The sequence below is a fragment of the Tomitella cavernea genome (assembly GCF_016599145.1).
Lineage (GTDB): Bacteria > Actinomycetota > Actinomycetes > Mycobacteriales > Mycobacteriaceae > Tomitella > Tomitella cavernae.
The window spans coordinates 1-57,671 of the sequence record NZ_JAENKO010000019.1; the positions used below are offsets into that span (position 1 = coordinate 1).

53 protein-coding genes and 1 pseudogene (1 of these 54 running past the window's edge) are annotated in these 57,671 nt (G+C 71.5%); 18 read left to right on the plus strand and 36 right to left on the minus strand.

What is annotated here, in order from left to right:
* Window positions 1-97: 97 nt before the first annotated feature.
* Together JJ683_RS08290 and JJ683_RS08295 are read right to left on the minus strand one after the other, a co-directional pair.
* Window positions 98-277: a hypothetical protein gene (locus JJ683_RS08290; RefSeq protein ID WP_182346882.1), complete on the minus strand. Its 180-nt coding sequence runs from the start codon at window positions 275-277 to the stop codon at window positions 98-100.
* Between the two features lie 97 nt (window positions 278-374).
* On the minus strand, window positions 375-533 hold the full coding sequence (locus tag JJ683_RS08295) for a hypothetical protein (protein ID WP_200173025.1): 159 nt from the start codon (window positions 531-533) through the stop codon (window positions 375-377).
* A gap of 614 nt (window positions 534-1,147) precedes the next feature.
* On the opposite strand from JJ683_RS08295, the gene JJ683_RS08300 reads away from it, so the two are divergent.
* A complete protein-coding gene (locus JJ683_RS08300; RefSeq protein ID WP_200173027.1) occupies window positions 1,148-2,449 on the plus strand; it encodes a PucR family transcriptional regulator in 1,302 nt (433 codons plus the stop codon).
* Here JJ683_RS08300 and JJ683_RS08305 read toward each other — a convergent pair.
* Window positions 2,436-3,845 (minus strand): glycine--tRNA ligase, encoded by a 1,410-nt coding sequence (locus tag JJ683_RS08305; RefSeq protein ID WP_207280069.1) that lies wholly within the window; start codon window positions 3,843-3,845, stop codon window positions 2,436-2,438. The genes JJ683_RS08300 and JJ683_RS08305 overlap by 14 nt on opposite strands.
* A 150-nt stretch (window positions 3,846-3,995) precedes the next feature.
* Between JJ683_RS08305 and JJ683_RS08310 the strand changes: the two genes are divergently transcribed.
* The gene (locus tag JJ683_RS08310; RefSeq protein WP_182346878.1) at window positions 3,996-4,400 is read left to right on the plus strand and encodes an ArsR/SmtB family transcription factor; all 405 of its coding nucleotides are present in this window, start codon (window positions 3,996-3,998) and stop codon (window positions 4,398-4,400) included.
* Window positions 4,397-4,810, plus strand: a complete 414-nt coding sequence (locus JJ683_RS08315) for a Fur family transcriptional regulator (RefSeq protein WP_182346877.1) — start codon at window positions 4,397-4,399, stop codon at window positions 4,808-4,810. The genes JJ683_RS08310 and JJ683_RS08315 overlap by 4 nt, the downstream gene beginning before the upstream one ends.
* A gap of 34 nt (window positions 4,811-4,844) precedes the next feature.
* On the opposite strand, the gene JJ683_RS08320 is transcribed toward JJ683_RS08315, so the two are convergent.
* The 5 genes from JJ683_RS08320 to recO all read right to left on the minus strand — a co-directional run bounded on the left by JJ683_RS08320 (window position 4,845) and on the right by recO (window position 9,223).
* Window positions 4,845-6,479 carry an MFS transporter gene (locus tag JJ683_RS08320; protein WP_200173029.1) on the minus strand — a complete coding sequence of 545 codons (1,635 nt, stop codon included), beginning with the start codon at window positions 6,477-6,479 and terminating at the stop codon, window positions 4,845-4,847.
* Between the two features lie 37 nt (window positions 6,480-6,516).
* Window positions 6,517-6,981, minus strand: coding sequence for a glutaminase (locus JJ683_RS08325; protein WP_307810768.1), 465 nt, complete (start codon window positions 6,979-6,981; stop codon window positions 6,517-6,519).
* A 127-nt stretch (window positions 6,982-7,108) separates the two neighbouring features.
* Entirely contained in the window at window positions 7,109-7,591 is a 483-nt protein-coding gene (locus JJ683_RS08330) for a hypothetical protein (RefSeq protein ID WP_200173032.1), read from the minus strand.
* Window positions 7,588-8,424 carry an isoprenyl transferase gene (locus JJ683_RS08335; RefSeq protein WP_200173034.1) on the minus strand — a complete coding sequence of 279 codons (837 nt, stop codon included), beginning with the start codon at window positions 8,422-8,424 and terminating at the stop codon, window positions 7,588-7,590. The genes JJ683_RS08330 and JJ683_RS08335 overlap by 4 nt, the downstream gene beginning before the upstream one ends.
* Window positions 8,378-9,223, minus strand: coding sequence for a DNA repair protein RecO (gene recO / locus JJ683_RS08340; RefSeq protein ID WP_200173036.1), 846 nt, complete (start codon window positions 9,221-9,223; stop codon window positions 8,378-8,380). Before recO ends, JJ683_RS08335 begins: the two co-directional genes overlap by 47 nt.
* A 116-nt stretch (window positions 9,224-9,339) precedes the next feature.
* On the opposite strand from recO, the gene JJ683_RS08345 reads away from it, so the two are divergent.
* Together JJ683_RS08345 and JJ683_RS08350 are read left to right on the plus strand one after the other, a co-directional pair.
* On the plus strand, window positions 9,340-10,791 hold the full coding sequence (locus tag JJ683_RS08345) for an amidase (RefSeq protein WP_200173038.1): 1,452 nt from the start codon (window positions 9,340-9,342) through the stop codon (window positions 10,789-10,791).
* Window positions 10,758-11,369: a TetR/AcrR family transcriptional regulator gene (locus JJ683_RS08350; RefSeq protein ID WP_372435271.1), complete on the plus strand. Its 612-nt coding sequence runs from the start codon at window positions 10,758-10,760 to the stop codon at window positions 11,367-11,369. Before JJ683_RS08345 ends, JJ683_RS08350 begins: the two co-directional genes overlap by 34 nt.
* A gap of 42 nt (window positions 11,370-11,411) precedes the next feature.
* Here the strand turns inward: JJ683_RS08350 and era are convergent, their stop codons facing one another.
* The 7 genes from era to hrcA form a co-directional block, all read right to left on the minus strand.
* Window positions 11,412-12,356 carry a GTPase Era gene (gene era / locus JJ683_RS08355; protein WP_200173040.1) on the minus strand — a complete coding sequence of 315 codons (945 nt, stop codon included), beginning with the start codon at window positions 12,354-12,356 and terminating at the stop codon, window positions 11,412-11,414.
* Entirely contained in the window at window positions 12,346-13,710 is a 1,365-nt protein-coding gene (locus JJ683_RS08360) for a hemolysin family protein (RefSeq protein ID WP_200173042.1), read from the minus strand. The genes era and JJ683_RS08360 overlap by 11 nt, the downstream gene beginning before the upstream one ends.
* A gap of 2 nt (window positions 13,711-13,712) precedes the next feature.
* On the minus strand, window positions 13,713-14,333 hold the full coding sequence (gene ybeY, locus JJ683_RS08365; protein WP_200173044.1) for an rRNA maturation RNase YbeY: 621 nt from the start codon (window positions 14,331-14,333) through the stop codon (window positions 13,713-13,715).
* Between the two features lie 81 nt (window positions 14,334-14,414).
* Complete coding sequence (locus JJ683_RS08370; protein WP_200173128.1) at window positions 14,415-15,440, minus strand: PhoH family protein; 1,026 nt, start codon at window positions 15,438-15,440, stop codon at window positions 14,415-14,417.
* 156 nt (window positions 15,441-15,596) lie between these two features.
* The gene (locus tag JJ683_RS08375; RefSeq protein WP_200173046.1) at window positions 15,597-16,370 is read right to left on the minus strand and encodes a 16S rRNA (uracil(1498)-N(3))-methyltransferase; all 774 of its coding nucleotides are present in this window, start codon (window positions 16,368-16,370) and stop codon (window positions 15,597-15,599) included.
* Window positions 16,371-16,374: 4 nt separating this feature from the next.
* Complete coding sequence (gene dnaJ, locus JJ683_RS08380; RefSeq protein ID WP_200173048.1) at window positions 16,375-17,526, minus strand: molecular chaperone DnaJ; 1,152 nt, start codon at window positions 17,524-17,526, stop codon at window positions 16,375-16,377.
* Between the two features lie 77 nt (window positions 17,527-17,603).
* On the minus strand, window positions 17,604-18,647 hold the full coding sequence (gene hrcA / locus JJ683_RS08385; RefSeq protein WP_200173050.1) for a heat-inducible transcriptional repressor HrcA: 1,044 nt from the start codon (window positions 18,645-18,647) through the stop codon (window positions 17,604-17,606).
* A gap of 342 nt (window positions 18,648-18,989) precedes the next feature.
* Between hrcA and JJ683_RS08390 the strand changes: the two genes are divergently transcribed.
* On the plus strand, window positions 18,990-19,349 hold the full coding sequence (locus JJ683_RS08390) for a type II toxin-antitoxin system VapB family antitoxin (protein ID WP_200173052.1): 360 nt from the start codon (window positions 18,990-18,992) through the stop codon (window positions 19,347-19,349).
* A gap of 40 nt (window positions 19,350-19,389) precedes the next feature.
* Here the strand turns inward: JJ683_RS08390 and hemW are convergent, their stop codons facing one another.
* Window positions 19,390-20,613 (minus strand): radical SAM family heme chaperone HemW, encoded by a 1,224-nt coding sequence (hemW, locus tag JJ683_RS08395; RefSeq protein ID WP_200173130.1) that lies wholly within the window; start codon window positions 20,611-20,613, stop codon window positions 19,390-19,392.
* 627 nt (window positions 20,614-21,240) lie between these two features.
* On the opposite strand from hemW, the gene JJ683_RS08400 reads away from it, so the two are divergent.
* Genes JJ683_RS08400 through JJ683_RS08420 form a run of 5 tightly spaced genes read left to right on the plus strand, consistent with a single transcriptional unit; the run spans window position 21,241 to window position 26,809 of the window.
* Window positions 21,241-22,977, plus strand: a complete 1,737-nt coding sequence (locus tag JJ683_RS08400) for a nitrite/sulfite reductase (protein WP_200173054.1) — start codon at window positions 21,241-21,243, stop codon at window positions 22,975-22,977.
* The gene (locus JJ683_RS08405; RefSeq protein WP_200173056.1) at window positions 22,974-23,708 is read left to right on the plus strand and encodes a phosphoadenylyl-sulfate reductase; all 735 of its coding nucleotides are present in this window, start codon (window positions 22,974-22,976) and stop codon (window positions 23,706-23,708) included. The genes JJ683_RS08400 and JJ683_RS08405 overlap by 4 nt, the downstream gene beginning before the upstream one ends.
* Window positions 23,687-24,679 carry a sulfate adenylyltransferase subunit CysD gene (gene cysD / locus JJ683_RS08410; protein ID WP_200173059.1) on the plus strand — a complete coding sequence of 331 codons (993 nt, stop codon included), beginning with the start codon at window positions 23,687-23,689 and terminating at the stop codon, window positions 24,677-24,679. The genes JJ683_RS08405 and cysD overlap by 22 nt, the downstream gene beginning before the upstream one ends.
* Window positions 24,680-24,698: 19 nt before the next feature.
* A complete protein-coding gene (locus JJ683_RS08415) occupies window positions 24,699-26,012 on the plus strand; it encodes a sulfate adenylyltransferase subunit 1 (protein ID WP_200173067.1) in 1,314 nt (437 codons plus the stop codon).
* The gene (locus tag JJ683_RS08420) at window positions 26,009-26,809 is read left to right on the plus strand and encodes a sirohydrochlorin chelatase (RefSeq protein ID WP_200173069.1); all 801 of its coding nucleotides are present in this window, start codon (window positions 26,009-26,011) and stop codon (window positions 26,807-26,809) included. Before JJ683_RS08415 ends, JJ683_RS08420 begins: the two co-directional genes overlap by 4 nt.
* Window positions 26,810-26,816: 7 nt before the next feature.
* Here JJ683_RS08420 and JJ683_RS08425 read toward each other — a convergent pair whose 3' ends face one another.
* The 4 genes from JJ683_RS08425 to JJ683_RS19730 form a co-directional block, all read right to left on the minus strand.
* Complete coding sequence (locus JJ683_RS08425) at window positions 26,817-27,812, minus strand: diaminopimelate dehydrogenase (RefSeq protein ID WP_200173072.1); 996 nt, start codon at window positions 27,810-27,812, stop codon at window positions 26,817-26,819.
* 124 nt (window positions 27,813-27,936) lie between these two features.
* The gene (locus tag JJ683_RS08430; RefSeq protein WP_200173074.1) at window positions 27,937-29,601 is read right to left on the minus strand and encodes a dihydrolipoyl dehydrogenase family protein; all 1,665 of its coding nucleotides are present in this window, start codon (window positions 29,599-29,601) and stop codon (window positions 27,937-27,939) included.
* Between the two features lie 77 nt (window positions 29,602-29,678).
* Window positions 29,679-30,731 (minus strand): extracellular solute-binding protein, encoded by a 1,053-nt coding sequence (locus JJ683_RS08435; RefSeq protein WP_200173076.1) that lies wholly within the window; start codon window positions 30,729-30,731, stop codon window positions 29,679-29,681.
* A gap of 93 nt (window positions 30,732-30,824) precedes the next feature.
* The gene (locus JJ683_RS19730; RefSeq protein ID WP_200173079.1) at window positions 30,825-31,112 is read right to left on the minus strand and encodes a hypothetical protein; all 288 of its coding nucleotides are present in this window, start codon (window positions 31,110-31,112) and stop codon (window positions 30,825-30,827) included.
* 126 nt (window positions 31,113-31,238) lie between these two features.
* On the opposite strand from JJ683_RS19730, the gene JJ683_RS08445 reads away from it, so the two are divergent.
* Entirely contained in the window at window positions 31,239-33,311 is a 2,073-nt protein-coding gene (locus JJ683_RS08445) for a glycoside hydrolase family 15 protein (protein ID WP_200173081.1), read from the plus strand.
* Window positions 33,312-33,320: 9 nt separating this feature from the next.
* On the opposite strand, the gene JJ683_RS08450 is transcribed toward JJ683_RS08445, so the two are convergent.
* Window positions 33,321-34,256, minus strand: coding sequence for an NAD(P)H-dependent flavin oxidoreductase (locus JJ683_RS08450; protein ID WP_200173082.1), 936 nt, complete (start codon window positions 34,254-34,256; stop codon window positions 33,321-33,323).
* 24 nt (window positions 34,257-34,280) lie between these two features.
* Window positions 34,281-36,095, minus strand: coding sequence for a translation elongation factor 4 (gene lepA / locus JJ683_RS08455; RefSeq protein WP_200173132.1), 1,815 nt, complete (start codon window positions 36,093-36,095; stop codon window positions 34,281-34,283).
* A gap of 482 nt (window positions 36,096-36,577) precedes the next feature.
* Between lepA and rpsT the strand changes: the two genes are divergently transcribed.
* The gene (rpsT, locus tag JJ683_RS08460; RefSeq protein WP_200173083.1) at window positions 36,578-36,844 is read left to right on the plus strand and encodes a 30S ribosomal protein S20; all 267 of its coding nucleotides are present in this window, start codon (window positions 36,578-36,580) and stop codon (window positions 36,842-36,844) included.
* Window positions 36,845-36,957: 113 nt separating this feature from the next.
* Here the strand turns inward: rpsT and holA are convergent, their stop codons facing one another.
* From holA to JJ683_RS08515, 11 genes are all read right to left on the minus strand, one after another.
* Complete coding sequence (holA, locus tag JJ683_RS08465; RefSeq protein ID WP_200173134.1) at window positions 36,958-37,902, minus strand: DNA polymerase III subunit delta; 945 nt, start codon at window positions 37,900-37,902, stop codon at window positions 36,958-36,960.
* Between the two features lie 172 nt (window positions 37,903-38,074).
* Window positions 38,075-39,694 carry a ComEC/Rec2 family competence protein gene (locus JJ683_RS19650; protein WP_200173084.1) on the minus strand — a complete coding sequence of 540 codons (1,620 nt, stop codon included), beginning with the start codon at window positions 39,692-39,694 and terminating at the stop codon, window positions 38,075-38,077.
* Complete coding sequence (locus tag JJ683_RS08475) at window positions 39,691-40,779, minus strand: helix-hairpin-helix domain-containing protein (protein WP_242474528.1); 1,089 nt, start codon at window positions 40,777-40,779, stop codon at window positions 39,691-39,693. The genes JJ683_RS19650 and JJ683_RS08475 overlap by 4 nt, the downstream gene beginning before the upstream one ends.
* Before the next feature lie 131 nt (window positions 40,780-40,910).
* The gene (locus JJ683_RS08480) at window positions 40,911-41,759 is read right to left on the minus strand and encodes a DegV family protein (RefSeq protein WP_200173085.1); all 849 of its coding nucleotides are present in this window, start codon (window positions 41,757-41,759) and stop codon (window positions 40,911-40,913) included.
* A gap of 4 nt (window positions 41,760-41,763) precedes the next feature.
* Entirely contained in the window at window positions 41,764-42,546 is a 783-nt protein-coding gene (gene octT / locus JJ683_RS08485) for a diglucosylglycerate octanoyltransferase (RefSeq protein ID WP_200173086.1), read from the minus strand.
* Entirely contained in the window at window positions 42,536-43,129 is a 594-nt protein-coding gene (locus tag JJ683_RS08490; RefSeq protein WP_242474537.1) for a histidine phosphatase family protein, read from the minus strand. Before JJ683_RS08490 ends, octT begins: the two co-directional genes overlap by 11 nt.
* A 59-nt stretch (window positions 43,130-43,188) precedes the next feature.
* Window positions 43,189-43,572 carry a ribosome silencing factor gene (gene rsfS, locus JJ683_RS08495; protein ID WP_200173090.1) on the minus strand — a complete coding sequence of 128 codons (384 nt, stop codon included), beginning with the start codon at window positions 43,570-43,572 and terminating at the stop codon, window positions 43,189-43,191.
* Complete coding sequence (gene nadD, locus JJ683_RS08500; protein ID WP_200173093.1) at window positions 43,569-44,288, minus strand: nicotinate-nucleotide adenylyltransferase; 720 nt, start codon at window positions 44,286-44,288, stop codon at window positions 43,569-43,571. The genes rsfS and nadD overlap by 4 nt, the downstream gene beginning before the upstream one ends.
* Window positions 44,289-44,309: 21 nt before the next feature.
* Window positions 44,310-45,803, minus strand: a complete 1,494-nt coding sequence (locus JJ683_RS08505) for a vWA domain-containing protein (RefSeq protein WP_200173095.1) — start codon at window positions 45,801-45,803, stop codon at window positions 44,310-44,312.
* A 55-nt stretch (window positions 45,804-45,858) separates the two neighbouring features.
* Complete coding sequence (locus JJ683_RS08510) at window positions 45,859-46,740, minus strand: AAA family ATPase (RefSeq protein WP_200173097.1); 882 nt, start codon at window positions 46,738-46,740, stop codon at window positions 45,859-45,861.
* A gap of 84 nt (window positions 46,741-46,824) precedes the next feature.
* On the minus strand, window positions 46,825-48,165 hold the full coding sequence (locus JJ683_RS08515) for a glutamate-5-semialdehyde dehydrogenase (RefSeq protein ID WP_200173099.1): 1,341 nt from the start codon (window positions 48,163-48,165) through the stop codon (window positions 46,825-46,827).
* A 156-nt stretch (window positions 48,166-48,321) separates the two neighbouring features.
* On the opposite strand from JJ683_RS08515, the pseudogene JJ683_RS08520 reads away from it, so the two are divergent.
* Window positions 48,322-49,696 (plus strand): annotated as a pseudogene (locus JJ683_RS08520) (IS1380 family transposase).
* A 143-nt stretch (window positions 49,697-49,839) separates the two neighbouring features.
* Here JJ683_RS08520 and JJ683_RS08525 read toward each other — a convergent pair.
* Complete coding sequence (locus tag JJ683_RS08525; RefSeq protein ID WP_200173101.1) at window positions 49,840-51,156, minus strand: saccharopine dehydrogenase family protein; 1,317 nt, start codon at window positions 51,154-51,156, stop codon at window positions 49,840-49,842.
* Window positions 51,157-51,264: 108 nt separating this feature from the next.
* Here JJ683_RS08525 and JJ683_RS08530 point away from each other — a divergent pair, with 108 nt between their 5' ends.
* The 4 genes from JJ683_RS08530 (at window position 51,265) to JJ683_RS08545 (ending at window position 56,101) form a co-directional block, all read left to right on the plus strand.
* A complete protein-coding gene (locus JJ683_RS08530) occupies window positions 51,265-53,517 on the plus strand; it encodes a RecQ family ATP-dependent DNA helicase (protein ID WP_372435272.1) in 2,253 nt (750 codons plus the stop codon).
* 140 nt (window positions 53,518-53,657) lie between these two features.
* Window positions 53,658-54,206: a diaminobutyrate acetyltransferase gene (gene ectA, locus JJ683_RS08535; RefSeq protein WP_182357655.1), complete on the plus strand. Its 549-nt coding sequence runs from the start codon at window positions 53,658-53,660 to the stop codon at window positions 54,204-54,206.
* A 124-nt stretch (window positions 54,207-54,330) separates the two neighbouring features.
* Window positions 54,331-55,599, plus strand: a complete 1,269-nt coding sequence (gene ectB, locus JJ683_RS08540; RefSeq protein WP_200173103.1) for a diaminobutyrate--2-oxoglutarate transaminase — start codon at window positions 54,331-54,333, stop codon at window positions 55,597-55,599.
* Window positions 55,600-55,702: 103 nt separating this feature from the next.
* Window positions 55,703-56,101, plus strand: a complete 399-nt coding sequence (locus JJ683_RS08545; RefSeq protein WP_182346840.1) for an ectoine synthase — start codon at window positions 55,703-55,705, stop codon at window positions 56,099-56,101.
* Window positions 56,102-56,206: 105 nt separating this feature from the next.
* Here JJ683_RS08545 and proB read toward each other — a convergent pair whose 3' ends face one another.
* Together proB and obgE are read right to left on the minus strand one after the other, a co-directional pair.
* A complete protein-coding gene (gene proB / locus JJ683_RS08550) occupies window positions 56,207-57,322 on the minus strand; it encodes a glutamate 5-kinase (protein ID WP_200173106.1) in 1,116 nt (371 codons plus the stop codon).
* Window positions 57,319-57,671, minus strand: partial view of a GTPase ObgE gene (obgE, locus tag JJ683_RS08555; RefSeq protein WP_200173108.1) — the final stretch only. It continues 1,108 nt past the right edge of the window; 353 of the gene's 1,461 nt are visible here — the last part of the coding sequence; the start codon falls outside the window, past its right edge — the gene reads right to left on this strand; it ends in the stop codon at window positions 57,319-57,321. The genes proB and obgE overlap by 4 nt, the downstream gene beginning before the upstream one ends.

Sequence of the window (57,671 nt, forward strand, 5' to 3'; positions counted from 1 at the left end):
CGACGCACGGCGCCGCCCCCGCCGGCGACGAAGCCGGCGGGGGCGGCGGCCGGACGGCGCGGAAGCGGCCGGCCTGACACGCGGACGCGCCGCGCGGTCAGCTCAGCCCGGAAATCGAGTCGAACAACCCCGAGCTGCCCAAGCCGGAGCTGCCCAGCCCGAGATCGGTGCTGCCGAGCCCCGACTGCGCGAGCGCGGTACTGCTGCCGGCGCTGAAGAGTTGGAAGATCACGTTGATGGTGACCGGCGTGTCCCCCGAGACGACGTTGTTGGGCACGGTGTCCTGCTTTCTTGTGGTGTGACTGGTGGTGCAGCGGGGGCCGGGTGCGGTGCCGGGAGACCGGCGGCGGCCCGGGCCGGGAGGCCACGCGGCTCTAGACGAGGCCTGCCGGAGTGCCGCCGTCGACCGGGCCGGTATCCCCCGGAGTGGTCACGGCGTTGCCGTTGCCCACCGAGCTGCTTCCCATGTTGAACAGCTGAAGGATGACGTTCGAGACCGCGGCGATCGCGCCGCTGGTAGGGCCGTTGATCACGGATACTCCTGAACTGTGTGAGGCGGGCGCCGGGCCGGGCGGGCGGTCGTCGGAGAACTGCGAATCCGGCGACGACGCGCTGCCCCGGCCCGGCGCTTCCGCTCGGGAGCGGAGGTCAGCTGGCGAACAGGCCGCCGCCGTCCTGCGAACCCGTTCCGCTGCTGCCGGCGTTGAAGAGCTGGAGCAGGGTCTCGAGCATGACAGCGATGACACCGTTGTTCTGGCCGTTGTTCACGTTGTTGCCTTTCGTAGCGGAAATGTGTCGTGGTGCTTGGCACCGCGATCAGTTCTATCCGCCTGCCCGGTAGCAGCGTAAGCCCCACGGACGATCGTTCAGATATCTCTTAAAACACGATGTGACGGCTCACAGCGGGGCTTGCCCGGCCAGCACCGTGGTGCATATGCAAGGACGAGAACACGTTCTGGCCATCAGGACGAATGTCCTATACAATGGTCTCGATATTGTGATGTGAGTCACTTCTCGTAACGTTCGCGCAACCCGTGACGATGCATACCGTTCCGGGCCACCGGAAGGCCTTGCTGGTACCGGGCGCGTCGCAGTGCCGCCGGCGTCGCGGAGAAGTCTCACGGACTACCGACCACGGGGGGTCGAGATGACACGAACCGCGATGGACCGCGGCCGCACCATGATGCTCAACGGCAGGCCCGCCTCGCATGCGCTGGCGGACTCCACCGCACTGGCCGAGGAGGTTCTGCAGCACCACGCCACCACCAGCACCGACTACCGCCTCTACCGGATGGCGGACGTGCACGCGGACATCGTCCGCTCGCTGGCCGCCGGGTTCCGCCTGGCCGCGCGCCTGCTCGACGGCGGCCCGCTGCCCACGGAGGACGAACTCTCCGGGATTTTCACGCTGATCGCAGAGAAGGCGCTGGTGGGCGTCCCCCTCAGCGCCATGATGGCGCTGACCGATGAGACCGTCGGCAAGCTCCGCTCCACCGTCCTCGCCCCGGCGGACGCTCACGACAACGAAGACCTGCGCGAGATCAACGACCGCATCTTCGCCTTCGCCCAGCACATCCACACCACGATCCCTCTCTGCTACATCAATGCCGCACGCCGCACCGGCGGCCCCGACACTGCGTCGTCGCTTGCGGAGGCGCTGCTGGCGGGGCGGGCGCCGGCGGAGGACGTTCCCCGTGGCTACCTCGTAGCGCGGCTGGTGGTGGATCCGTGGTCGTCGGCGGACACCGCCACGCCCGCGATGACCGGGCCGCCGCGCACGCGCGTGAATGGTCCTGGGACAGTCCCGCCACATCTCGCGATCAAGGCCGGTCACGATCTCGACGAGGCCGGCCGCCAGCTCGCCGCGGCGTTCCCCGGGACGCTCATCGCGCCCGCCCCCCACCGAGGGCTGCTACTCGCACAGGCGCCCGTCGATGCGCTGCGCGATGTGCTGCGCGAGATCGGCACCGTCCTGGGAGCGGAGATCACCGCGGTGACCGACACGGTGGCGACGGCCAAGATCCCCCGTGCGGCGGAGGACACCCGGGAGCTCGCACGGATCGTCACCCGTCTGCGATACCCGGCCGGCGTCTACACGTTCGGCGACCTCGCGGTGGAGTACCAGCTCACCCGCCCGGGGCCGGGCCGCGACCGGCTCGCGGCCGCGCTCGATCCGCTCACCGCCAATGCGGGGCTGATAGAGACGCTGGGCGTGCACATCGGCAACAATCTGGACCGGAGGCGCACCGCCACCGCTCTGGGCCTGCACCCGAACACCGTCGACCATCGGCTCAAGCGCATCGCCAAGCTCACCGGGCACGACCCGACGCGACCGCACGGCCTGCGGCACCTGCATGCGGCCACCGTGATCGACAGGTTCCTGCAGGCGCCGATGCCTCGCGCCGCCCACCTGGAGCAGGCGGGCGGCACCCGCCTCAGCAGCCGATGAGACGCTGGGCCAGATAGCCCTCCACCTGGTCCAGCGCGATGCGCTCCTGCGCCATCGAATCACGCTCGCGGATGGTCACAGCCTGGTCTTCGAGCGTGTCGAAGTCGACTGTGATGCAGAACGGTGTGCCCACCTCGTCCTGGCGGCGGTAGCGGCGGCCGATGGCCCCCGCATCGTCGAAGTCGACGTTCCAGTTGCGGCGCAGCTGCCGCGCGAGGTCCTTCGCCTTGGGCGTGAGATCCGCGTTGCGGCTCAGCGGCAGCACCGCGGCCTTCACCGGCGCGAGCCTGCGGTCCAGTCGCAGCACCGTGCGCTTGTCCACCCCGCCCTTGGCGTTGGGCGCCTCGTCCTCCGTGTACGCGTCGACGAGGAAGGCCATCAGCGACCTGCCCAGCCCTGCCGCCGGCTCGATGACGTACGGCGTGTAGCGCTCGCCGGCCGCCTGGTCGTAGAAGCTCAGGTCCGCACCCGAGTGCTCGCTGTGCGTCGAGAGGTCGAAGTCCGTCCGGTTGGCGACGCCCTCGAGCTCGCCCCACTCACTGCCGGCGAACTCGAACCGGTACTCGATGTCGATGGTGCTCTTGGAATAGTGCGAGAGCTTCTCGGCCGGGTGCTCGTAGAGCCGGAGGTTGTCCTTGTTGATGCCGAGATCGGTGTACCAGGCGAACCGCTGGTCGATCCAGTACTTGTGCCAGGTCTCGTCCTCGCCGGGCTTGACGAAGAACTCCATCTCCATCTGCTCGAACTCGCGTGTGCGGAAGATGAAGTTGCCAGGCGTGATCTCGTTGCGGAAGCTCTTGCCGATCTGGCCGATCCCGAACGGCGGCTTCTTGCGCGCCGTGTTGAGCACGTTCGCGAAGTTGACGAAGATCCCCTGGGCGGTCTCCGGGCGCAGGTAGTGCAGCCCTTCCTCGCTCTCCACCGGCCCGAGGAAGGTCTTGAGCATCATGTTGAAGTCGCGCGGTTCCGTCCACTGCCCCTTTGTGCCGCAGTCCGGGCAGCCGAGCAGGTCCATGGCCACGGTGTCCGGGTCGTCGATCCCGTGCTTGGCGGCGTACGCCTCCTGCAGGTGGTCCTGCCGGTGCCGCTTGTGGCAGTTGAGGCACTCCACGAGCGGATCGTTGAACACCGCGAGGTGACCGGAGGCGACCCACACCGGGCGCGGCAGGATCACCGACGAGTCGATTCCGACCGTGTCGTCGCGGCCGGTGATCATGCTCCGCCACCACTGACGCTTGATGTTCTCCTTGAGCTCGACGCCCAGGGGGCCGTAGTCCCAGGCAGAGCGGGTTCCGCCGTAGATCTCGCCGCTCGGGAACACCAGGCCGCGACGCTTGGCCAGGTTGACGACGGTGTCGATACGGTTGGACTTGCCTGCCACTGACTTACCTGCCAATCGGGGTGAGCTTAGAGGTGCGGGGCCGCGGCGCGAGCGCGCTCGCGACACCCGCTCAGCCTATCGGGTGGCGCCGCAGCCTACGGATACCACCCGCCGCAGGACACCCTCGCATTGACATGCATGAGAATGCATATGAGAATGATTTGCATGACGACAGCGCAGTTGCACGACGACCGACCCCCTCGGCACGACCCGGGCCGCACCGACCACCGACGGTCGGCCGAGGCTCCGGATGCGGCGCTGCTCGATGCGGCCGGTGCCCTGCTCCGTGCGCTGTCCGCACCAGCCAGGATGGCCATCGTCCTGCGGCTGCGCGAGAACGATTGCTGCGTCCACGATCTTGTCGACGCGCTCGGGCTGCCGCAGCCACTCGTGAGCCAGCACCTGCGCGTACTGAAGTCGTCGGGCGTGGTCACGGGCGAACGCGCCGGCCGGGAAGTGCGCTACCACCTGATGGACGAGCACCTCGCGCACATCGTGACCGACGCGCTCGAGCACGCCGACGAGCTGCAATCGCAGCCGGTGGACGCCGAGGACGGGGGCGCATCGTGACCACCGCCGGCCGCCCCGCCGTCGGCGTGCGGGCCACTAAGCAGCGCAGCGCGATCACCGCGATGCTCGAGGAGATCACGGACTTCCGGTCCGCGCAGGATCTGCACGACGAGCTGCGGCGCCGCGGCGCGGCGATCTCGCTGACCACCGTGTACCGAACGATGCAGTCGCTGGTCGACTCCGGCGAGGTCGACGTGCTGCGCACCGACACCGGCGAATCCGTCTACCGCCGTTGCTCGTCCGGGCACCACCACCACCTGGTGTGCCGGCGCTGCGGCTACACCGTGGAGATCGACGGCCCCACTGTGGAGGCGTGGACACGCACGGTGGCCGCCGAACACGGATTCACCGAGCCGGGGCACACCCTGGAGGTGTTCGGTGTCTGCTCCGAGTGCGCTGGCGCCGGCTGACCCGCGCACCGGCGGGATCACAGCATCGGCCGGGTCACTCCCCTGCGCCCGCAGGATCAGGAATCTCGTGCGGCCGGTACCGCGGCAGGCGCGACGCCGGCAGGATCGCGGTGGCGCTGAGGATGGCGAGCACCAGCAGCCCGAACTTGAGCGTCCGCAGCCGCACGTCCTCGTTCACCTCCACAGCTCGGTCGATCTGCTGCGGCGAGGCGTCGGTGGTCGATGCCAGGTGCTCGCGCAGCTGGTCGTTGCGGACGAAGTCGACCTTGTCCAGGTCCACCTGCGCCACGAGTGAATCGGGAACACCCGTCTGATGCGCGACAGCGTTACCGATGCCGATCGACAGCAGCGACACCAGGATGGCGCCGATGACCGCCGTCCCCACCGCCGAGGCGAGGTTCTGCGTGGTGCCGCGGATGGAGCCGACGTCGCCCGCGAGCTCCTTGGGGGCGCTCGTGACGAGCACGTTGAACACGAGCGTCACCAGGGCGCCCTGGCCGATGCCGAACACGATCAGGCCGATGATCGTCGGCGCGGTCTCCCAGTTGTTGCTCACCACGTATGCCAGCCACACCAGCGCCGCGGTGGTGAGGACGAACGACGCCACGCCGATCACGCGCGGGCTGAACCGCTTGTAGAAGCGCACGACCAGCGTGGCGGTGATGAAGACGGTGAGGTTGAACGGCAGCATCGCCAGTGACGTGTCGAACGCGCTGCGCCCCTGCACGATCTGGATGTACAGCGGCACAGTGAAGTTGAGTGCGGCCTCAATGGCAACGACGATGAACATCGCGTAAACGGCGGCGCGCTCACCGGACGAGCCCAGCACCGACAGGTCCACCAGCGGGGTCTTTCCCGCCCGCACCCGCGCGCGCGTCCACAGGAAGAATCCTTGGCCGACGATGAGCCCGATGAGCACCAGCAGCGGGGCGGGCGACACGCCGACGACGTCGAACGGCGCGTCCGGCGACGCGAACCACACGCCCCACGCATTGAGGTTCTGGAATCCGACGGTGATGAGCACGATCGACGCGCCGATGAGCGCCGCGGCGACGAAGTCGATGTCGATTCCCGCATCGCCCTCATCGCCGCGCAGCGTGAAACTGAGCAGGAAGACGACGACGGCGATGCCCAGCACGATAGCGAACGACGGGCGCCAGCCGACGGTGCTGGCGAGCGCGCCGCCGATGAGGAATGCGCTCACGCCGGACAACGCGCGCGCGGACCCGAGCGAACCGACCGCCGTGGCCTGCTGGCTCCCGCGGTAGTTCTCCGCGATGAGCGCCACCAGCGCGGGCACGATGATCGCCGCCGAGGCCCCCGCGAGGCCCTGGCCCACGATCGCCCACCCGACGCTGGGCGCGACGAGCATGATCACCGACGACACGGCGAACAACACGATCACCGCGCGGAACACTCGCAGCCAGCCCAGACGCTGACCGGTCTTGGCGCCCACCATCACCAGTGCGGCCACCACGAGCCCGTAGACGACGATCGTGCCCGCCACCGTGGTCGGCGACGCGCCGAACGACTCGACCATCCCGCCCAAAGAGACCGGCAGCACGGCCACGTTGAACGACATGAGCATCTGCGCAAGGAACAGGCCGATCATCGGCGTCCACGGAGCACGTTCTGCAATGTCCTCCGGTACTGCGGTCGACGTGCTCATACTGTGCCGTCCTTCCCTCGGTCGTCCCCCCGCCGCATCATGCGCGGTGACGCGCGCCGAGCACTGCCGCGCGTAGACGTCCACGAACGTGACGGGGTCCACTGCGATGCGACCGTGACTCTCCAGCAGCTGCGCAATGGCGCGGGTGCCCATCGCCCAGTTCGACCGCGATCACCGAGCCGAACGGAAGCCCCGTGTTGTCGACGCCGACCTGCTCGCGCACAACCATGTGCCCGTGCGCCTCGCAGGCGAGCGCGAAGACGAACGGCGTGGAGATCGACTGGATCGTGAACGGGGCGCCGACGTCGCCGACCTCGTGGACTTCGCCGTCGGTCTCGGTGACGGCGACGGCGAACAGATCGGGATCGGCCGCGGCGAGCATCGGAATGCAGTCGGCCACGGCCCCGTCCGCGAGTGGAAGGTACCGCCGGTGCGCGGCTGCGACGAGACCGTCGATCCGCACCGGCTCCGGCAGGGTGCAGGTGGACACCGCCTGGGCCACGTCGCGTAACTCTCTATGCACCACGGCCTCTCACACGCTCGAACTACCGGACGGATTGTTGCACACCGCGGTACGCCCACGATGGGGATTCCACCGGGAGTCCCCCGTCGCCGGCGGAGCGCCCCGGCTATTCCTCCAGCGCCGCGAACACCGCACGCGCCTCCGCCACCCCGCCGAGCACCAGCAGAAGCATCGTCCGCAGCGGCTCGTCGTCTAGGCCGGAACCGGGGAACGCGTACTGCAAAACCACATCGGCGGTGGCCTTCCCGCCCTGGCGCACGGTGCGGATCGAGCCGAACTGCGCGCGTTCGCGCGCCGAGGCCAGCAACCCGCCGAGCCGATCGTCACCAGGGACGTCCCAGGCGACGACGCAGGTCACCGAGACCATCTCGAGCCCGTCGGCGATCTGCGCCACGTGCACTGCGCACGGAGCGCCACCGAAGTGGAAGCTCACCGAGCCGTCGCCGTTCGACCCCTTCGCCGGCGACTGCACCTCGTCGTCCGCGAGGGCCAACAGCCCGCGCGCAACCCGTCCGCGCAGCCGTGCGACCGCGTCCACGTGGGCACCCTCGTCGGCGCCGTCCTCGGGGTCGCCTGGCAGGCGGCTCACTTGACACCCCCGAACCGGCGGTCGCGCCGCGCGTATTCGAGGCAGGCAGACCACAGGTCGCGCCTGTCGAAATCGGGGAAGAGCGTGTCCTGGAAGACCAGCTCGGCGTAGGCGGACTGCCAGGGCAGGAAGTTGGACGTCCGCAGCTCGCCGGACGGCCGCAGGAACAGGTCCACGTCGGGCATGTCCGGCTCGTCCAGGTACCGCGCGAACGTCTTCTCTGTGATCTTCTCCGGGTCGATGCGCCCTGCCGCCGCCTCGCGTGCCAAGGCTTGGGCCGCGTCCGCGATCTCGGCACGCCCGCCGTAGTTGACGCACATGGTCAGGGTCATCACGGAGTTGCCCGCGGTGAGCTCCTCAGCGGCCTCGAGCTCGGTGATCACCGACTTCCACAACCGGGGTCTGCGCCCGGCCCAGCGCACGCGCACACCCATCTCGTTCATCTCGTCGCGGCGCCGGCGGATGACGTCGCGGTTGAAGCCCATCAGGAAGCGGACCTCCTCCGGGCTTCGCTTCCAGTTCTCCGTGGAGAAGGCATAGGCGGACAGGTGCGACACACCCATTTCGATGCACCCGCACACCGTGTCCATCAGGACCGCCTCGCCGCGCTCGTGCCCGGCTGTGCGCGGCAGGCCGCGCTCCCGCGCCCACCGCCCGTTGCCGTCCATCACCAAAGCGACGTGGCGGGGCACGAGCGCGGCGGGGATGTCGGGCGGCGTCGCGCCGGAGGGGTGCGGGTCCGGTGGCCGTGGCGCCGCGGCAGGGCCCGGACCCGCGGCGGCCGTCTCAGCGCCCGTCCGCCGCGTTCGTCGTCGCTGGATCACGCACCTCATCCTGCCCTGACACCGCGCCCGCGCGCACGTCCGCCCCGCCCCGCGCCGGGTGCGGCGCGCCCCGCTCGATCATCGGCAATGTCCGCAGCTGACGCTCCAGGTGCCATTGCAGATGGGCGGCGACCAGACCGCTGGCCTGGGAGCGGGCCTTCGCGGGGGCGCCCTCGGCGACGTCCCAGACGCCACGCTCGAGCGCCAGCATGAGTTCGAGCACCCCCTCCGCAGGGGTGGCCGAGCCGGGAGGGCGGCAGTGCACGCACACCGCACCGCCGGCCGCGACGTGGAAGGCCCGGTGCGGCCCGTCCTGCCCGCACCGGGCGCACCCGGTGAGCGCCGGCGCCCACCCTGCGACGGACATCGCGCGCAGCAGGTACGAGTCGAGGATCAGCCCGGCCGGCCGGCGGGCCGCAGCCAGCGCCCGCAGCGCGCCGACGGCGAGGAGGTACTGGTCGCGGACCGGGGCGTGCTCCTCCCCCGCCAGCCGCTCGGAGGTCTCCAGCACCGCCGAGGCCGTGGTGTAGAGGGCGTAGTCGGCCACGATGGGGTCGGTGAACGCGTCGAGGATCTGCACCTGTGTGACGGTGGCGAGCCCGCTTCCGGGGTTGCGCCCCGGATAGATCTGCACGTCGATGTGCCCGAACGGCTCGAGCCGCCCGCCGAAGCGCGACCGGGTGCGTCGCACCCCCTTGGCCACCGCGCGCACCAGGCCGTGGTCGCGCGTGAGCAGCGTGATGATGCGGTCCGCCTCGCCCAGCTTGTGCCGGCGCAGCACCACCGCTCGATCCCGGTACAGCCTCACCGATCGACCTCCACCGGACCATCCTAGGCCGCCCGGTGCGCACCGAGACGCCGACTACCGTTCGTTCGAACGAACAGTGCTAGCGTCGAGTGCAGACGACCATCGACGGAGGTGCTGTGACCGAACCCCGTGCAACAACCGCATCCTCGGCGGACGGCGTGTCCGCCCGGGCAGGGTCCCCGACGATCGGCGATCTGGGTGCCGCCCTCGCCGCCGGCACCGTCTCGTCGGTGGACCTGGTCACCCGCGCGCTCGACGCCGCCGAGCAAGCCCAGCCCACTCTCAACGCGTTCCGCTATCTCCGGCGCGAGCAGGCGCTGGCCGAAGCGGCGGACGCGGATGCCCGCCGCGCACGCGGCGAGGACGCCCCGCTGCTCGGCATCCCCGTCGCGATGAAGGACGACGTCGACATCGCCGGGCTGCCCACCGCGTTCGGCTGCGACGACTCCGGCCGGGCCCCCGCGGCCGCCGACGCGGAGATGGTCCGCAGACTCAAGGGCTCCGGCGCGATCATCGTCGGCAAGACCAACTCGCCGGAGCTCGGCCAGTGGCCGTTCACCACCGGCCGCTTCGGGGTCACCCGCAACCCGTGGAGCCCCGCGCACACACCGGGCGGGTCCTCCGGCGGCAGCTCCGCCGCCGTCGCCGCCGGCATCGTGCCCGCGGCGATGGGGTCGGACGGCGCCGGGTCGGTGCGCATCCCCGCCGCCTGCACCAACCTCGTGGGCATCAAACCGCAACGCGGCCGGATCCCCTCCCACCCCGAAGCCGAACAGTTCCACGGGCTCACCGTCATCGGGCCGCTGGCGCACACCGTCGCCGATGCCGCCCTGCTGCTGGACACGCTGTCCGGCGGCCACCCCGGCGACAGGCACCGCCCTTCGCCGGTGTCCACCTCCGAGTGGGTTGGCCGCGACCCGGGCCGCCTGCGCATCGGGCTGTCGTTCGACTCGCCCTTCACCGCCACCCCCGTCACCCTTGACCCGGACGTCGTGGCCGCGACCGAGCGGGTCGCCAACGCGCTCGTCCGGCTCGGGCACGACGTGGTGCTCGACGGGCCGCGCTACGGGCTCCTGCTGGGACTGAACTTCCTGCCCCGCTCGATGGCGGGCCTCGAGCAGTGGCGCCGCCGGTTCCCGGACCCCACCGTCCTCGATCCGAGGACGCTCGGCAACGCCAGGAACGGGCGCGTCCTCGGCGGCCTGCCGCTGGCCGCCGCGCGCAAAGCCGAGCCGCGCATCCGCCGGCGCATCGGGAAGGTCTTCGACAGGGTCGACGTGGTGCTGGCCCCCACCACCGCCACGCCGCCCCGCCCGGCGGACGCCATCGACGGCCTCGGCGGCTGGGACACCGACAAGGCCATCACCGCCTTCTGCCCGATGACCTGGCCCTGGAACGTCCTCGGCTGGCCGGCGGTGAACGTGCCCGCCGGATTCACCGGCGACGGACTGCCCTTGGGGACCCAGCTCATGGGCCACACCGGAAGCGAACCTCTGCTTGTGAGCGTCGCCGCCCAGCTGGAGGCGGAACTCCAGTGGCACCGCGCCGCCCCGGACCGCTGGTGGTGAGTGTCGCCGGCCCCGCCGGCGCATCCGCCCGGGACCGCATACTCGCCGCGGTACTCGCCGTCGTCGGCGCCGCCGGGATCCCGGCGGTCACCAACCGACGGATCGCGGAGGACGCCGGCGTGTCGCTCGGGTCGATCACGTACCACTTCACCACCCGGACCGACATGCTGCGCGCCGCCCTGCTGCAGTTCGTCGACGCGGAATCCCGCCGCCTGGCGGACTTGGCGCAAACCTCTCGCCGGCGTTTCCCCGACGGCGCGGCACCGGACCTCGCCACGGCGACGACGCTGGTCTCGGAGGTGGCCGAGGGCCTGGCTTTCACCGCCGAACAGGTCGCCTCCTTCGAGCTGTACGTGCAGGCCGGACGCGATCCCGCGCTGCGCGACGCCGCCGCCGCGTGCTTCGCCGCCTACGACGACCTGGCAGTGACGGTGCTGACCGCGCTGGGCCTCCCGAACCCGGACGCACTCGCCCCCGCCGTCGTCGGCATGATCACCGGTCTGCAGCTGCGGCGGCTCGCGACCGGCGAACCCGGGCGCCGCGTGGGCGAGGCGCTCATGATGCTGTTGACCACGTGAGTGGCCACGCGGTCAGCCGGCACGGCGTCGGAAGCCCCGGCGTCAGAACCCCAGCCGGCTGAGCTGCTTGGGATCACGCTGCCAGTCCTTGGCCACCTTCACGTGCAGGTCCAGGTAGATCTTGGTGCCCAGCAGGGCCTCGATCTGGGCCCGCGCGGCCGTGCCCACCTCGCGTAGCCGCGCACCGCCGCGCCCGATGACGATGCCCTTCTGGCTCTGCCGCTCCACATAGAGGATGGCGTGAACGTCGAGCAGCTCACCTTGCTCGGGCCGGCGGCCCTCCCGCGGGATGATCTCCTCGATCACCACCGCCAGCGAGTGCGGCAGCTCGTCGCGCACGCCCTCGAGCGCGGCCTCCCGGATGAGCTCGGCCATCAGCGTGGTCTCGGGCTCGTCGGTGAGCTCGCCGTCCGGATAGAACGCGGGCCCCGGCTCCATGGCGCCGACGAGCACGTCGCGCAGCACCTCCACCTGCTCGCCGGAGGACGCGGACACGGGGACCACGTCGGCGTCGCCGCCGAGCAACCCGGACAGCGCCACCAGCTGCGCAGCCACCTGGTCGCGTCCCACCTTGTCGATCTTCGTGACGATGCCGATGAGGCGCGTGCGCGGCGCGGACGCGCGGACCTGCTCGAGAATCCAGCGGTCGCCGGGGCCGATCTTCTCGTCGGCGGGCACGCACATGCCGATGACGTCCACCTCGGCGTAGGTCTCGTGCACCAGGTCGTTGAGCCGTTTGCCCAGCAGCGTCCGCGGCCGGTGCAATCCGGGGGTGTCCACCAGGACCAGCTGAGCGCCCGCGGTGTTGACGATCCCGCGGATGGTGTGCCGGGTGGTCTGCGGGCGGTTCGAGGTGATCGCCACCTTCGATCCCACCAGCGCGTTGGTCAGCGTCGATTTGCCTGTGTTCGGCCGTCCCACGAAGCACACGAACCCCGAGCGGAACTCCTCCGCGCCGTCGCCGTGCCGCCGAGCGTCATCGCCCATCGCCTGGACCCTCCGTCGTGTCTTCGGTGCGGCAGTCGCCGCCGTTCTCGTTGTCCCGGCCGACGTGTTCGGCGGGGTGGGCGTCCGGGTCCCGCGCGGCAAGCACGGTGGAGATCCGGATACGCCCGCGCGGATCCGCGCCGCCCTCCGCGGTGAGGACCAGCCCGCCGGTGCGCACCGTCGAACCGGGCAGCGGGACGCGGCCGAGCGCGTGCGCCAGCAGCCCGCCCGCAGTATCCACCTCCGGGTCGTCGAGGTCGATGTCGAACAGCTCGCCCAGGTCGTCCAACGGCAGCCGCGCCGACACCCGGAAACGCCCGTCGTCCAACTCCGTCACCGGCGGGGTCTCCGCCTGGTCGTATTCGTCCGCGATCTCGCCGACGATCTCCTCGAGCACGTCCTCGATGGTGACGAGCCCGGAGATCCCGCCGTACTCGTCCACCAGCAACGTCATGTGGTTGCGGGTTCGCTGCATGTCGTCCAGCAGTCCGTCAAGCCGCTTGGAGTCCGGGGCGAAGACGGCGGGGCGCATGAGCTCGCCCACCGTGATGCTGCGGCCGCCGTCCACGGAGTAATAGGTGCGCGTGACCAGATCCTTGAGGTAGACGACGCCCAGCACGTCGTCGGCGCTGTCGCCGATCACCGGAATCCGCGAGTGCCCGCTGCGCACCGCCAGCGAGGTCGCCTGGCCGGCCGACTTGAACTGCTCGATCCACACCATCTCCGTGCGCGGCACCATCACCTCACGCGCCGGCGTGTCGCCCAGGTCGAACACCGACTGGATCATGCGGCGCTCCTCGTCCGCCACCACGCCGCGCTCCTGAGCCATGTCCACCAGCTCGCGCAGCTCGATCTCGGTGGCGAACGGCCCCTGCCGGAACCCGCCGCCCGGGGTGATGGCGTTGCCGAGCACGATCAACAGCCGGCTGACGGGGTGCAGCAGCGTGCCCAGCCACTGCAGCGGCAAGGACGACGCCAGGGCGATGGCGTAGGCGTGCTGGCGGCCCAGAGTGCGCGGACCCACGCCGATCACGACGTAGCTGAGCACCACCATCACCGCGGCCGCCGTCACCAACGCCCACACCTGCGGCAATGCGTCGATCAGCACCGCCGCGAGCATGACCGTCGCCGCGAGCTCGCAGACGATACGCAGCAGCACCAGCAGGTTGATGTAGCGGGGGCGGACCGCCACGACCCGCCGCAGCCGCGCCGCGCCCGGGCGCTCCTCCTTGACCAGCTCGTCCAGGCGCGCCGGCGAGATGGACATGATCGCGGCATCGAGCGCAGTGAACACGCCGCCCAGCGGGATGAGCGCGATGACGCAGACGACGAGGACGATGCTGTCGACGTCCACCCTCAGGCCCGGCCCCGCGCCCCGGCGCCGCCGGCCGGACCCCTGTCTTCCGGACCCTTGCCGTCGGGCCCCGTGCCGCCGTCGGTCCCGTCGGCGGCCAGGAATCCCATGCGGCCCAACAGCCTGCTGTCCCGTTCTGCCAGGGCGACGCGGCGGGCGGAGTCCTCCTGCTCGCGGTACCAGCCCGCCAGCAGCTCAGCCTGCAGCGCGAACATCTCGCGCTCCTCCTCCGGCTCCGCGTGGTCGTAGCCCAGCAGATGCAGGACGCCGTGCACGGTGAGCAGCGCCAGCTCGTGCTCCACCGGGTGACCGGCCTCGCGCGCCTGGCCGTCGGCGAACTCCGGGCACAGGACGATGTCGCCCAGCACCGCGGGGCCGGGCTCGGTGGCGTCGGGCCGCCCGCCCGGCGTCATCTCGTCCATGGGGAACGACATGACATCGGTGGGCCCGGGAAGGTCCATCCACCGCACGTGCAGGTCCGCCATCGTGGCGATGTCCACCATCGTCATCGACAGCTCCGCCGCGGGATGCACGTCCATGCGCGCCAGCGCATGGCCGGCCACGTCGATCAGCCCGGCCTCGTCGACCTCCCAGCCGGACTCGTTGGCCACCTCGATACTCACCGTCGGCTACTCACTTCTGACGTCCACCTGTTCTTCCGACGTCCACCGGTCACTGTCCGTTCTCCGCCGTCCACGCGGGCCTCACCGCCGCGGCGAGGCGTGGCGCCCCTGGCCCGCCCGCCGCTGCGCCCCGTTACCGGCGAAATCGGCGGCGTGGGCGACGCCGCCCTCCGCCGCGTCGTTCTCGAAGCGTTCGTAGGCGTCGACGATGTCCGACACCAGCCGGTGACGCACCACGTCCTGGCTGGTCAGCTGAGTGAAGTGGATGTCGTCGATGTCGCCGAGGATCTGCTCGGCGGCCCGCAGGCCCGAGCGCGCGCCGCCGGGGAGGTCCACCTGCGTCACGTCGCCGGTCACCACCACCTTGGAGCCGAAGCCCAGGCGGGTCAGGAACATCTTCATCTGTTCGGCGGTGGTGTTCTGCGCCTCGTCGAGGATGATGAAGGCGTCGTTGAGCGTGCGGCCGCGCATGTAGGCCAGCGGGGCCACCTCGATGATCCCGGCCTCCATGAGCTTGGGGATCGCCTCCGGCGCCATCATGTCGTGCAGCGCGTCGTACAGCGGCCGCAGATACGGGTCGATCTTCTCATTGAGCGTGCCCGGCAGGAATCCGAGCCGCTCGCCGGCCTCCACGGCCGGCCGCGTCAGGATTATGCGGTTGACCTGCTTGGACTGCAGCGCACTGACGGCCTTCGCCATGGCCAGATACGTCTTTCCTGTGCCTGCGGGGCCGATGCCGAAGACGATGGTGTTCGCGTCGATCGCGTCGACGTAGCGCTTCTGCCCCAGCGTCTTGGGGCGGATGGTCTTGCCGCGCCGCGACAGGATGTCGAGGCTGAGGACCTCCGCCGGCGACTCCGGCGCGCCCTCGGTGAGCATGCCGACGGTCCGCCGCACGGTCTCAGGGGTGATCTGCTGGCCTGAACGGCCGATGCGCACCAGCTCGGAGACGGCGCGCTGCGCCAGGGCCACCGCCTGATCCGTGCCGGTCAAGGTGACATCCGTGCCACGCACGTGGACATCCGCCTCAAGCCCCTCCTCGAGGACCCGCAGATTGCGGTCCGCCGTGCCCAGCAGCGGGCGGACGGCATCCGGATGCAACGTCATCGTGGTCTGCACCGGCTCCGACGCGGCCGGCTGCTCTGGCACGGTATTGATCTTGTCGGTCACGGAGTTGATGCGTCCTGCTTTCGATCGGAAGGGTGCCGGCACCGGAAGAGTCTCGTGCTGTCAACGGTCCCGGCGCGTCGCCAGTCTACCGCCTCACCCGCTGTGATCGAGCGGAGAGCCGTCCCACCGGCGGCTCAGCACGCCGATCGCGCCGAGCGCCACGGCCGCGGCGGCGGACGTGCGCAACACCTCCGGCCCCAGGCGCACCGGTCGCGCGCCCGCCTCGGTGAGAGCGGCGATCTCCGCGCCGTCCACCCCGCCCTCGGGGCCGACGATCAGCATCACGTCGTCAGCGGCCGCGATCGCCTCCCGCGGCAGCGTGCCGGTGGCCGACTCGTGCAGCACCAGCACCAGCCCGCCCGCCGCGGCGGCGGCCCGCACCCGGCGCACCAGTGCGGGGGTGTCGTGCAGGGACTCGACCCGGGGCACGCTCGGCCGCCGGGCCTGCTTGGCCGCGGCCCGGGCCGTCGTCGCCCACTTGGCCAGCGCCTTCCGTGCCTTGTCCTCCGATTTCCACCGGGCCACGCACCGCGCGGCAGCCCACGGCACGATCACGTCGGCGCCCGCCTCGGTGGCCAGGTCTACGGCGAGCTCGGCCCGCTCGGACTTGGGCAGTGCCTGCACCACCGCCACGCGCGGGCGCGGCGGATCGACCATGCGCACGCGTTCGCAGCGCACGTCGAGCGAGTCGCGGGCGGCGCCCACCACGACGCACTGCGCGACCGTGCCGCGGGTGTCCGACAGCAGCAGCCTGTCCCCCGGCCCGAACCGCCGCACCGTGGCCGCATGCCGGCCTTCAGGGCCGTCGAGGGTCAGCAGCCCGCCCTCGGCGGGCACCACGTCAACGTAGAAGACCGCGCCCGCCACCGGATCAGCGGCCTGAGAAAACGTCGCGGAGCCGGGAGAACAGGCCCGCGCCGTTCTGGCTGCGGGAGCTGACGACCTCCGGACCGTCCGCACCCGCCGCCTCGCGGAACGCCGCGAGGGCCTCCGCCTGCTTGCCGTCCAGGTGCGAGGGGACGACGACCTCCAGGTGCACCACCAGGTCGCCGCGCTGGCTCGAGCGCAGCCGCGGCATGCCCAGTCCCTGCATGCGCACGGTCTGCCCCGGCTGCGTTCCGGCCGCGATGTCCACCTCCACGGGGCCGTCGATCAGAGTCTCCAACTGCATCGTGGTGCCCAACGCCGCATCGACCATGGGCACGCGCACCGTGCAGTGCAGGTGCTCGTCCTCGCGCACGAAGATGTCGTGCGGCTTCTCGTCGACCTCCACGTACAGATCGCCCGCCGGGCCGCCCCCGGGACCCACCTCGCCCTGCGCCGCGAGGCGGATGCGCATGCCGTCGCCCACCCCCGCCGGAACCTTGATGGTGATCTCGCGCCGCGTGCGGACGCGCCCGTCGCCGCTGCACTTGCGGCACGGGTCGGCGATGATCTCGCCGACGCCGCGGCAGCTGGGGCACGTGCGCATCGTCACCATCTGGCCCAGGAACGAGCGCTGCACGGACTGCACCTGCCCAGCGCCGCCGCAGGTGCCGCAGCGGGTGGGCTTGCTCTCGCCGTTCGTGCCGTTGCCGCTGCACACGTCGCACAGCACCGCGGTGTCCACGGTGATCTCGCGGGTGAGCCCGGTGGCGCACTCCTCCAAGGTCAGCGACATGTTGAGCAGCGCGTCCGAACCCGGCTGGACGCGGCTGCGGGGACCCCGCGCGCCGCCCCCCGCGGCCCCGCCGAAGAACGCCTCGAAGACGTCGCCGAGCCCCCCGCCGCCGAAGCCCCCGCCGCCGAAGCCCCCCGCGCCCGCGGACTCCATCGGATCGCCGCCCATGTCGACGATGCGCCGCTTCTCCGGGTCGGTGAGGACCTCGTAGGCCGCGGTCACCTCACGGAACCGCGCCTGCGCGGCCTCGTCCGGGTTGACATCCGGGTGCAGTTCGCGTGCGAGCTTGCGGTAGGCCCGCTTGAGCTCTTGGTCGCTCGCGTTCTTGTCCACGCCCAGAATCGCGTAGTAGTCCCGTGCCACGTCCAGTCCAGTCCTCACCTGATCGAAACCCATGTCATGCGCCGGCCCGCATCGGCCGGCACGCCGCGGGCCGGCCGTCACCGTCCGGCGATGGCCTCGCCCACGTACCTGGCGACCGCGGCCACCGCTGCCATTGTCCCCGGATAGTCCATGCGGGTCGGACCCAGGACCCCCATTCCGCCGAATGTCGTGCCGGCGGCGCCGTACCCGGTGGTCACGACGGAGGTGCCGCGGATCTCTTCGGCATTGGTCTCGTCACCGATCCGCACCAGCACCCGGCCGTTGTCGTGCGCCGATTCCAACAACCGCAGCATGACCACTTGTTCCTCCAGCGCCTCGAGCACCGACCGCAGCGAGCCCGGGAACCCGGCCCCGGGAGCGAAATCCTGCACGTTGCGGGTGAGGTTGGCAGTGCCGCCGAGCAGCAGACGCTCCTGCGGATCGTCGACGAGCGTCTCGATGAGGGTCGTCGCCACCCGCACGACGGCATTGCGCAGGTGCGGCGCAGCGGTGTCCGGCAACTCGGCGACAGCCGTGGACGCGTCGGTGAGCTTCTTGTCCGCCAGCGCTCCCACGAACATGTCGCGCAGCGTCACCAGGTCGTCGTCGGTGATGACGTCGCCGAGTTCGACGATGCGCTGGTCCACCCGCCCCGAGTCGGTGATGAGCACCAGCAGCAGCCGCGCGGGAGTCAACTGCACCACCTCGAGGTGCCGCACCGACGAGGCGTTGAGCGTGGGGTACTGGACGACGGCCACCTGATGCGTCAGCTGCGCCAACAACCGCACGGCGCGCCGCAGGACGTCATCCAGGTCCACCGCACCATCGAGGAACTGCGCGATCCCGCGGCGTTCGGCCTGCGACAGCGGCTTGATCGACGAGAGCCTGTCCACGAACTGCCGGTAGCCCTTGTCCGTGGGCACCCGCCCAGAGCTCGTGTGCGGCTGGGTGATGTACCCCTCGGCCTCCAGCACCGCCATGTCGTTGCGCACCGTCGCACTGGATACGCCGAGGTTGTGACGGTCCACCAGGGCCTTCGAACCCACCGGCTCCTGGGTGGCCACGAAGTCCGCGACGATCGCCCGCAGGACCTCGAACCGTCGATCCTCGGTGCTGGACACCGGACTTCCACCTCCTGGCTGCGACGGGGCACAATGTTCCGTGCGAAGTTCCCGAGCGCACGCCCGGCCGTCAGGCGCGGGACCGTGCGTCGTACGGCGAGTCTAGTCGGACATCCCGGGCCGCCTGCCGGGGCGGACGGCCCCCTGCCGCCGGCCGCGCCTCCACCCCCGTACGCAGGCCCTGTGCATCGAGACCTGTTCGTGACTATCCTGCGACAAGGCTGTTGCATACTCGGCGCGGCGCCCTGCGCTCCGGCCGGACGGGGAGGACGGGACAACCGATACGGGCAGACGCGGCACAAGCTGCCGCGGGCTGCCGAGGCGACCAGCGAGGACGGCGCGATGATCTTCAAGGGAGTCCGGGAAGGCAAGCCCTACCCCGAGCACGGCATGTCCACACGCGACTGGTCGAAGATCCCGCCGCGCCAAGTGCGGCTGGACGAGCTGGTCACCGTCACCACGGTCCTGGCCCTGGACAGGCTCCTGTCCGAGGACTCCACCTTTTACGGCGACCTGTTTCCCCACGTGGTCCAGTGGCAGGGGACGCTGTACCTGGAGGACGGCCTGCACCGCGCGGTCCGCTCCGCACTGCGCGGCCGCCCCGTGCTGCATGCGCGGCTGTTCGACTACGACCAGCTTGCGCCCGTGTCCGCCCACCACGGCGGTGCGCCCCGGCCCGCACTCGAGGGCCTGGCCGAGTAGCCGGCCCCACCACCCGTCGCCCCGGCGGAAGGCCTGCCGCTCACTCCAGAATGTCGCGCACCACCGTGTCGGCGAGGAGCCGCCCGCGGTCGGTGAGCACCAGCCGGCCGCCGGCGAGGACGGCCAGCCCGTCCTCCGCCGCCCGCGCCGCGGCCGTCCGCTCGGGCCCGGTCAGCTCCGCCAGCGGCAGGCCCGAGGCCAGACGGATGGTCAATAGCACTCGCTCCACGTGACGGTCGTGCGCATCGAGGGCCTCGGTGCCCGCCACCGGCAGCACCCCCTCCGCGAGCGCCGCCGAATACGTGGCGGGATGTTTGACGTTCCACCAGCGCACCCCGCCGATGTGGCTGTGCGCTCCGGGGCCGGCGCCCCACCAGTCGCCGCCGTCCCAATAACCGATGTTGTGCCGGCACTCCCCGCCCGGGAGCGCCCAGTTCGACACCTCATACCATCCCATGCCGGCGGCGTGCAGCCGCCGGTCCACCGTCTCGTAGCGCGCCGCCAGCACGTCGTCGTCAGGCTCGGGCAGCTCGCCGCGCCGCACCTTGCGCGCCATCGCCGTGCCCTCCTCGACGATCAGCGAATAGGCCGACACGTGGTCCACGCCCGCGTCCAGCACAGCGTCGAGGGAGGCCGCCACGTCCTCGTCGCGCTCGCCCGGGGTGCCGTAGATCAGGTCCAGGTTCACGTGCTCGAAGCCCGCGGCGAACGCCTCGCGGGCGGCATCGACGGGGCGCCCCGGGGTGTGCACCCTGTCGAGTGTGGCCAGAACATGCGGGGCCGCCGACTGCATGCCCATCGAGATGCGCGTGTAGCCGCCCGCGCGCAGCAGCTCGAAGAACCGTGGGGAGGTGGACTCCGGATTCGACTCCGTGGTCACCTCCGCACCCGGGGCCAGGCCGAAGGTGTCGCGCACCACGTCGAGCACCTCGACCAGGCGGTCCGCCCCCAGCAGCGACGGGGTACCGCCGCCGACGAACACCGTCTGCGCGGCGGGCGCATCGACTCCGCGCCGCGCCAGCAGGTCTACCGCGGCGTGCATCTCCCTGCGGTACGCCTCCGCCCAGGACTCCGGCGACGCGGACGTGCCCAGCTCACCCGGGGTGTAGGTGTTGAAATCACAGTACCCGCACCGCGTCGCGCAGAACGGCACATGGATGTAGACACCGAACGGGCGCCCCGCTCCCCAGCCGGTGCGCGGCGCTGCCGGATCCGGCAGCGCGGAGTCCGGCAGTTCCAGCGGCACCGTCCGCGCGCGTCTCATGCTCGTGTCCACCCGCGCATCCGCTCCTTCATCCGCCGGCATGCATCCGCCTGCACGCCCGTTCTCCAGTGTCCCGGTGCTGGGCCGACGCTGCACATCCGGGCGCCCGGCGCAGCTGCACGCCGAGGGGATAGGTGCGTGAGCTGCGGCCCCGCGTGCACGACCACGGCCCGCACCGTGTCGCACATCACGTGATCCTGATCATGTGTGACTGGCCTCTCGCGGCCGGGGACATTCGTAGATCGGCGGAATACATGGCAGACTGTCCCCCGTGATCGGAAACGGAGTGTTGCTGGCGGCCCGTCGCCACGTCGACCTCAAGCGCACCTGCAGCGGCATGTGTATGCCCTGCGGCATGTGTTGCATGCACATGCCCTCGATGCACTGATCCGTTCTTTCTTCTCTTCTGAACGATTCATTTTCTGCATCTGTGCGCAATCCACGGTCACGTGCTCTGCAGCGCCGTCCCGTGAGTGATGCCGTACGCCGCCGGTCACACCGGGGCTCCGCCCCGCCGGTCGCACCCCCATCGCCACGGGCGCCGCGCATCGCCGCCGGCCGGGCGCCCCTCCGCGGCCGCCGCTCCCCAGGATTCCGCACCGGTGCAGTGGACCCGGGAGCCCCACCATGTCACCGAAACCCCCTGCCGCCGGCACCACCGCGGTGTCCGACACCTCCGGCTCCGCAGCGCCCCAGGCCAAGCGCCCGCGCCCCAAGAAGACCCGCTCGGAAGGCCAGTGGGCCAAGGGATACCGCGAGCCGCTCAACCCGGTGGAACGGTTCAAGCGCGACGATGCGCCGCTGAACGTCCGCGACCGCATCACCGACCTGTACGCGGAACTCGGCCACAGCAGCATCGACGCGAACGACCTGCGCGGGCGTTTCCGCTGGATGGGCCTCTACACCCAACGCACCGCGGGCTACGACGGCACCTTCACCGGCGACGACAACGCGGACCTGCTCGAGTCGAAGTACTTCATGATGCGGGTGCGCGCCGACGGCCAGAAGCTCGACCTGGACCGGATGCGCACGATCGCCGGCATCTCGAAGGATTTCGCGCGCGACACGCTCGACATCACGAACCGGCAGAACTTCCAGTACCACTGGATCGAGGTCGAGAGCGTCCCGGAAATCTGGCGGCGCCTCGGTGAGGTCGGCATGCAGACCACCTCGGCGTGCGGCGATTGCCCCCGCGGCATGCTCGGCTCGCCGCTGGCGGGCCTGGCCGTCGACGAGGTGCTCGACGCCAGCCCGGCGCTGGATGAGATCGTGCGCCGCTACATCGGCGACCCCGAGTTCGCGAACCTGCCGCGCAAGTACAAGACCGCGGTCTCGGGCCTGCAGGACCTGCCGCACGAGATCAACGACATCGCGTTCGTCGGCGTGCACCACCCCGAACACGGGCCGGGCCTGGACCTGTGGGTGGGTGGCGGACTGTCGACGGTGCCGCACTTCGCGCAGCGCCTGGGCGCGTGGGTTCCGCTCGACGAGGTGCCCGACGTGTGGGAGGCGGTCACGAAGCTGTTCCGCGACTACGGCTACCGACGCCTGCGCAGCAAGAACCGGCTGAAGTTCCTGGTCAAGGACTGGGGCCCCGAGAAGGTCCGCGAGGTGCTCGAGACGGAGTACCTGCACCGCGAGCTCATCGACGGCCCCGCGCCCGCGCCGCTGACGAAGGTCCGCGACCACGTGGGCGTGCAGAAGCTCAAGAACGGCCTCAACGCGGTGGGCGGCGCGCCCGTGTCCGGCCGCATCTCCGGCACGCAGCTGGCCGAGCTCGCCGACGCCGTCGAACTCGCCGGCGGCACCGAGGTGCGCACCACGCCGTACCAGAAGCTGGTGGCGTTGAACATCCCCGACGACAAGGTCGACCAGCTCGTCGCGGACCTGGAGCGCATCGGCCTGCCCACGGACCCCACGCCGTGGCGCCGCAGCATCATGACCTGCACCGGCCTGGAGTACTGCAAGCTGGCGTTCGTCGAGACCCGTCGCCGCGCCATCTCGCTGCTGCCGGAGCTCGAGGAGCGCATGGCCGACCTCAACTCCCAGCTCGACGTCCCGGTGACGGTGCACCTCAACGGCTGCCCCAATTCGTGCGCGCGCATCCAGACCGCGGACATCGGATTCAAAGGCCAGCTCATCGAGCAGCCCGACGGCACCAAGGCCGAGGGATTCCAGGTGCACCTGGGCGGAAGCCTGGGCGAGGACCTCGGCTTCGGCCGCAAGGTGCGTCAGCACAAGGTGCTCTCGAGCGAGCTAGGCGACTACATCGAACGCGTCGTGCGCAACTTCATCGCGCAACGCGCCGAGGGCGAACGCTTCGCGCAGTGGGTTGCGCGGGCCGATGAGGAGGATCTGCGATGACCGCACCAGCGCGGGAGGGCCTGCGGAAGACCGAGAAGCTGCGGGAGATCGCCCGGCGTGGCGCGGAGCTGCTCGACGGGGGCGGTCTCGACGAGGCCGACCCGGCGGCGCTGCTCGCCTGGACCGTGGAGCAGTTCGGCGACGGGTTCATCGTCGCCTCCAACATGCAGGACGCCGTCCTCGTGGACCTGGCGGCACGCGCCAAGCCGGGTGTGGACGTGCTCTTCCTCGAGACCGGCTACCACTTCGCCGAGACGCTGGGCACGCGCGACGCCGTCGTCTCCACCTACGACGTGAACCTGGTCGAGGCCAAGGCGGAGGCGTCGGTGGCCGAGCAGGACGCCACCGAGGGTGCGGACCTGTTCGCCCGCGATCCCGTCCGCTGCTGCCACCTGCGCAAGGTGGTGCCGCTCAAGGGGACGCTGTCCGGCTACGACGCCTGGGTCACCGGCATCCGGCGCGTCGAATCGCCGACTCGGGCACAGGCCCCCGCGATCTCGTTCGACGAGGGTTTCGGGCTGGTGAAGATCAACCCGATCGTCGCGTGGGACGACGACAGGTTCCAGCAGTACATCGACGACCGCGGGGTGCTGGTCAATCCGCTCGTGTTCGACGGGTACCCGTCGATCGGGTGCGCGCCGTGCACCGCGAAGCCACTCCCCGGATCCGACCCGCGCAGCGGGCGGTGGGCCGGTTCGACCAAGACAGAATGCGGGTTGCACTCATCATGACCATCGATCTGACAGACCAGTTCACCACCGAGACCGCCTCGGACATCGACGCACTGTTCGCCGGGCGGACGGCACCCGAGGACTTCGACACGCTCACCGCGCTGGAGTCCGAGGCGATCCACATCTTCCGCGAGGTGGCCGGCGAGTTCGAGCGCCCCGTCATCATGTTCTCCGGCGGCAAGGACTCCACGGTGCTGCTGCACCTGGCCATCAAGGCCTTCTGGCCGGCGCCGATGCCGTTCCCGGTGCTGCACGTGGACACCGGGCACAACCTGCCGGAGGTGCTCGAGTTCCGGGATCGCCTCGTGGAGAAGCACGGCCTGCGCCTGGTCGTCGCCAGCGTGGAGGATTACCTGGCCGACGGCCGGCTGCAGGAACGGCCGGACGGAATCCGCAATCCGCTGCAGATCCGGCCGCTGCTGGATGCGATCGCGGACAACCGGTTCGACGCCGTGTTCGGCGGCGCCCGGCGCGACGAGGAGCGCGCCCGCGCCAAAGAGCGGATCTTCAGCCTGCGCGACGCCTTCGGCCAGTGGGACCCCAAGCGCCAGCGCCCGGAGCTATGGAACCTCTACAACGGCCGGCACGCCCCCGGTGAGCACGTGCGCGTATTCCCGCTGAGCAACTTCACCGAGCTGGACATCTGGCGCTACATCGCGCGCGAGGACATCGCGCTGGCGTCGCTGTATTACGCGCACGAGCGCGAGGTGTTCCACCGGGACGGCATGTGGATGACGCCCGGCCCGTGGGGCGGCCCCGACGAGGGCAGCCCGTTGCAGACCAAGTCGGTGCGCTACCGCACCGTGGGCGACGGGTCCACCACCGGCGCCGTGCTCTCCGATGCAGCGGACAACCGGGCCATCCTCGACGAGCTCACCGTCAGCCGCCTCACCGAACGCGGCGCCACGCGCGGCGACGACCGGGTCTCCGAGGCCGCGATGGAAGACCGCAAACGCCAAGGCTACTTCTGAACCGATGGGGACACCTCTGATGAGTACTGACAAGACCGCGCAGCCGGACCTGCTGCGCCTGGCCACCGCGGGCAGCGTGGACGACGGCAAGTCCACTCTGGTCGGGCGGCTGCTGTATGACACGAAATCGGTGCTGGCCGACCAGATCGACGCGGTCACCCGCGCCTCGGTGGACCGCGGCCTGGCCACCCCCGACCTCTCGCTGCTCGTGGACGGGCTGCGCGCCGAACGTGAGCAGGGCATCACGATCGACGTCGCCTACCGCTACTTCGCGACGCCCGGCCGCACCTTCGTGCTGGCGGACACCCCGGGGCACGTGCAGTACACGCGCAACACCGTCTCCGGCGCCTCCACCGCGCAGCTGGTGGTTCTTCTGGTGGACGCGCGCAACGGGGTGGTCGCACAGACGCGCCGCCACGCCGCGGTGCTCGCGCTGCTCGGCGTGCCGCGGCTCGTCCTGGCGGTGAACAAGATCGACCTCGTCGACGGTGCGTCGGCCGTGTACCGGGACATTGCGGCGGAGTTCGCCGAGCTCACCGCGAGCCTCGGTTGGGATCCGTCCACGGTGCAGTCCATCCCGGTGTCCGCTCTGCACGGCGACAACGTGGCAGTCCGCTCGCAGAACACCCCGTACTACACCGGCCCGACGCTCATCGAGCACCTCGAGTCGGTGCCGGTGGACGCCGAGCCGGATACCGTGGGCCTGCGCTTCCCCGTGCAGTACGTCATCCGTCCGCGCACCCCCGAGCACCCCGACTACCGCGGGTACGCCGGTCAGGTGGCGGTGGGGACAGCGCGGGTGGGAGACCCGGTGGTGGCGTTGCCTTCCGGCGTACGCAGCACCATCGGGCGCATCGACACCGCGGATGGCCCGCTCGACTCGGCACAGCCGGGTCGCAGCGTCACGATCGTGCTCGCCGACGACATCGACGTCTCGAGGGGTGACGTCATCTCGTCCGTCGGCGATGCACCCACTCCGGTGCGGGAGTTCACCGCCACCGTCTGCTGGCTGGCCGAACGCCCGCTGCAGGCCGGCGCGCGCCTGCTCGTCAAGCACGGCACGCAGACGGTCCAGGCCATCGTCGACTCCGTGGAATCGCGGTTCGACGAGCAGGCGCTGTCCGTGGCTCCCGCACCGGAGGAGTTGGGGCTCAACGACATCGGACTGGTGCACCTGCGCACCGCGGGCGAACTGCCGGTGGACGACTACCGGGCGAGCCGGCGCAGCGGATCGTTCCTCATCATCGACCCCTCCAGCGGCAACACGCTCTCCGCCGGGCTCGTGGGCAATGCGCTCGAGGCGGTCCGCACGGTCGCAGCCCAGCCGGCATGAACGGCGCCGGACCTGCCGGCGGACCGGCGCCGAACGGACCGCCGCTGATCGCCGTGGCGCACGGCAGCCGGGATCCGCGGTCCGCGCAGACGATCCACGCGATCGTCGACGCACTCCGTGCCACCGTCCCGGGGATCGAAGTGCACGTGGCGTTCCTGGACCTGTCCGTGCCCTCGCTCGGCGACGTGGTGGAGACGGTGGCACGCGCCGGCCACGGCCGCGCCGTGGTGGTTCCGCTGCTCCTGGGCAGCGCCTACCACTCACGGGTGGATCTGCCCGCTCTGGTGGCCGCGGCGTCCGCCCTACGGCCGGGACTGGATTTGATCCAGGCTCCCGTGCTCGGCGACGACGAACGCCTCGTCGCGGCGGCGCGCGACCGCATCGTCGGTGCAGGGGCGGCGGTCGACGATCCATCGGTGGGCGTGGCACTGTCCGCCGTCGGCTCGTCGTCGGAGGAGGCCAACGCCGTGATCCGCGCCCTGGCCGCCCGGGTGTGCGCGGGCACCGCATGGCACGGCGCCCGGGCATGCTTCGCGGCCGCGACGGACCCGACGGTGGAGGCAACCATCGCGGACCTGCGCGCGCGGGGCGCGCGGCGGATCGTGGTGGGCTCGTGGTTCCTTGCGCCGGGCCTGCTCACCGGCCGGGTCCGGCGCCGGGCACTCACGGCCGACCCTGCGGCGCTGATCGCCGACCCTATCGGGCCGCATGCGCTCGTGCCGCAGGTGATCGTGGACCGGTACCGGTGGGCGGCTGCGACGGCGGCCGGCCGTACGCCGCGCACCGCCGCCGCCTGACCGGCCCCTACAGGTCCTCGGCCCGCAGCTGCTCGGGGGTCTTCGGCGAGAGCAGCCCGGGCGCCACGTCGTACAGCGTCTTGGCGCCGACGTCGCCGCGCGCGTTCATCCGGTGGGCCGCGCGCGCGTAGGCGACGAGCACGCTGGACGTGAAGCCCGGGTTGCTGCCCAGCTTGAGGCTGAACTCGTAGACCTGCCCGGAGGAGTCGTCCGCAGGGCCGGTTTCGCCGCTGCGGATCACGAAGCCGCCGTGCGGGATCCCGGCGTGATCGCGCGCAAGCTCGTCCGCCGTGATGAAGTGCACCGTGGTGTCGTAGGGCTCGAAGTAGTGCGGCATGGTCACGATCGCCTCGCGGACCGTCTCCGCGTCGGCGCCGTCCTCGAGCACCACGAAGCACTCGCGCACGTGCTTGTCCCGCGTGGACAGCTCCGGCCGGTCGCCGCGCCGCACCGCCTCGACGGCCTGTTCCGACGGGATCGTGTACTGCACGCCCGCCGCCACACCCGGAACCTTCCGCACGGCGTCCGAATGCCCCTGGCTGACCCCGCGGCCCCAGAAGGTGTAGGTCTCCCCGGACGGCAGGATCGACTCGCCCAGAACACGGTTGAGCGAGAACAGCCCCGGGTCCCAACCGGTGGAGATCACCGCCGTCGTCCCGGCCGCCCGCGCGGGGCCGTCCACCGAGGCGAAGTACTCGGGGATGCGCGCGTGCGTGTCGAAGCTGTCGACGGTGGTGAAGCGCGCCGCCAGCTCAGGCCCCTGCTGCGGCAGGTCCTCCTTGGAACCGCCGCACAGGATGAGCACGTCCACCGCACCCTCGAACCGCGCGAGCGCGTCCCACCCGTACACGCGGGTCCCGTCCGACTGCGGCGTCACCGCGGCAGGATCGCGTCGGGTGAACACTCCTACCAACTCCATGTCGGGTGTGCGCGCCACGGCGGCCTCCACCCCGCGCCCCAGGTTCCCGTACCCCGCGATGCCGATCCGGATCTTCTCGCCCACTGCCCCGTTCTCCTCCTGACGTGCGTCGCGGTGCGCGCCCCGCCGGCGGCGCACCACGCTGCGCCGGGGTCCCGGCACATCGACGATCGAGGCTACCTTCCGGAGCCGCGGCCGGTGCGACCCGTCATCGTGTCCCCTTTCTCGCACCGTCGGTCACCGTGCCGTCGGTCATCGCGCCGTCGGTCATCGCGCCGTCGGTCATCGCGCCGTCGGTCATCGCGCCGTCGGCGCGCAGCGCCTCGAGCAGCCGCAGCCAGGCCTCGGAAACGGTGGGGAACGCGGGCACCGCGTGCCAGAGCCGCTCCAGCGGCACCTCCGCCGCCACAGCGATCGTCGCGGCGTGCAGAAGCTCGGCCACCTCCGGTCCCACGAACGTCGCACCGACCAGGACGCCACGCGTCCGATCCACCACCAGCTGCGCGCGCCCGGTGTAGCCGTCCCGCTGCAGTGCCGCCCCCGCCACGGTGCCCAGGTCCACCGCCACGCTGTGCGCATCGATCCCGGCCTCGCGGGCACGGGCCTCCGTGAGGCCGGTCCACGCCGCCTGCGGGTCGGTGAACACCACCTGCGGCACCGCGGCGTGCCCCGTACCGGCCTGGAAGCGGGGCGCCTGCGTCGGCCGCCCCGCGGCCCGTGCCGCGATGACGTCCCCGCACACCCGCGCCTGGTATTTGCCCATGTGGGTGAGCGGCGCGCGGCCCGTCACGTCGCCCACCGCATAGAGCCCCGGCACCCCGGGCACCGCCATGTGCGCATCCGTAGGGGGCGCCCGGTGCGGGTCGAGCCCCACGGCGTCCAGCCCCAGCCCGTCCACCGCCGGCCGCCGGCCCGCGGCAACCACCAGCTCGTCGACGGGCACCGTCCCCGCCGAGCCGCCGTCGCCGCCGTGCCCGGACGGCTCGATGCGCAGCGTCACCGGCACGCCGCCGGGCACGCCCGGCGCGTGTGCGGCAACCGCGCCGCGTTCCACCTCGTATACCTGTGTGCCGAACAGGATGCGTACCGGCCGGCGCCCCGGCCCGCCCTGCCGCAATGCGTCGGCCACCAACGCTCCCGCGAACGGTTCCGCGCCGCCGAGTAAGGCACGGCCCCGCACGATGAGCGTCACCTGTGCCCCGAGCGCGCTGAGCCACGTCGCCGCCTCGCACGCCACCACCCCGCCGCCGATGATCGCCACCGACCCCGGCACCGCCCTCATCGCCGTAACGTCCCGCGAGGTCCACGGCCGTGCCTCGGCGAGCCCCGGGGTCGGGGGGAGCGTGGCCGCCGAGCCTGTCGCCAGCACCACCGCCTGCCGCGCCTTGAACGTCGTCACGCCGCCGTCCGCTCCGCCGGCCGGCGACACTGCGACCGTGCGCTCTCCGGTCAACCGCCCGCTCCCGCGGACCACGTCGATCCCGGCGCCGCGCGCCCACCGCACCTGGCCGGAGTCGTCCGGCACGAGCGCCCCGGCGCCGCGTCCGATGAAGGCGTCGCGGTGCGCCAGGACCGCCCCCGCTTCCAGCGGCCGATCCCCGACTAGCCCAGCCGTGCCGGGCGACGCGGACGCCGCGCTGCGGACGGCGGCCGGGTGCAGCAGCGCCTTGCTGGGGATGCACGCCCAGTACGAGCACTCACCGCCGACCAGCTCCGGTTCGACGATGATCGCGGTCCGGTCGCTGCCGGCGATCGCGTAGGCGGCGGCGTTCTCACCGGCCGGCCCGCCGCCGAGGACGACCACGTCGTACTCACGGAGGTCGGGTCCGCCGACCGCATGGTCACCGGCGGCGCGCCGAGGTTCGGACGTCATGCATTCAGCGTAGGTGCTGCACGTCACATCGGACACCGTTCCGGCCCCGTGGCCGCACGGGTCGCCCCTGCCGCCCGCTACTCGCCGGCCTCGTCGAAGATCCTCGTGATCGCCCCGTCGTCGCCGTCGAAAAGCTCCTCTTCCACCGTCTCCCAGCCGCCCAGGTCCTCGATGGTGTGCAATCCCACCGACCGCGGAAACTCCCCGACGAACTCCGCCGCGACGCCCGGGTCGACGGGCCGGAACCCGCTGCGCGCCCAGAGCCGTTGCCCCTCGGTGGAGTACAGGTAGTTCATGAACGTCCGCGCGGCGCCGGAATGCCCGCTCCGCGCGGAGACGGCGAACGGGTATGCGACCCGCATGGTGGCGTCCGGGACCGTGTAGTGCACCGGGGCGCCCTCCCCCGCAAGACGCTTCGCCTCGCTCTCCACGGTGATGAGCACGTCGCCGGTGCCGTCGAGGAACGCGTCGGATGCAGCGCCGGCCGAGGCGGGGCTGTCCGCCACGTGCCCCGCGACGAGTGCGCGCACGAAGCCCAGACCGGCCTCCGGGTCGCCGTCGGCCGCGCCGGCGGCCGCGTAGGACGCCAGCAGACTCCACATGCCCGCGCCGGAGGTACGCGGATCGGGGACGACCGCGTCGACGCCCGGTCGCAGCAGGTCGTCCCAGCCGTCGATGCCCAGAGAATCACCGTCGCGCACCACGAGGACCACCACGGAGCCGGCCGGCACACCGTGCGTGGCGTCCGCATCCCACGTCGGATCCACGACGCCCGCGCGGACCACCCGTTCCATCCCGGGACGCGCCGCGAAGGCGACCGCGTCGGCCGGGAGCCCGGCGGCCACCTTCCTGGACTGGTCGCCGGACGCGCCGTACGCCGCGGTCACCGCCAGGTCCGCGCCCGCCTCGCTGCCACCGAAGCCCTCGATGACCGCGTCGAAACCCGGTTCCGTCAGCGACGCGGCGACCAGCACCAGTTCCGTCGGCACGCCCGGGTCCCGGGAGCCCGACGCGCCGTCTCCGTCCCCTGCACCGCAAGCGCCCGTCGACGCCGTCGCCGCCACGAGCGCCATCGACGCGACGACCCGACGACCGACGCCGATCACAGTCCCGTACCGATGCAGCGACACGCGGCCACCGCATTCACAGCAGACTGACCAGCCAGGCCACGACAACCAGGACCAACAGCAGCAAAAGCACCAATGTCACGCGTGACCTGGGCATCAGTCCTCACTCTCGGTGGTGTGCGGGTGCCGTCCGGCGACCGCGTCCGTACCGTCGTCGTCATCCTGATCCTGGCTGTGTGGACAGTCATCCCCTCCGCCGCGGCCCTCGTGCGGGTCGCCGCGGCCGACGAGGGCGAAGCACTTGGTCACGACGACGTCGAGGGCCCTGGCCACCAGCGCGGCCAACGGGACGAGCACGATCATCACCACGAGCACCTGCAGGGCGAACGGCAGTCCCGTCACCCACAGTTCCACGCCGTCCCACCAGCGCACGATCGCCTCCACGTGACCAGCGTAGACATTCTCATCGCACAGCCGGTCACCGGTCGAGCGCCGGATGGCGGCCGTCTCATCGCCGCTGTTCACCGCAATCCGTGGACGAGGTGGACGCCGCGCGACAGTATGGGACGCATGGCACATCAGGAGAACACCCCGCGCACAAAGGCCCGCACGGGAGCACCTGCCGTCGACAGGAACGGCGCCCCCGACGCCCGCGAACCCGCCGAGCCGGTCGCGGTGCCGCCCGCGGACACGGCCGCCTTCCCGCCGATCGCCGACTACGCCTTCCTATCGGACTGCGAGGCGAACTGCCTGGTCGCCCCCAGTGGCTCCGTCGAATGGATGTGCCTGCCGCGGCCGGATTCCCCCAGCGTCTTCGGCTCGCTCCTCGACCGCAGCGCGGGACACTTCCGCATCAGCCCCTACGGCGTCACCGTGCCGGCGGCGCGCCGCTACCTGCCCGGCAGCATGATCCTCGAGACCACCTGGCAGACGGGCACAGGCTGGGTGATCGTGCGCGACGCGCTGGTGATGGGTCCCTGGCACAACCGCACCCGGCGCTCGCGGACCTACCGCCGCACCCCGGACGACTGGGACGCCGAGCACGTACTGTTGCGCACGATCCGCTGCGTCAGCGGAACCGTGGAGATGGAGCTGACCTGCGAGCCGGCGTTCGACTACCACCGCAGCTCCGCCCGGTGGACCTACGTCGGAGACGACTACCACCAGGCGGCCGCCCAAGCGATGCCCGCCCCCCACGACCGCCCGCGTCCGTCGGACCTGCGCACCGACGCCGACCGCGGCGGGCCACAGCACGACTCCCCCACGCTGACCCTCACCACCGACATGCGGCTGGGTCTGGAGGGACGGGACGCGCGCGCCCGCACGCGCTTGGTCGAGGGCGACCAGCTCTATGCGGCGCTGTCCTGGTCCGCGCTCCCGCCTCCCCACACCTACGACGAGGCGGCCGACGCGATGTGGCGGACCGCCGAGTATTGGCGGCAATGGATCAACATCGGCTCGTTCCCGGACCACCCGTGGCGGGAGTATCTCCAGCGCAGCGCGCTGACACTCAAGGGCCTCACCTACGCCCCCACAGGTGCCCTGATGGCCGCGTCCACGACCTCCCTGCCGGAGACGCCGGGCGGGTCGCGCAACTGGGACTACCGCTACACCTGGGTGCGTGACTCCACATTCGCGCTGTGGTCGCTCTACACTCTTGGCCTCAACCGCGAGGCCGACGACTACTTCGCCTACATCGCCGAGGTCAGCGGCTCCGACGACGGCTCGGAGCGACCGCTGCAGGTGATGTACGGGATCGGTGGCGAGCGCACTCTCACCGAGGGGACCCTCGACCATCTCGGCGGCTACGAGGGCGCGCGGCCGGTGCGGATCGGCAACGGTGCCTACGACCAGGCCCAGCACGACATGTGGGGTGCGCTGCTGGATTCGATCTACCTGCACCTGCGCTCGCGCGACCAGATCCCCGAGTTCCTCTGGCCGCTCATCGTCGAACAGGTGGGCAAGGCCATCGACAACTGGCGCAAGCCCGACCGCGGCATCTGGGAGGTGCGCGGCGAGCCCAAGCACTTCACCGCTTCGAAGGTCATGTGCTGGGTGGCGCTGGACCGCGGCGCACGGCTGGCCCGCATGCACGGCGAGTCGGAGTACGGAGCGAAGTGGTCGAAGATCGCCGACGAGATCCGCGGCGACATCCTCGAACACGGGCTCGACGAGCGCGGCGTGTTCACCCAGTACTACGGCGGCACCAGCCTCGACGCGTCGCTGCTGCTGGTGGTGCTGCGCAGGTTCCTGCCGCCGGACGATCCCCGCGCCCGCGCCACCGTCCTCGCCATCGCCGACGAGCTCACCGTCAACGGCCTGGTGCTGCGTTACCGCACCGAATCGACCGACGACGGGCTCGACGGCGAGGAGGGCACCTTCACCATCTGCTCGTTCTGGCTGGTGGCGGCACTCGTCGAGATCGGGGAGGTCGCCCGCGCACGGCGCCTGTGCGAGCGGCTGCTGTCCTTCGCGAGCCCGCTGATGCTCTACTCGGAGGAACTCGATCCGCACACCGGCCGGCACCTGGGCAACTTCCCGCAGGCGTTCACCCACCTGTCGCTGATCAACGCGATCGTGCACCTGATCCGCGCCGAGCGCCGGGTGGCCACCGGGCGGTTCCGGCCGGCGCACCGCGGGTGACCGGCGCGCTCACCCCAGCCGCGCCAGCAGCTCTTCCGCGTCGGCGGCGATGCGCCGGACCACGTCGTAGGCCGGCTCGGCCGCCGCCACCAGGCCCGCGGCCTGGCCCGCGTTGACCACGCCGAGATCGGGGTCGTCTTTGTCGTAGGACGCGGCGAGTTCCGCGTCGGCGACGCCCGTCCGGCCCGCCCACCGCCGGGTGAAGTCGTTGATGATCACCCGCGCACCCCACCGCTGCGGCCACGGCTGGCTGCGGGCGCGGTCGAACACGTCGGTGTAGACGGTGTCGGTGCCGCCCGCCGACACCACGCGCCGGCGGGAATACTCGGGGCCGTCGGCCTCCGGGCTCGCCAGCAGCGCGGTGCCCACCAGCGCGCCGGCGGCACCCGCCGCCAGCACCGCCGCCAGCCCCCTGCCCGAGCCGATGCCGCCGGCGACCACCACAGGCAGGTCCGTCGCTTCGAGCACCATCTGCATCAACGGCAGGGTGGCCACCTGGCCGGTGTGGCCGCCGGCTTCACCGCCCTGCGCCACGACGAAGTCGACGCCCGCCGACTCGACCACCCGCAGGTCCTCCAGCGAATTGATCTGAGAGCACACCAGCGCGCCCGCGTCGTGCGCCCGCCGCACGTACGGCTCCGGGTCGCCGAAGGAGAGCGAGACCAGGTCCGGCTGCTGCTCCAGGGCGGCGGTCAGCAGCGTGTCGTCCGCGTCCAGCGACCACGTCATGAGCCCGATCCCGAGACGCCCGCCGCCGTGTTCACGTGCCGCGGCCGCCTCCTCGGCGATCCACGCGGGCGTGGTGTAGCGCGCGGCGCCGAGCATGCCGATGCCGCCGGCACGACTCACCGCGCCGGCGAGCCTGCCGCCCGCACGGCCCCCCATCGGCGCCCCCACGAGGGGCACGCTCAGCCCCAGCCGCTCGGTCAGCCACGTCGAGATCACTGGATTCTCCTCACCGGGTAGGCGTCACTTCTTGGGCTTGTCCCCGGCCTCGCTCGACAGCGCCGCCACGAAGGCGTCCTGCGGGATCTCCACGCGCCCGATCGTCTTCATCCGCTTCTTGCCCTCCTTCTGCTTCTCGAGCAGCTTGCGCTTGCGGGAGATGTCGCCGCCATAGCACTTGGCCAGGACGTCCTTCCGGATGGCGCGGATGTTCTCGCGGGCGATGATCCGGGAGCCGATCGCCGCCTGGATGGGCACCTCGAACTGCTGGCGGGGAATCAGCTCCTTGAGCCGGAGTGCCATCTTGTTGCCATAGGAGTACGCGGCGTCCTTGTGGACGATGGCGCTGAACGCGTCCACGGCCTCGCCCTGCAGCAGGATGTCCACCTTCACCAGGTCGGACAGCTGCTCCCCGGCCTCCTCGTAGTCGAGGCTGGCGTAGCCCCGGGTGCGCGATTTGAGCGAGTCGAAGAAGTCGAAGATGATCTCCGCGAGCGGCAGTGTGTAGCGCAGCTCCACGCGCTCCTCGGATAGGTAGTCCATCCCGCCCAGCTCCCCGCGCCGGCTTTGGCAGAGCTCCATGATGGAGCCGATGAACTCGCTCGGCGCGATGATCGTCACCTTGACGATGGGCTCGTAGACGGCGCGGAGCTTGCCCTCCGGCCAGAACGACGGGTTGGTCACCTCCAGCTCCGTGCCGTCCTCCTGCTCGACCCGGTAGATCACGTTGGGCGCGGTGGAGATCAGGTTGAGGTTGAACTCGCGCTCGAGCCGCTCGCGGGTGATCTCCATGTGCAGCAGGCCCAGGAATCCGCAGCGGAAGCCGAAGCCCAGCGCCACCGACGTCTCCGGCTCGTAACTGAGCGCGGCGTCGTTGAGACGCAGCTTGTCCAGCGCGTCGCGCAGCACCGGATAGTCGGATCCGTCCACCGGGTACAGGCCCGAATAGACCATCGGCTGCGGTTCGCGGTAGCCGGTGAGCGGCTCGGCGGCACCACCGCGCGCGGTGGTGACCGTGTCGCCCACCTTCGACTGGCGCACGTCCTTGACACCGGTGATCAGGTAGCCGACCTCGCCGACACCGAGACCCTTGGTGGCCTTGGCCTCCGGCGAGACGATGCCCACCTCCAGCAGGTCGTGAGTGGTGCCGTTGGCCATCATCTCGATCTTCGCCCGCGGTTCGATGCGGCCGTCCACCACGCGTACGTAGGTGACCACGCCGCGGTAGGCGTCGTAGACCGAGTCGAAGATCAATGCGCGGGCGGGCCCGTCCGGATCGCCCTCCGGAGCCGGAACGCGTTCGCAGACGCGGTCGATGAGCTCGGCCACGCCCTCGCCGGTCTTGCCGGAGACTCGCAGCACGTCGGCCGGGTCGCAGCCGATGATCCTACCGATCTCGTCGGCGTACCGGTCCGGATCCGCCGCGGGGAGGTCGATCTTGTTGAGCACCGGAATGATTTCGAGGTCCTTGTCCATGGCCAGGTAGAGGTTGGCCAGGGTCTGCGCCTCGATGCCCTGCGCGGCGTCCACGAGCAGCACCGCACCCTCGCATGCCTCCAGCGCGCGGGAGACCTCGTAGGTGAAGTCGACGTGGCCAGGGGTGTCGATCAGGTGCAGCACGCGACGGCCGCCCTCGAACTCGCCGCCGGTCACCGTCCAGGGCAGCCGCACGTTCTGCGCCTTGATCGTGATGCCGCGCTCGCGCTCGATGTCCATCTTGTCCAGGTACTGCGCGCGCATCAGGCGCTCCTCGACCACCCCGGTGAGCTGCAGCATCCGGTCCGCCAGCGTCGACTTGCCGTGGTCGATGTGCGCGATGATGCAGAAGTTCCGGATCATCGACGGATCCGTGAACGTCGTCTCGGCAAAGTTGCTGGTCAAGCGCTGTTCCTTCGTCTCGTTCGTCCCCGGGGCGGTCGATGGCGGCCGACGAGCGGGACTCCGCCATCGCCGGACCCCGCATCGACTACCCGGGACCGGTCATGCTCGCCTCCAGTGTGACACTTGCGAGGTTCACCGGGCCTACCGGTCGACGATGCCGGTATCGTCACGCTGCGCCATCGTCACGCTGCGCCGGTACCGCCGCGCCGCACGGCGCCGCGCACGTCAGCCGGGCCGGGGTCGCCACCGCCCGGCGTTTGGGCCCGCAGCACGCCGCTGGTACTCTCGACCACTGGCGTAGGCGCGTACCCACTGCAGGGTGCGCTTCTGCCGTCGACAGACGTCCCGGCCGGCGTCCTCCCCGGAGGATCCGGCCAGCAAGCAACCCAGGTCGGCCCCGCCGGTCGGCCGCAGCACAGCCAAGACAGAGGTAATCACGCGTGGCCAACATCAAGTCCCAGAAGAAGCGGATCCTGACGAACGAGCGCGACCGTCTCCGCAACCAGTCGGTGAAGGCATCGCTGCGCACCGCCATCCGCAAGTTCCGCGGAGCGGTGGACGCGGGCGACCAGAACGCCGCCCAGTCGCTGCTCGTCAGCACCAGCCGTGACCTGGACAAGGCGGCCGCCAAGGGCGTCATCCACCGCAACCAGGCCGCCAACAAGAAGTCGGCGATGGCGAAGGCCACCCAGCAGCTCGGAGCCTGATCGCCCGCTGTCGACGGACAGGCGACCCGCAGCATCTTCCACGAGGGCCAGCCCGCACCGCGGGCTGGCCCTCGTCGGGTCCGGGTCCGGCACAGGACGGCCGGGCCGCGCGTTCACCCGCCGCGCAACTCGCAGACGCGCAGGACGGCCCGCTCCAGCGCGTAATCCGGCTCCGGCGAACCGCCCTTGACGTCGCCGTTGAGGGTGGCGACCACCTGCAGCGCGCGCCCGATCGTCTCCGGGCGCCACCCGCGCAGCTGGGCCTGCGCCTTCTTGATCTTCCACGGCGGCATCCCCAGCGACCCGGCCATGGAGTACGGGTCGCCCCGGCCCGCCGCACCCACCCGGGCGATGGTGTGCACCGCGTCCGCCAGTGCGTCCGCCAGCGGCACGTGCGCGGTCCCCCGCTGCAGGGCCCACCGCAACGCCTCGAGGGCCGCCGCCCGGTCCCCCGCGACGGCCTTGTCCGCCACGTCGAACCCACTCACCTCGGCCCGGCCCTCGTAGTACTTGCGCACGGCGGCCGCATCCACCTTGCCGCCGGTGTCCGCCACCAGCTGCGAGCACGCCGACGCCAACTCGCGCAGGTCGGACCCCACCGCTGCGAGCACCGCCTCGACCACGTCCGGCGCGGCGCGAACGCCGGCCGAACGGAACTCGCCGCGGACGAAGTCGCCACGTTGCTGCGACTTGAGTTTGGCGCAGTCGTGCACCTGCGCGCCGGCCTTCTTGAGCGCGGGCACCATCGACTTGGCGCGGCCCCCGCCCGAGTGCACGACGACCAGGTACACCCCGTCGGGCAGGTCCGTCGCCGTGTCCGCGACCAGCTTGGCCGGTTCCTTGCCCGCCTCCCCCGCCGCGTCGAGGACGATGATGCGGTCCTCCCCGAACAGCGACGGGCTGAGCATCTCGGCCAGCTCATTGACCGCCACCTCGCCCGCACGCAGCCGGGTGGCCTGCAGGTTTCGCCCTTCCCCCGATGCCGCGCGCACCGCGGCCAGAACGCCCCCCACGGCCCGTTCGATCAGCAGTTCCTCGTCGCCCAACACCAGGTGCAAGGTGGCGGGAGCCGCGCCGCCCGCAGAACCGCCGGAGGCGGAGCGGGAATCCGGCGCAGTAGTGGTATCGGCTGGGGTGCGGGCCCGAGTGGTCACGGCACAATGCTGCCACGGCGGTCCGACGGGCGGGCGGGCCACTCCGCCACCTCGCGCCGGTCGCCATGCTGTTCCGTCATCCGAACCCCGTCCAGTGCGCGGGCAACCACACCGCCTCGGCCGCCGCGGTGGCCACCACCGCGCACCACCGGAAGCGGCGGCTGCCGTACCACCCGCAGACGCCGGCGATCGCCGCGGCGGTCACCACGGCGCCCGCGGCGCCGTCGGGGACCGCGATCCGCGCCCACGGCAGCCCCGCACACCACTCGGCCACGTGGACCAACCACCACGCCGGCGGCCCCGCGCACGCCACCGTCAGCTCCGCCGCCCACGGCCAGACGCCCGCGAGCGCCGCCGCCACGGCGCCCGCGATGGTCGCCGGCGCCACTGCGGGCGCCGCCAGCACGTTCGCCACGACGGCGACGGTGCTCACCCCGCCGGAGATCGCGGCCACCACCGGGATCGTGACCAAGTGAGCCGTCGATGCCACCACCACCGCCTGCACAGTGGCGGACGCCCCGCGGCGGCCGCGCAGTCGGTCCACCCACACCGGTGCCACCACCACCAGAGCCGCGGTGGCGGCGACGGACATGGCGAACCCCGCGTCCACGGACAGCGCCGGCTTCCAGGCCAGCAATGCCAGCACCGCCGCACCGAGCGCCGGCAGCGCCTGCCTGCGACGCCCGGTCACCAGGGCGAGCAGTCCGATCAGCCCCATCGCCGCCGCACGCAGAACGCTGGGCGACGGGCGGACGAGCACGACGAACCCCGCCACCGCGAGCGCGGTCAGCACCGCGGCGGGCCGCGGCCCCAGCGGGCGCACCAGCAGCAATACCAGCCCGCACACCAGCGCGAAGTTGCTTCCGGACACCGCAGTGAGGTGGGTGAGTCCCGCCGTCGTGAACTGCTGTTCCGCCTGCGGCGACATTCCGGACACGTCGCCCAGCACCAGGCCGCGCACGAGCCCCGCCTCGCGGTCGCCGAGCATGTTCGAACAGAGTGCGGTGAAGCGGGATCGTACTCCAGCCGCGACACGCTGCATCCACGAAGGCGCGCTCACCGTCTTCGGGGATCCGCGGGCGCGGATCGCCGCCACAGTGAGGTCGCGGCGGTCGGGCGCCGCGACCCGGCCGTAGAAGCCGACCCGCTGTCCCGGAAGCAGCCCACTCCAGCCGTCGGCCGGTGCGAACACCACGACGGCGCCCGCCGCCGCGCGGTCGCGCCCGCCCGCGCGCACCGACACCAGCTCCCCGCGCACGAGGATCCGCGTTGCGGCGCCATCGCGGGCATCCGCCGCGCCGATGCGACGCGGGTCGCCGTCGAGTCGCATCGTCACGTGGGCCCGCTGTCCGTACAGGCCGGTGATCGGGTTGGCCTCCACGGCGTGCGCGCGCACCGCCGTCGCCGCCGCGAACCCGCACGCCGCGAGCAGGACCCCGGCCAACGTACCTGCCGTAGCCCTGCACGCCTGCTCTGCGCGGTGACCGGCCCCCCACGCGACGGCGACTGCGAGCGCACCGCCCGCCCCCGCGGCCAGGGCGATGGTCCATGCGGCCGCGGCCCCGCACCACACCCCGGCCGCCGTTACGCACCAGCAGGCGAACGCCGCCGTCGCCAAGCGCGCGTCCAGGCGCCGATGCCGTTGCTCCCCGGACCCGCCGTGCCGGACGCCACCGGCGACCGGAGATCCGGTCACACGGTCACCGCATCCCGCAGCCGATCGAGTGTGGCCGGCCCGATGCCCCGCACCTCGGTGAGCTGATCGACCGAGGCGAACCGCCCGTTCTGTGCGCGCCATTGCAGGATCGATTCCGCCGTCACCGGGCCCACCCCCGGGAGCGCTTCCAGCGCCGACCGGTCCGCCGTGTTGAGGTCGACGGGCGCACCGGCTGCGGCCCCGGAACCGGACCCGGATGGGCTTCCACCGGAGGCGGCCGCCGAGCCCGCGGGGATCGTGGCGCTGCCCAGGCGCGGCGCCCCGCCGTCCTCCGGGGCCACGCCCACGAGAACCTGGTCGCCGTCGGCGAGCCGCTGCGCGAGGTTGAGGCTCAGCAGGTCGGCGCCCTCCGTCGGCCCGCCCGCGGCGTTCAGCGCGTCGGCGACGCGTGCGCCACGCTCGAGCCGGACCAGGCCGCCGTGGTGCACGAGTCCCTGCACCGATACAACGATCTCCTCGGGGACCGCGGCCGCACGCTCACCCGGCGCGGCGGTCTTGCCCGGTACCGAGGCCGCCGGGGCCCCCGCCGACGACTCGGCTCGTGCCGACGCCGTCCCGCCCGCCTCGCCGCCGCCCGCCGGGTCCGCACCGTCGAGCGCCACCGTCGCCGACGCGACCTCCGGCACCGGTACGGCCACGGGCCGGTCCCGCAGCACCCCCACCCCCGCCGCGGCCGTCGCCAGCAGGCCCACCACCGCGAGCACGACGGCGCCGCGTCGGCCCACAGCGAACCGGGTGCCGCGCCAACGGTCCGGCACGCGTGCAGCGACACGTTCCTGGAGGCCGGTGCGCGTCGCGACGTTCGCACGGACCGGCGACGACTGCGGCCGACCTGCGTAGACGTCGACTGCGTCGGCGTCGGCAACATCCATACCGCCAACGTCCGCACCGCCCACATCCGCACCGGAAGGGTCCACACCGGCAGGGTCGACGCCGGCGGGTCCCGGCCCCAGATCCTCACGGCGGTCGCTGTCCAGCCACGCAGGCCGCGGCGCGCCGGCGCCGCCCGCAGCGACGCCGAAGAGCCGGTCCATGGACGGTTGTGACGAGGTGGAGGTGCGCATGCCCCGACGCTAAGCGGCATCTCCGCGACGGACCGCCGGCCGTGCACCGACCACCTGGGGTTTTGCAGAAGCCTGTGGACAACCGGCGCCTGTGGACAACCGGCGCGGCTGCAGCCGATCGCGCAACTCCCTCAGCGCAGGCCGGGCAGCACCGACACCCCCGCAGAGCCCGGCCCCAGATGCAGCCCCAGCACCGGACCGAACTCGCCCCGGTGCACCGTCACCTCGTCGCCGAGCCGCTCCCGCAGCAGGTGCTCGAGCGTGTCCGCACGGTCGGGCGCCTCCCAATGCTGCACCGCGAGCTCGGCACGCGTTCCCGCCGGCTGCGCGTCGAGCTCGGCGACGACATGCTCGACGAGCTTGCGCATGCCCTTGCTGGGGATCCGCAGCTTGTCCCGCAGCTCGAGCGTGCCCCCGCCGATGCGCAACAGCACCCGCACCGACAAGGCAGAGGACACGAACATCGTGGCGCCGCCGGCCCGGCCCCCGCGACGCAAGTCGTCGAGCCGGTGGATGTAGACCACGCCGAACGCGCGCGCACACGCGGCAGCGGCCGTCTCATAGACCTCGTCCAGCGACGCCCCGCCCGCCGCCGCCCGCACCGCTTCGAGCACCGGCATGCCGACGGTCATGCCGGCCCCGCCCGAGTCGACCACCCGCACCCGCGACCCCACCCGGTCCGCGGCCTGCCTGGCCGCATCCCACGTCCCGGACAGCGCCCTGGACAGGTGCACCGCCACGATGCCGTCGCCCCCGCTCGCGTCGAGCGCCTCCGCGTACACCTGCTCGAGCTCGCCCGGAGACGGCCCCGCCGAGGTGTAGTCATCGGATTTCGGCGGACGCGGCGGCACCTCGTCGACGCCCTCCCGGTAGTCGTCCGCCTCCACGAGCACGTGCAGCGGGACTATGCGCAGGCCCTCCCCGTCGGCGAGCCCGCCGTGCAGGCCGGCCGTCGAATCGGTCACGACGATTACTGGCACGGGACTACCGTATGCCCTCGGACGTCGGCGCATCGGAGACAGGTGTGATCCGCCCGAGCGCGGCGAGCATGGCTTCGGCCACTGCCCGGTGGCCCTCGAACCCCCAGTGGATCCCGTCCGGATTGCCCCGGCCGGCCAGCACGTGTTCGCCGGTCGCTTCGCCCAGGTCCACCAGCGGCACGCCGTGCTGCCCGGCCCAGCCCTCGATGGCGCGCACCGTCCCGGCCCGCCCCGCGTGCACCCGTCCGTAGGCGTCGCAGATGTGCCGCGACGGCAGGGTCGCCACCACCGGCAGGCCGGGACGCAGGTGCGCCAGCGCGCCACGGCACTTCTCGAGATAGTGCGCCGTCAACTGCGGCGGCAGCGCGAGCGGACGTCCCAGGCGCGCCAGCCGCGGCTGCAGGAACTGGTAGCCCGCACGCACGGCGCGGCGCACCGGCTCCGGCCGCAGATAGCGGATCTGCTCGCGCAGAGCCGTCGGCAGCGGGGAGGGCAGCGAGTCCATTCCGGACACGCCGAAGACCACTGCGCCGGCGCGGGGCACCGCAGCCCACAACCGCGGGTCCTGGGTCAGCGCCCACCAGGCGTCGCGTGTGGTCCAGCCGACGCGGGCGACCAGCTCGACCCGCCAGCCCAGCCGCGCGGCGACCAGGTTGGGCCAGATGCGCGGATCGTCGGCCGCGAGCCCGCCCCGCGGACCGTAGTAGGACAGCGAGTCGGCGAGGACGAGCAGCACCGGCCTCTCGTCCCGCCCGTCGCCCGCCGTCGAAAGCGCCTCAACCGACATCGTCCGCACCGCTCCCCGCATCCGCGTTCCACACGTTCAACCGCCACTGCGGCGAGGACCGCCCCCTCCGCGAAGCCAGCTCGGTCCAGCCGGTGTTGCCGATGCCGCCGATCACCGGCCAGGTGTCCACCGGCAGCCCCAGCAATGCCGCGGTCACCGCCGCGATCACCCCACCGTGCGCCACCACCAGCAGGGGCCGGTCCGCCCACGCACCGCTGCGGTCGATCTGCGCAACGCACTCCTCGATCACCGGCACCGCGCGCGCAGCCACCTGGACCCGCGACTCGCCGCCGGGCGGGGCCCAGGTGGCGTCCGCGCGCCAGTGATCCCGCGCGCCCGGGTACACGGCGTCCACCTCGTAGTGGGTGCGCCCCTGCCACTCGCCCAGGTGTGTCTCACGCAGCCGGGGGTCCGTCTGCACGGCGACGCCCGTGGCGGCCCCCACCGCGAGCGCGGTGTCGTAGGCCCGGCGCAGGTCGGAGGCGACGATGGCATGCGGGCGCATCGCCGCGAACGCCGCACCGGCCGCGCGCGCCTGGCGTTCACCCAGGTCCGACAGCGACGTGTCCAGCTGGCCCTGCATGCGGCTTTCCGCGTTGTGCTCGGTCTGGCCGTGACGCAGCAGGACCACCCTGCGTCCTGTCACCTGGCCGGCTCCACCTGCCCGGCAGCCCCGTCGATGGGCACCTCGGGGCAGTCCTTCCACAGCTTTTCCAGTGCGTAGTACTCGCGTTCGTCGTCGTGCTGGATGTGCACCACCATGTCGACGTAGTCGAGCAGCGCCCAGCGGCCCTCGCGCACACCCTCGCGGCGCGCCGGCCGGTGCCCGGCCTCGCGCAGCTTCTCCTCGACGTTGTCGACGATAGCGGATACCAGGCGCTCGTTGGGGGCCGACGCGATCACGAAGCAGTCAGTGATGACGAGGCGCTCGGAGACGTCCAGAATGCGCACGTCGGTGGCCTTCTTGTCCGCGGCTGCGGCGGCGGCGACCCGCGCCATCGAGGCGGCCTCGGCGGTTGCTGTCACGTGTGGTTCTCCCCTGTGTCGGCGGTGGTGTGCGGCCCGGCAAGGCGCGGTGCCGAGGTGCGGGCGGTGCCGTCCGCGCGGACGGCGTGTGCGGGACGGTACAGGTTGCGCTTGGCTATGTACTGCACGACGCCGTCGGGCACGAGGTACCAGACGGGCCGGGACCGCGCCGCACGCTCCCGGCACTCCGTCGAGGATATCGCCAAGGCCGGGACCTCGACCACGCTGACCGTGTCCTCGGGGCGGCCGCGCAGTATCTCCTCGAGCGGTCCCACATCAAGGTCGTAGCCGGGACGTGTGACGCCGACGAACTTTGCCAGCTCGAACAGCTCCTCCCAGCGTTGCCAGGTCAGGATCGTCGAGATCGCGTCCGCACCGGTGATGAAGTACAGATCCGCGTCGCCGTGCTGGGCGCGCAGGTCGCGAAGGGTGTCGACGGTGAACGTGGTGCCCGGGCGGTCGATGTCCACACGGCTGACCGAGAAGCGTGGATTCGACGCGGTGGCGATGACCGTCATCAGGTAACGGTCCTCCGGCTGGCTGACCCGGCGCGACGCCTTCTGCCAGGGGTTTCCGGTGGGAACGAAGACCACCTCGTCGAGATCGAACAGATCGGCCACCTCGCTGGCCGCCACCAGGTGGCCGTGGTGGATCGGGTCGAAGGTGCCGCCCATGACGCCCAGCCGTCGCCTGCGTCCGCCGGGTGAGGTTTCCATGGATGACGAGCTTACGGACTGCTAAATCGGCAGCAACCGCGAGATCACCCCGGTGAGCTGCTCGGCGGTCCGGCATTCGTACATGGGCACGACGGTCCCGTAGGCGGTGGCGACCGAATCGCCCGTGCCCCATTGGCCCGCCGGTTCGGGATTGAGCCAGTGCGACTGCCGCGCGGCCTGGCGCATCCGCTGCAACGCCGCCAGGTTGGGGTCGCGGTAGTTGTTGCGGGCGTCGCCGAGGATGAGCAGCGACGACTTGTCGGTCAGCGCGTGGGCGTACTCCTCGGCGAACCCGCCCAACGCGTTGCCGTAGTCGGAGTGCCCGTCGTAGGTGATCAGCCGTGCCTCGCGCACCATCCGCGACATCGCGACGCCCAGGTCGGAACCGGCCTCGAAGTATCCGCTCACCTCATCGGTCGTGTCGATGAACGCGAACACCCGCACTCGCGAGAACTGCTCGCGCAGCGTGTGCACCAGCTGCAGGGTGAAGTGGCTGAAACCGGCCACCGAGCCGGACACGTCGCACAGCACCACCAGCTCGGGGCGCGCGGGCCGGGGCTTGCGCAGCACCAGGTCGATGGGCACCCCGCCCGTGCTCATCGACTTGCGCAGCGTGCGCCGGACGTCGATCTCGCCTCTGCGCGAGCGCCGACGGCGGGCAGCCAGTCGCGTGGCCAGCGCCCGCGCCAACGGCACCATCGTCTTGCGCAGCGCCTGCAAGTCGGCGTCCGAGGCACGCAGGAAGTCCACCTGCTCCGCCAATTGCGGCACCCCGTACTGCGCCACGCGGTCACGCCCGAGCCTCTCGGCACTGCGTCGGCGCGTCTCTCTCTGCACCATCCGGCGCAGCCGGTCCATCCGCTCGAGCGCGGTCCGCAGCGCCACCTCGTTACGGTGCACGTGGCGGTGGCCGGGGTCGTCCTGCGACGGGCCGAGCATGCCGTCGAGCATCCGGCGAAGGATGTTGTCACCCGACAGGCCGCGCATCGCCTGGTACGCGGAGAAGGATTCGCCCGAGTAGCCGTCGTAGCGGCCGAGCCCGTCGACGATGTCCGCCACCAGCCGGTCCATCCGCTCGCGCCCCTCATCGCTCTCATCGGCGAGCAGGGCCGCCAGCAGCTCCTCCAGCGCCTGGGGGTCGAGGTTCCCGTCCTCGTCGACGGGCAGCTCGGTGGGCGCCCCGTCAGCGCTGTCAGCGCCCTCGGTGCCGTCGCCCTCGCCCCCGTCGCGCCGCGCACCGATCCCCGACGGAAACCACAGGTCGAACAGCACGTCGAAGGTGTCGCGGTGCACCGGTCGGCGCAGCAGCGCGCTGGCCAGACCCTCGCGCACGGCCTCACGGTCCAGCGGGTCGAGCACGGCGAGCACCCGCCCGGCGTCCACCGTCTCCGACGGGCCCACCGCGATGCCCTTGCCGCGCAGTGCGCCGACGAATCCCACGAGATGCCCCGGGATCCCGTGGGGGGCGAGCGGCCCGGACGGCGGCCGGGCTCGCGGGCTGCGGAGGTTCGACATGGCTTCTCCCCGGGCCTTTCGGTCAGTTCATCCGTGAGTGCAGTCGCGGCCGAGCTCAGTTCAGCCGGAGCTCGGCCGCGGCGCGTTCCTGGTCGCTGCGATGCTTGAGGATCACGCCGAGGGTGACCCGGACCGCGTCGTCGTCGATGGTGTCGAGACCCAGCGCCAGCAGCGTGCGACCCCAGTCGATCGTCTCGGAGACGGAGGGCACCTTTTTGAGCTGCATGTCCCGCAGCACGCGGATCGTGCGGACCAGCTGTTCTGCCAGCACCTCGGGGAGTTCCGGCACCCGGCTGAGCAGGATGCGGCGTTCCAGCTCCTCGTCCGGGAAGTCCAGGTGCAGGAACAGGCAGCGCCGCTTGAGCGCCTCCGACAGCTCGCGGGTGGCATTGCTGGTGAGCACCGTGAACGGCCTGGCCTCCGCGGTGATGGTGCCCAACTCCGGGATCGTGATGGCGAAGTCGGCGAGCACCTCCAGCAGCAGTCCCTCGATCTCGACGTCCGCCTTGTCGGTCTCGTCGATGAGCAGCACCGTCGGTTCCTCGGCGCGGATTGCGGTGAGCAGCGGCCGCGAGAGCAGGAACTCCTCGCCGAAGACGTCGTCGCGGGTCGCGTCCCAGGCCTCCGACTCGCCCGCCTGGATGCGCAGGATCTGCTTGGCGTGGTTCCACTCGTAGAGCGCCCTGGCCTCGTCGACGCCCTCGTAGCACTGCAGCCGCACCAGCCGCGAGTCGGTGGTCTGTGCGACGGCGCGGGCCAGCTCCGTCTTGCCGACGCCCGCCGGCCCCTCGATGAGCAGAGGCTTGCCGAGTCTGTCGGCGAGGAACACCGTGGTGGCGGTGGCCTTGTCTGCCAGGTATCCGGTGTCGGCCAGGCGGTCGACGACGTCGTCGATGCTGTCGAAGCGGGGCTTGATGGCGGGTGCTGCGCGATCCACGCGGACGCCTTTCTCATTGCTGGTTTCTGCCGCCCCCTCCCGGAGCGGACCGCCCCGAACGTGACGACGGGGTCGGCCGTCGGCTCAGGCCGGGCGGGTGTGGCCGTCGCCCCACACGATCCACTTGGTGGAGGTGAGTTCGGGCAGGCCCATCGGGCCGCGGGCGTGCAGCTTCTGCGTGGAGATGCCGATTTCGGCGCCCATGCCGAACTGCTCGCCGTCTGTGAAGGCCGTCGACGCGTTGACCATCACGGCGGCGGCATCGACGCGGGCGGTGAACTCGCGGGCCGCGGCCAGGTCGGCCGTGACGATGGACTCGGTGTGCCCGGTCCCGAAGCGGTCGATGTGGTCGACCGCATCATCGATGCCGTCGACCACCTTCACCGCGACATCGAGGGACAGGTACTCCGTCGACCAGTCGTCCTCGGTGGCCGGCACCATGCCCGGCCCGTCGCCGTGCACCGTGACGCTGTGCATCTGGAGGGTCTGCGTGAGTTGCGGGAGGAACTCGTCGGCGATCGCGCGGTCCACCAGCACCGTCTCCACCGTGTTGCACACACTCGGGCGCCGGGTCTTGGCGTTGACGACGATCTTCTCCGCCATCTCCGTATCCGCGGCGGAGTGCACGTAGATGTGCACCACGCCCGAGCCGGTCTCGATGGTGGGCACCCGCGCGTCGCGCACCACGGCGGCGATGAGGCCGGCGCCGCCGCGTGGAATGACCACGTCGACCAGCCCCCGCGCCTGGATCAGGTGCCGCACGCTGGAGCGGTCCTCCGCGGGGAGCAGCTGGACGGCGTCCGCGGGCAGTCGCTTTGCACCCAGTGCCTCGCGGACGATCCCGACGAGCACCGCGTTGGAGTTCCTCGCCGACGAGGAGCCGCGCAGCAGCACCGCGTTGCCGGATTTGAAGGTGAGGCCGAAGCCGTCGACCGTGACGTTGGGGCGGGCCTCGTAGACGATGCCGACCACGCCCAGCGGCACCCGCACCTGGCGCAGCTCCAGCCCGTTGGGGAGCGTGCTGCCGCGCACCACCTCCCCCACAGGGTCGGGCAGGGCGGCCACCTGCCGCAGCCCGGACGCGATGCCGGCGATGCGGTCTACGTCGAGCCGGAGCCGGTCGATCAGACTCGCCTCGGTGCCGGCGGCCTCCGCCGCGGCGATGTCCTCGGCATTGGCCGCGAGTATGCGGTCCGCGCCGGCCTCCAGTGCTTCCGCCGCCGCCATCAGGGCCGCGTTCTTGTCCGCCGCGGACAGCAGCGCCAGAGTCCGTGACGCCGCACGGGCCGCACGGGCCGCCGCGTGCACGGCCTCACGGACCGGATCGGGCCCCTGGGCGCCGTCCGGGTGTGCCGACGCCGCCGCGTCCTCCGCCGCGCGCGAGCCCGACGTGCCGTCCTCCGCGACCGGTGTGCTGATGCTCATACGCTCCAGGGTAGCGAACGCCGCCGCGGCCTCAGCCCTGATCCACCGGCGGTGATGGTTGACTTGGGCGTGCCATGAGAGCGAGGCGCCCCTCTGTGCTGGGAAGATGTTGATTGCGACATCCACACCCACCAACACGGAGAGGGCACCTCGTAGGTGAAAGCTTCTCACGCGATCCGCCCGGTTTTCGATGATCACAATCTCGTGTCGACCGCCGGCCTGGTCCCGGCACTGGAGTTGGCCGAGTCGGCGAGCCTTTCCGAGTTGCTCGGCCGACTCACCGTCGACAGCCCGAACCCGGCGGCAAGACGACAAGCCTGTTAGCGGGGATGCTCGCCGGTGCCGACAGCATCGACGATATGGACCTGCTGCGCCACGGCGGTATGCCCGCACTGTTCGGCGGTATCCGCGCCCCCTCGACGCCGGGCACGTTCCTGCGCTCGTTCACCCACGGTCACGTCCGCCAACTCGACGCCGCCGGTTCCCGTCTGCTCGCCGGACTCGCCGGCCGCGTGCCGGGCCTGATCGGCGCCGCCGGCGACCGCGACACGCTCGCGTTCATCGACGTCGACGATTCCGTACACGAGGTCCACGGTTACGGCAAGCAGGCCGCCGGGTTCGGCTACACCGGGGTACGCGGGTTGAACGTGCAGATCGCGGTCACCTCGACTCCGGTGTCGGCGCCGATGACCACCGCGGCCCGGCTCCGCAAGGGCAACACCGCGTCGGCCTCCGGGTCGGCCGGGATGCTCGCCGACGCGATCAGCTCGTCCCGGCGGGCCGGGGTGGCCGGGCGGATCCTGGTACGGGCGGATTCTGCCTACTACCGCCACGACTTCACCGCGGCCGCCGCGCGCCGCGGCGGGTGGTTCTCGATCACTACCCCTATGAATCCGGCGGTCACCAGCGCGATCGCCAGTATCGACGAGCAGGCGTGGACACCGATCGCCTATCCGCACGCCGTCTGGGACGACGACGAACACCGCTGGATCTCCGACGCCGAGGTCGCCGAAGTCGACTTCACCGCGTTCACCTCACGGCGCAAGGCCGACCACATCGACTGCCGGCTGGTGGTGCGCCGGGTCAAGCGCCTCCAGCCACGGGCTGCGGACCACGCCGGGCAGGGCGAGTTGTTCGCGACCTACCGGCACCACGCGTTCATCACCAACAGCACGCTGTCCGCGGTCGACGCCGACCAGCGCCACCGCGGCCACGCGGTCATCGAGCAGGTGCACGCCCAGCTGAAGAACGGCCCGCTCGCGCACCTGCCCTCGGGGTCTATGCGGCCAACGCGGCGTGGGTGGCGGTAGCGGTGGTCGGGTTCAACCTGGCCCGGGCCGCGTCCGTCTCCGCCGACATGGCCACCGCCCGGTGGGCGACGAACCGCACCCGCATCATCGGTGTCCCGGCCCGCATCGCCCGCACCGGACGCCGGCTCGTGCTGCACCTTCCTGCGGCCTGGCCGTGGATGTCGGGGTGGAACCTGTTGTGGCAGAACACCACCGGTCCGCCAACACCACGGAGGGATTGATCACTTGCCGCCACGGCGGCCCGACACGAGGAACCACAGTGGACATACCGGCACCGGCCGGTGGATCACGCATGCCCACATCAGAAACGGCGCACAGAGAACGCGGAATCAATACGCCGTCAATCACACTGGTGGATCAGGGCTCAGCGGCGCTCGACCTCCAGGGTGAACCCGCGTGCACGCAGACGCTCCGCCAACGCCGCGCCGATCCCGGTCGCGGGGGTCAGGACCCCGGCCGTCTCGGGCGCCGCCGCACGATCCAGCGCCAGCGCCAACGCGCTCTCGCCGAGCATCACCGCGGTCGCCGCGTATCCCGGGTCGCCGTGCGCCGCGACGCGCGAGCGGTAGCGCGCCCCGCCGGATGTCGTGGCGTAGACGTCGACGGCGAAGCGCCCGTTGGCACGGGCCTTCTCCTTCGGCCCCTCCCCCGGGGCGGGTAGCACGCGGTCGAGCACCGCGCGGGTCGGCCCGAAGCCGAGTCCCGCGACGAGCCCGCCCATGCCCGCCGTCACCGCCGCGGCGGGCAACAGCGACAGCGGCGACGAGCCCACGGCCATCACCTCCCGGTAGCGGAAACGCCGGCCGTACGCGTGGCCGAGCAGCGCAGCGGAACGGCGCACCACCCGGGTGTTGTAGGGGCCCATGAAGAAGGGCGGGAGGAATCCGCCGAGCCCCACGGCGACATCGGCGCCGCGCACGATCGCCGCGTCCGACTGGCGGCCCACGTCCGGTTCCGCGGCGCTGTCGGGGCTGAGAGAGTAGGGGCTCAGCCCGATTCTGCGCGCCTGCTTGTCCTTCTTCATCGCGTCGATCTGCATGCGCAGCGAGTCGACGGTACCGCCGCTGATCCCGCCGCGCAGGTCCGACACCACCAGGGTCGTGTCCGTCAGCTCCCCGGAGCCGTCCTCGGCCGCCTTGCGGTAGAGCCGGTACACGCCCAGGTCGGAGGGCACCGAGTCGAATCCGCACGAGTGCACGATCCGCGCCCCGGTGCGCACCGCCGTCTCGTGGTGGCGGTCGATGCTCTCGCGGTGGAACAGCACCTCCCCCGTGAGGTCCACATAGTCGGTCCCGGCTTCCGCGCAGGCGCGGACCAGCGGAAGTCCGTAGCGCGCGTAGGGGCCGACCGTGCTGATCACTACCCGCGCCGAGCGTGCCAGCACGTCCATGGACGCGTCGTCGGTGGCGTCGGCGATGAGCATCGGCCAGTCCGCCGCGCCGGACCCCAGGCCGTTCCGGATCGCCTCGAGCCTGCCCCGGTTGCGCCCGGCGAGCCCGAGCCGCACGCCCTCCGGTGCATGCTCGGCCAGGTGCGCGGCGACCAGCCGCCCGACGAAGCCGGTGGCCCCGTAGACGACGACGTCGAGTTCACGGCCGGGTTCGCGGGACTTCGACGACGGCGGTGCCGCCTCCTGCGTCCCCCCACCCGGCTCCGGACGCGGATCGCTCTCGTTGCTCATCGGTCCATGACAGCACACCGTGGGCCACTGGTCGACAGGGTCGACTCCGACCTGCGCCTGTGGATAACCCGCGCGCTCCGGCCCGACCCGTCGGTCCGGCAAGGCACCATGGTGTCCATGGGGACCACAGATCTGAACGCACCGGCCGCCTCCACCGAAGACCACACCGACGGCGCAGCAGGCCACGATTCCGCAAACCACGACTCCGCTGCCCAGGACAACGCCACCGCGGACAACGCCACCGCGGACGCGCGGCGGCGCGCGGCATTGCGCTCGAGGGCGGACGAGTTGCTGCTGGACCTCGCCGGGGCCGGCGCCACGCTGCGCGACGACCAGTGGACCGCCATCGAAGCACTGGTGGTCGACCGGCGGCGGGCGCTGGTGGTGCAGCGCACCGGCTGGGGCAAATCGGCCGTCTACTTCATCGCGGCGAAGCTGCTGCGCGAGGCAGGCCGCGGCCCCACCGTGATCGTCTCGCCGCTGCTGGCCCTCATGCGCAACCAGGTGGCCGCCGCAGCGCGCGCGGGGGTGCGCGCGGCCACCATCAACTCCGGCAACATCACCGAGTGGGACGGCATCCATGAGCAGATCCGCGCCGGCGGGGTCGACGTGCTGCTCGTCAGCCCCGAGCGGCTGAACAACCCCGACTTCCGCGACAACGTCCTCCCGCACCTGGCCCACGACGCCGGTCTGGTCGTGGTCGACGAGGCGCACTGCGTATCCGACTGGGGGCATGACTTCCGCCCCGACTACCGCCGTATTCGCACGCTGGTCGCCGACCTCGGCCGCGACACCCCCGTGCTGGCGACCACCGCCACGGCCAACGACCGCGTGGTTGCCGACGTCGCGACGCAGCTCGGTGTGGGCGCCGACGCGGATGCCGTCCGGGAGGATTCCACACTGGTCCTGCGCGGCGGGCTCGACCGCGCGTCGCTGCGCCTGTCGGTGGTGCACGTCGCCGACTCCCGCGACCGTGCCGCGTGGCTCGCCCAGAATCTCGGATCGCTGCCCGGCTCCGGCATCGTCTACGCGCTGACGGTCTCGGCCGCCGAGGACCTCGCCGCCGTGCTCGCCGAGCAGGGCCACGCCGTGGCGGCGTACACCGGCCGCACCGACCCGGCGGAGCGGGAGTCGTTGGAGGCGGACCTGCTGGCGAACCGGGTCAAGTGCCTGGTCGCCACCTCCGCGTTGGGCATGGGGTTCGACAAGCCGGACCTGGGCTTCGTCGTGCATGTGGGAGCGCCGTCGTCGCCCATCTCCTACTACCAGCAGGTGGGCCGCGCGGGCCGCGGCACTGAACGCGCCGAGGTGGTATTGCTTCCCGGCCCCGAGGACGAGCAGATCTGGCGCTACTTCGCGTCCGTGTCGTTCCCCGACGAGCAGACGGTGCGCGCGGTGATCGCCGCCCTCAGCGACGCGCCGACCTCGACACCGGCGCTCGAGTCCCGCGTGGACCTCGGGCGCAGCCGCCTGGAAATGGTGCTCAAGGTGCTCGACGTGGACGGTGCCGTGCGGCGCGTCCGCGGCGGCTGGGTGGCCACGGGTCACGAGTGGGTGTACGACGCGGAACGCTACGAGGGTTTGGCCCGGGAGCGCCGCGCGGAGCAGCAGGCGATGCTCGATTACGAACGCACCGCGCAGTGCCGCATGCGGTTCCTCCGTGCCCAGTTGGACGACCCGCTCCTGGCCGGCGAAACCGGCGGCTGCGGGCGCTGCGACAACTGCACCGGCGCCGTCCGCGACGCCGCGGTCGACCAGGCGGCCGCGCGTACCGCCCGCGACCGCCTCGACCGGCCGGGCGTGGACCTGGCCGCGCGCCGGCAGTGGCCCACCGGCCTGCCACGCCTCGGCATGGAGCTCAAGGGCAGGATCGATGACGGCCCGGCCGTGGGCCGCGCGCTCGGCCGGCTGACCGACCTCGGCTGGGGGACGCGCCTGCGTTCCCTCCTGGCCGATCCGGACGCGTCCGCGCCGCCGTGGTTGATCGACGGCTGCGTCGAGGTGCTCAAGTCGTGGCGGTGGGAGGTGCGCCCGGACGCCGTCGCCGCGCTGCACTCCGAGACGCGCCCACGGCTGGTGCAGTCCGTCGCCCAGGGCCTCGCGGCGATCGGGCGCCTCGACCTGCTGTCCTCCGTTTCCCGCCCACCGGATCTGCCGCCGGTGACCGCGGCCAACTCGGCCTTCCGCGTGGCCCAGATCGGCGAGGACTTCGCGGTGCCGCAGGCGCCCGCGCCCGGCTCCACCGTCCTGCTCGTCACCGACCTCGTGGAGACGGGCTGGATGGTCACGATGGCCGCGCGGGCCATGCGCGGGGCGGGCGCGCGGGGCGTGCTGCCGTTGGCCCTCGCCACCCGCTCCTGAGCGTCCGCTCGTCCCGCTACGCGGTCGCCACGTGACCTTCCTCACACCCGCATGCTGACCTGCACTAGCCCCGGCAATTCGGGTCCCGATTCCCCTGCGAGGGCGATTTTGCTGGTCAGCGTTGTTAGCCTGGTAGTCGCATGAGGCTCCCAGAAAACGAAGTACCCCGTCAGAAAACCTCCACCGAGGCCCCCTCTGCGGATGCTGTCGAATTCCGCGCGCCGCGCGTACCGGACGGCATCAGGCTGTGGGAGATCGCTCGGGATTCGGCCGTGCTGGATCTCAATTCCAGCTACGCCTACGTCCTCTGGTGTCGCGACTTCGCGCGCACCTCGATCGTCGCCGTCGTCGACGGCCGGGTGCACGGCTTCGTCACCGGCTACCGGCGCCAGGACCGTCCGGACACGCTCATGGTGTGGCAGGTGGCCACCGACGAATCCCAGCGAGGCAAGGGCGTCGCAGGCCGCATGCTTTCCGGCCTGCTCGACCGGCTCGCGCCGGACGGCGTCACCCGGCTGGAGACCACCATCAGCCCCGACAACACCGCCTCCCAGGCGCTGTTCACCGGAGTCGCCCGGCGCCGCGGGGTGGGAATCCGGCGGGAGGATCTTTTCCCCGCGGATGCGTTCCCGGACAGCCACGAGCCGGAGGACCTCTACATCATCGGGGACCCGGCCGACGCGCCGTAGCGCCGTCGGCTGCGTGTGCACCCGTACCGGGCAGAGGGCGCTGCAGGTCGCCGACAGAACACGCGAACGATTCCGACAATGAGATTGACAGCGGTATCCGCTATCACTGAATGAGGTAATCGCCATGACTGTGATCGACAAGATCGACACGAACATTTTTGCGAAACGCGAGTCCGAGGTCCGCAGCTACAGCCGCGGCTGGCCGACGGTGTTCGACACCGCCAAGGGCAGCTGGATGCGCGGCGAAGATGGCCGCGAGTACCTGGACTTCTTCGCCGGTGCGGGCACGCTGAACTACGGCCACAACAACCCGGTGTTCAAGCAGGCCCTCCTCGACTACATCGAGCGTGACGGCGTCACCCACGCCCTCGACATGGCCACCGTCGCCAAGCGCGACTTCCTCGAGTCCATCGACCGGAACCTGCTTGAGCCGCGCGGACTCGACTACAAGGTGATGTTCCCCGGCCCCACCGGCACCAACGCGGTCGAGGCCGCGCTCAAGCTGGCCCGCAAGGTGACAGGACGCGAGTCCGTCATCAGCTTCACCAACGCCTTCCACGGCATGACGCTGGGCTCGCTGTCGGTCACTGGCAACTCGATGAAGCGCAACGGCGCCGGCATCCCCCTGGTGCACGCCACGCCGATGCCGTTCGACAATTACTTCGGCGGCGTCGCCGAAGACTTCCAATGGTTCTCGCGGGTCCTCGACGACTCCGGCTCGGGCCTCAACAAGCCGGCCGCCGTCATCGTCGAGACCGTGCAGGGTGAGGGCGGCATCAACGTCGCGCGCCCCGAGTGGCTCCGCGCGCTCTCCGAGCTGTGCGCCGAGCGGGACATCCTCATGATCGTCGACGACGTCCAGATGGGCTGTGGCCGCACCGGCCAGTTCTTCTCGTTCGAGGCCGCCGGGATCACCCCGGACATCGTCACGCTCTCGAAGTCCATCGGCGGCTACGGCCTGCCGCTGGCGCTGACCATGTTCAAGTCGGAGCTCGACGTGTGGACGCCCGGCGAGCACAACGGCACGTTCCGCGGCAACAACCCCGCCTTCGTGACCGCCACCGCCGCGCTCGACAACTACTGGGCGGACGACGCGTTCGAGAAGGAGACCCTGCGCAAGGGTGCGCTGGTCCGCGAGGGGCTCGACACCATCGCCGACTCCTACCCCGGCGTCTCCACCCGCGGCCGCGGCCTGGTCCAGGCGCTGGCCTTCGAACAGGCCGAGAAGGCCTCCGCGGTATGCGGTGCGGCGTTCGAGTCCGGCCTGCTGCTCGAGACCTCCGGTCCCGAGAGCGAGGTGGTCAAGCTGCTGCCGCCGCTGACCACCACCGACGACGAGTTCCGTCAGGGCCTGTCGATCATCGCCGAGTCCGTGGCCAAGGTCATGGCCTGACGACTTTCCCCGCAGGGCACGGGCCCCGCATGGCGCACTGCGCTGGCGGGGCCCGGGTTCTGTGATCATCCGCTAGTCCCGTAGACCAGAAAGGCAGCAGTACATGATCGTCCGCACCACGGCCGAAATCTCCGGCACCGACCGCGAGGTCCGTCCCGACAACGACAACTGGGTGAGCAAGCGCATCATCCTGGGCGGCGACAAGGTGGGCTTCTCGTTCCACGAGACCACCATCAAGGCCGGGACCGAGAACTTCTTCCACTATGCCAACCACGTCGAGGCGGTCTGGCTGGTCGAGGGCGAAGGCGAGCTGGTGGACCTCGACAACGACAAGACCTACCCGCTGGCCGACGGGACGATGTACCTGCTCAATGGCCATGAACGCCACAAGGTGATCGCCAAGACGCAGCTGCGCATGCTGTGCGTGTTCAACCCGCCCGTGGTGGGCACCGAGGTGCACGACGAGAACGGCGTCTACCCGCTGGTCGAGGTCGAGGACTGAGCGACCCTGCCGCATCCTCGTACGGCGCCGGCCCGGTGGATCCTGCCACCGGGCCGGCGCCGTTTCGTGTCCGTCCATCGCCCCCGCGCCCCCCGCGCATCCCGGTCAGACCGGCACCAGATCGTCGGCGTGGACCACCGCGTGCCGCAGGTCCTCCGGAAGTTCTCCGGTGCTGTGCCCGATCATGTGCGGCAACTCGGAGGAATCGTAGGACACGACGCCCCGGGCCACTGCGGCGTCGTCCGGGCCCTGCAGCACTACCACGTCGCCCTCGGAGAAGTGGCCGCTCACCCCGGTTATGCCCGCGGCCAGCAGCGAGCTGCGCCGGTGTGAGACCGCACGCACTGCGCCGGCGTCGAGGTGCAGTGCCCCCGAGGTGTCGGCGGCGTGCCGCACCCAGAACCGTCGCGCGGACATGCGCTGCGGCCGGGCCTCGAACACGGTGCCCGCCCGCCCGCCTGCGAGGGCCTCGGCCGCGGACGACGCGGCGGCCAGCAGCACCGGCACGCCCCCGTCCGCCGCCAGTACCGCGGCCGACAGCTTCGTGGCCATGCCCCCGGTGCCCAGCGTCCCGCCGGTGCCCGCGATCACCTCGCCCAGGTCGTCGGGGCCGCGCACCTCGTCGATGAACCGCGCGTCGCCCTTGCGCGGGTCGGAGTCGTAGAGACCGTCGACGTCGGACAGCAGAACCAGGGCGTCGGCGCTCACCAAGTGCGCGACGAGCGCGGCCAGGCGGTCGTTGTCGCCGAATTTGATCTCGCTCGTGGCGACGGTGTCGTTCTCGTTGACCACCGCGACGGCGTGCAGGGTGCGCAGCCGGTCCAGGGTGCGCTGGGCATTGCGGTGGGCGTCGCGCCGCGCGAAATCACCTGCCGTCAACAACACCTGCGCGACGGTGCGCTCGTGCCGGGCGAACGCCCGCTGCCACTCCCCCACCAGCGCCAGCTGACCCACCGCGGCCGCGGCCTGCTTGGTGGCCAGGTCACGGGGCCGGCGGCCCAGCCCCAGCGGAGCGATCCCGGCGCTCACGGCGCCCGAGGAGACGATCACCACGTCCGAACCCGCCCGCATTCGGGCTTCGATGGCCTCCGCCAGCACGCCCAGACGCGCCGCGTCGAGCCCGCCGTCCAGGCTTGTCAGCGCAGAGGATCCGATCTTCACCACCACGCGGCGCGCGGCGGCGATGGTCTCGCGGGTGCCCGTCGCCTGGCAGCCGGTCACTGCTCCTCCGGATCGATGCCCTCGAGGCCACGGCGGACCCGGTGTGCGTGCTTGCGTTCCTGCGCGGACACGCGCTCGGTCTGTTCGAGCCGCGCATCGGTGCCGCGGCCGGTCAGCGGCACCTCGACGCCCGCGGGCAGGGTCGGCTCCCATTCGAAGGTGACCCCGCCGATCGTGACCGCGTCGCCCGGCTGTGCGCCGAGTTTCTCGAGCTGCTCCTCCACGCCCAGACGCGCCAGCCGGTCGGCCAGATAGCCGACGGCCTCGTCGTTGTCGAACGGCGTCTGCCGCACCCAGCGTTCGGGGCGTGCACCCCGCACGACGAAGTCGCCGCGGTCGGAATGGTCCC

Bases quoted from the DNA above. Each gene is read 5' to 3' on its own strand.
- JJ683_RS08300 (WP_200173027.1), top strand. From the start codon at position 1,148: ATGACACGAACCGCGATGGACCGCGGCCGCACCATGATGCTCAACGGC.
- JJ683_RS08310 (WP_182346878.1), top strand. From the start codon at position 3,996: ATGACGACAGCGCAGTTGCACGACGACCGACCCCCTCGGCACGACCCG.
- JJ683_RS08320 (WP_200173029.1), bottom strand. From the start codon at position 6,479: ATGAGCACGTCGACCGCAGTACCGGAGGACATTGCAGAACGTGCTCCG.
- JJ683_RS08335 (WP_200173034.1), bottom strand. From the start codon at position 8,424: ATGAGGTGCGTGATCCAGCGACGACGAACGCGGCGGACGGGCGCTGAG.
- era (WP_200173040.1), bottom strand. From the start codon at position 12,356: ATGGGCGATGACGCTCGGCGGCACGGCGACGGCGCGGAGGAGTTCCGC.
- JJ683_RS08370 (WP_200173128.1), bottom strand. From the start codon at position 15,440: ATGACGTTGCATCCGGATGCCGTCCGCCCGCTGCTGGGCACGGCGGAC.
- JJ683_RS08390 (WP_200173052.1), top strand. From the start codon at position 18,990: ATGATCTTCAAGGGAGTCCGGGAAGGCAAGCCCTACCCCGAGCACGGC.
- hemW (WP_200173130.1), bottom strand. From the start codon at position 20,613: ATGAGACGCGCGCGGACGGTGCCGCTGGAACTGCCGGACTCCGCGCTG.
- JJ683_RS08400 (WP_200173054.1), top strand. From the start codon at position 21,241: ATGTCACCGAAACCCCCTGCCGCCGGCACCACCGCGGTGTCCGACACC.
- JJ683_RS08405 (WP_200173056.1), top strand. From the start codon at position 22,974: ATGACCGCACCAGCGCGGGAGGGCCTGCGGAAGACCGAGAAGCTGCGG.
- cysD (WP_200173059.1), top strand. From the start codon at position 23,687: ATGCGGGTTGCACTCATCATGACCATCGATCTGACAGACCAGTTCACC.
- JJ683_RS08415 (WP_200173067.1), top strand. From the start codon at position 24,699: ATGAGTACTGACAAGACCGCGCAGCCGGACCTGCTGCGCCTGGCCACC.
- JJ683_RS08420 (WP_200173069.1), top strand. From the start codon at position 26,009: ATGAACGGCGCCGGACCTGCCGGCGGACCGGCGCCGAACGGACCGCCG.
- JJ683_RS08430 (WP_200173074.1), bottom strand. From the start codon at position 29,601: ATGACGTCCGAACCTCGGCGCGCCGCCGGTGACCATGCGGTCGGCGGA.
- JJ683_RS08445 (WP_200173081.1), top strand. From the start codon at position 31,239: ATGGCACATCAGGAGAACACCCCGCGCACAAAGGCCCGCACGGGAGCA.
- lepA (WP_200173132.1), bottom strand. From the start codon at position 36,095: ATGATCCGGAACTTCTGCATCATCGCGCACATCGACCACGGCAAGTCG.
- JJ683_RS08475 (WP_242474528.1), bottom strand. From the start codon at position 40,779: ATGCGCACCTCCACCTCGTCACAACCGTCCATGGACCGGCTCTTCGGC.
- octT (WP_200173086.1), bottom strand. From the start codon at position 42,546: ATGTCGGTTGAGGCGCTTTCGACGGCGGGCGACGGGCGGGACGAGAGG.
- JJ683_RS08490 (WP_242474537.1), bottom strand. From the start codon at position 43,129: ATGCAGGGCCAGCTGGACACGTCGCTGTCGGACCTGGGTGAACGCCAG.
- nadD (WP_200173093.1), bottom strand. From the start codon at position 44,288: ATGGAAACCTCACCCGGCGGACGCAGGCGACGGCTGGGCGTCATGGGC.
- JJ683_RS08505 (WP_200173095.1), bottom strand. From the start codon at position 45,803: ATGTCGAACCTCCGCAGCCCGCGAGCCCGGCCGCCGTCCGGGCCGCTC.
- JJ683_RS08515 (WP_200173099.1), bottom strand. From the start codon at position 48,165: ATGAGCATCAGCACACCGGTCGCGGAGGACGGCACGTCGGGCTCGCGC.
- JJ683_RS08525 (WP_200173101.1), bottom strand. From the start codon at position 51,156: ATGAGCAACGAGAGCGATCCGCGTCCGGAGCCGGGTGGGGGGACGCAG.
- JJ683_RS08530 (WP_372435272.1), top strand. From the start codon at position 51,265: ATGGTGTCCATGGGGACCACAGATCTGAACGCACCGGCCGCCTCCACC.
- ectA (WP_182357655.1), top strand. From the start codon at position 53,658: ATGAGGCTCCCAGAAAACGAAGTACCCCGTCAGAAAACCTCCACCGAG.
- ectB (WP_200173103.1), top strand. From the start codon at position 54,331: ATGACTGTGATCGACAAGATCGACACGAACATTTTTGCGAAACGCGAG.
- JJ683_RS08545 (WP_182346840.1), top strand. From the start codon at position 55,703: ATGATCGTCCGCACCACGGCCGAAATCTCCGGCACCGACCGCGAGGTC.